The organism is Ancylobacter sp. TW_SC_1, from assembly GCF_056836805.1.
In genome coordinates, this window is the sequence record NZ_CM166365.1 from 281,229 (window position 1) to 336,446 (window position 55,218).

General features: G+C 69.1%; 51 protein-coding genes and 1 pseudogene (2 of these 52 running past the window's edge). 13 read left to right on the forward strand and 39 right to left on the reverse strand.

What is annotated here, in order from left to right:
- The 5 genes in view from AC1PZ7_RS01260 to AC1PZ7_RS01280 are tightly spaced (at most 59 nt apart) and all read right to left on the reverse strand, a layout consistent with a single transcriptional unit that may run on beyond the window.
- On the reverse strand, window positions 1-541 hold the 5' portion of the coding sequence (locus AC1PZ7_RS01260; protein ID WP_482357707.1) for a glucose 1-dehydrogenase. 245 nt of this gene lie to the left of the window's left edge; 541 of the gene's 786 nt are visible here — the first part of the coding sequence; its start codon is at window positions 539-541; its stop codon lies beyond the left edge, outside the window.
- A 59-nt stretch (window positions 542-600) separates the two neighbouring features.
- Window positions 601-1,716 (reverse strand): acetoin dehydrogenase dihydrolipoyllysine-residue acetyltransferase subunit, encoded by a 1,116-nt coding sequence (locus AC1PZ7_RS01265; protein ID WP_482357708.1) that lies wholly within the window; start codon window positions 1,714-1,716, stop codon window positions 601-603.
- Between the two features lie 24 nt (window positions 1,717-1,740).
- Window positions 1,741-2,760, reverse strand: coding sequence for an alpha-ketoacid dehydrogenase subunit beta (locus AC1PZ7_RS01270; protein ID WP_482357709.1), 1,020 nt, complete (start codon window positions 2,758-2,760; stop codon window positions 1,741-1,743).
- 32 nt (window positions 2,761-2,792) lie between these two features.
- Window positions 2,793-3,776 (reverse strand): thiamine pyrophosphate-dependent dehydrogenase E1 component subunit alpha, encoded by a 984-nt coding sequence (locus tag AC1PZ7_RS01275; protein WP_482357710.1) that lies wholly within the window; start codon window positions 3,774-3,776, stop codon window positions 2,793-2,795.
- 53 nt (window positions 3,777-3,829) lie between these two features.
- Entirely contained in the window at window positions 3,830-4,894 is a 1,065-nt protein-coding gene (locus tag AC1PZ7_RS01280; RefSeq protein WP_482357711.1) for an ATP-NAD kinase family protein, read from the reverse strand.
- 307 nt (window positions 4,895-5,201) lie between these two features.
- Here AC1PZ7_RS01280 and AC1PZ7_RS01285 point away from each other — a divergent pair, with 307 nt between their 5' ends.
- Window positions 5,202-7,175 carry a sigma-54-dependent Fis family transcriptional regulator gene (locus tag AC1PZ7_RS01285; protein ID WP_482357712.1) on the forward strand — a complete coding sequence of 658 codons (1,974 nt, stop codon included), beginning with the start codon at window positions 5,202-5,204 and terminating at the stop codon, window positions 7,173-7,175.
- 2 nt (window positions 7,176-7,177) lie between these two features.
- Here the strand turns inward: AC1PZ7_RS01285 and AC1PZ7_RS01290 are convergent, their stop codons facing one another.
- The 19 genes and pseudogenes from AC1PZ7_RS01290 to ligD all read right to left on the reverse strand — a co-directional run.
- Window positions 7,178-7,468 carry a hypothetical protein gene (locus AC1PZ7_RS01290; RefSeq protein WP_482357713.1) on the reverse strand — a complete coding sequence of 97 codons (291 nt, stop codon included), beginning with the start codon at window positions 7,466-7,468 and terminating at the stop codon, window positions 7,178-7,180.
- Between the two features lie 5 nt (window positions 7,469-7,473).
- A complete protein-coding gene (locus tag AC1PZ7_RS01295; RefSeq protein WP_482357714.1) occupies window positions 7,474-8,172 on the reverse strand; it encodes a tetratricopeptide repeat protein in 699 nt (232 codons plus the stop codon).
- Window positions 8,173-8,177: 5 nt separating this feature from the next.
- Entirely contained in the window at window positions 8,178-9,278 is a 1,101-nt protein-coding gene (locus AC1PZ7_RS01300) for a ring-hydroxylating oxygenase subunit alpha (RefSeq protein WP_482357715.1), read from the reverse strand.
- A 100-nt stretch (window positions 9,279-9,378) separates the two neighbouring features.
- Window positions 9,379-11,769, reverse strand: coding sequence for a N,N-dimethylformamidase beta subunit family domain-containing protein (locus AC1PZ7_RS01305; RefSeq protein WP_482357716.1), 2,391 nt, complete (start codon window positions 11,767-11,769; stop codon window positions 9,379-9,381).
- A 219-nt stretch (window positions 11,770-11,988) separates the two neighbouring features.
- Window positions 11,989-12,429, reverse strand: coding sequence for a N,N-dimethylformamidase alpha subunit family protein (locus AC1PZ7_RS01310; RefSeq protein WP_482357717.1), 441 nt, complete (start codon window positions 12,427-12,429; stop codon window positions 11,989-11,991).
- A 195-nt stretch (window positions 12,430-12,624) separates the two neighbouring features.
- Complete coding sequence (urtE, locus tag AC1PZ7_RS01315; protein ID WP_482357718.1) at window positions 12,625-13,323, reverse strand: urea ABC transporter ATP-binding subunit UrtE; 699 nt, start codon at window positions 13,321-13,323, stop codon at window positions 12,625-12,627.
- A gap of 2 nt (window positions 13,324-13,325) precedes the next feature.
- A complete protein-coding gene (gene urtD / locus AC1PZ7_RS01320) occupies window positions 13,326-14,072 on the reverse strand; it encodes an urea ABC transporter ATP-binding protein UrtD (protein WP_482357719.1) in 747 nt (248 codons plus the stop codon).
- A gap of 5 nt (window positions 14,073-14,077) precedes the next feature.
- Window positions 14,078-15,178 carry an urea ABC transporter permease subunit UrtC gene (gene urtC / locus AC1PZ7_RS01325; RefSeq protein WP_482357720.1) on the reverse strand — a complete coding sequence of 367 codons (1,101 nt, stop codon included), beginning with the start codon at window positions 15,176-15,178 and terminating at the stop codon, window positions 14,078-14,080.
- Between the two features lie 48 nt (window positions 15,179-15,226).
- A complete protein-coding gene (gene urtB / locus AC1PZ7_RS01330; protein ID WP_482357721.1) occupies window positions 15,227-16,102 on the reverse strand; it encodes an urea ABC transporter permease subunit UrtB in 876 nt (291 codons plus the stop codon).
- A 131-nt stretch (window positions 16,103-16,233) separates the two neighbouring features.
- Window positions 16,234-17,535, reverse strand: coding sequence for a transporter substrate-binding domain-containing protein (locus tag AC1PZ7_RS01335; RefSeq protein WP_482357722.1), 1,302 nt, complete (start codon window positions 17,533-17,535; stop codon window positions 16,234-16,236).
- A gap of 422 nt (window positions 17,536-17,957) precedes the next feature.
- Window positions 17,958-18,821 (reverse strand): urease accessory protein UreD, encoded by an 864-nt coding sequence (locus AC1PZ7_RS01340; RefSeq protein ID WP_482357723.1) that lies wholly within the window; start codon window positions 18,819-18,821, stop codon window positions 17,958-17,960.
- Complete coding sequence (ureG, locus tag AC1PZ7_RS01345; protein ID WP_482357724.1) at window positions 18,818-19,465, reverse strand: urease accessory protein UreG; 648 nt, start codon at window positions 19,463-19,465, stop codon at window positions 18,818-18,820. Before ureG ends, AC1PZ7_RS01340 begins: the two co-directional genes overlap by 4 nt.
- A gap of 5 nt (window positions 19,466-19,470) precedes the next feature.
- Entirely contained in the window at window positions 19,471-21,183 is a 1,713-nt protein-coding gene (gene ureC / locus AC1PZ7_RS01350) for an urease subunit alpha (protein WP_482357725.1), read from the reverse strand.
- Window positions 21,184-21,194: 11 nt separating this feature from the next.
- On the reverse strand, window positions 21,195-21,890 hold the full coding sequence (locus tag AC1PZ7_RS01355; RefSeq protein ID WP_482357726.1) for an urease subunit gamma: 696 nt from the start codon (window positions 21,888-21,890) through the stop codon (window positions 21,195-21,197).
- 13 nt (window positions 21,891-21,903) lie between these two features.
- Window positions 21,904-22,569, reverse strand: coding sequence for an urease accessory protein UreF (locus AC1PZ7_RS01360; protein WP_482357727.1), 666 nt, complete (start codon window positions 22,567-22,569; stop codon window positions 21,904-21,906).
- Entirely contained in the window at window positions 22,566-23,030 is a 465-nt protein-coding gene (ureE, locus tag AC1PZ7_RS01365) for an urease accessory protein UreE (protein WP_482357728.1), read from the reverse strand. Before ureE ends, AC1PZ7_RS01360 begins: the two co-directional genes overlap by 4 nt.
- A gap of 441 nt (window positions 23,031-23,471) precedes the next feature.
- Window positions 23,472-24,080, reverse strand: coding sequence for an ANTAR domain-containing response regulator (locus AC1PZ7_RS01370; RefSeq protein WP_482357729.1), 609 nt, complete (start codon window positions 24,078-24,080; stop codon window positions 23,472-23,474).
- A gap of 11 nt (window positions 24,081-24,091) precedes the next feature.
- Complete coding sequence (locus AC1PZ7_RS01375) at window positions 24,092-25,273, reverse strand: transporter substrate-binding domain-containing protein (protein ID WP_482359540.1); 1,182 nt, start codon at window positions 25,271-25,273, stop codon at window positions 24,092-24,094.
- A 218-nt stretch (window positions 25,274-25,491) separates the two neighbouring features.
- Window positions 25,492-26,367, reverse strand: a pseudogene (gene ligD / locus AC1PZ7_RS01380) (non-homologous end-joining DNA ligase); the annotation flags it as partial.
- 299 nt (window positions 26,368-26,666) lie between these two features.
- Here ligD and AC1PZ7_RS01385 point away from each other — a divergent pair.
- The 7 genes from AC1PZ7_RS01385 to AC1PZ7_RS01415 all read left to right on the forward strand — a co-directional run bounded on the left by AC1PZ7_RS01385 (window position 26,667) and on the right by AC1PZ7_RS01415 (window position 35,433).
- Window positions 26,667-27,167, forward strand: a complete 501-nt coding sequence (locus tag AC1PZ7_RS01385; RefSeq protein ID WP_482359541.1) for an RNA polymerase sigma factor — start codon at window positions 26,667-26,669, stop codon at window positions 27,165-27,167.
- 66 nt (window positions 27,168-27,233) lie between these two features.
- Complete coding sequence (locus AC1PZ7_RS01390; RefSeq protein WP_482357730.1) at window positions 27,234-28,238, forward strand: FecR family protein; 1,005 nt, start codon at window positions 27,234-27,236, stop codon at window positions 28,236-28,238.
- 123 nt (window positions 28,239-28,361) lie between these two features.
- Complete coding sequence (locus tag AC1PZ7_RS01395) at window positions 28,362-30,818, forward strand: TonB-dependent siderophore receptor (protein WP_482357731.1); 2,457 nt, start codon at window positions 28,362-28,364, stop codon at window positions 30,816-30,818.
- Between the two features lie 8 nt (window positions 30,819-30,826).
- Window positions 30,827-31,741 carry an ABC transporter substrate-binding protein gene (locus AC1PZ7_RS01400; RefSeq protein WP_482357732.1) on the forward strand — a complete coding sequence of 305 codons (915 nt, stop codon included), beginning with the start codon at window positions 30,827-30,829 and terminating at the stop codon, window positions 31,739-31,741.
- Entirely contained in the window at window positions 31,734-33,797 is a 2,064-nt protein-coding gene (gene fhuB / locus AC1PZ7_RS01405) for a Fe(3+)-hydroxamate ABC transporter permease FhuB (protein WP_482357733.1), read from the forward strand. The genes AC1PZ7_RS01400 and fhuB overlap by 8 nt, the downstream gene beginning before the upstream one ends.
- Window positions 33,794-34,648, forward strand: a complete 855-nt coding sequence (locus AC1PZ7_RS01410; RefSeq protein WP_482357734.1) for an alpha/beta hydrolase — start codon at window positions 33,794-33,796, stop codon at window positions 34,646-34,648. The genes fhuB and AC1PZ7_RS01410 overlap by 4 nt, the downstream gene beginning before the upstream one ends.
- Window positions 34,648-35,433, forward strand: a complete 786-nt coding sequence (locus AC1PZ7_RS01415) for an ATP-binding cassette domain-containing protein (protein ID WP_482357735.1) — start codon at window positions 34,648-34,650, stop codon at window positions 35,431-35,433. Before AC1PZ7_RS01410 ends, AC1PZ7_RS01415 begins: the two co-directional genes overlap by 1 nt.
- A gap of 52 nt (window positions 35,434-35,485) precedes the next feature.
- Here the strand turns inward: AC1PZ7_RS01415 and AC1PZ7_RS01420 are convergent, their stop codons facing one another.
- From AC1PZ7_RS01420 to AC1PZ7_RS01435, 4 genes are all read right to left on the reverse strand, one after another.
- On the reverse strand, window positions 35,486-38,116 hold the full coding sequence (locus tag AC1PZ7_RS01420) for a plasma-membrane proton-efflux P-type ATPase (RefSeq protein WP_482357736.1): 2,631 nt from the start codon (window positions 38,114-38,116) through the stop codon (window positions 35,486-35,488).
- 211 nt (window positions 38,117-38,327) lie between these two features.
- The gene (locus AC1PZ7_RS01425; protein WP_482357737.1) at window positions 38,328-39,566 is read right to left on the reverse strand and encodes an ArsB/NhaD family transporter; all 1,239 of its coding nucleotides are present in this window, start codon (window positions 39,564-39,566) and stop codon (window positions 38,328-38,330) included.
- A 61-nt stretch (window positions 39,567-39,627) separates the two neighbouring features.
- Window positions 39,628-40,482, reverse strand: a complete 855-nt coding sequence (locus AC1PZ7_RS01430; protein ID WP_482357738.1) for a polyphosphate kinase 2 family protein — start codon at window positions 40,480-40,482, stop codon at window positions 39,628-39,630.
- Window positions 40,483-40,619: 137 nt separating this feature from the next.
- Entirely contained in the window at window positions 40,620-41,729 is a 1,110-nt protein-coding gene (locus tag AC1PZ7_RS01435; RefSeq protein ID WP_482357739.1) for a nucleotidyltransferase family protein, read from the reverse strand.
- Between the two features lie 216 nt (window positions 41,730-41,945).
- Between AC1PZ7_RS01435 and AC1PZ7_RS01440 the strand changes: the two genes are divergently transcribed.
- The 4 genes from AC1PZ7_RS01440 to AC1PZ7_RS01455 all read left to right on the forward strand — a co-directional run bounded on the left by AC1PZ7_RS01440 (window position 41,946) and on the right by AC1PZ7_RS01455 (window position 43,949).
- The gene (locus AC1PZ7_RS01440; RefSeq protein WP_482357740.1) at window positions 41,946-42,107 is read left to right on the forward strand and encodes a hypothetical protein; all 162 of its coding nucleotides are present in this window, start codon (window positions 41,946-41,948) and stop codon (window positions 42,105-42,107) included.
- A gap of 51 nt (window positions 42,108-42,158) precedes the next feature.
- Window positions 42,159-42,320, forward strand: coding sequence for a hypothetical protein (locus AC1PZ7_RS01445; protein ID WP_482357741.1), 162 nt, complete (start codon window positions 42,159-42,161; stop codon window positions 42,318-42,320).
- A 62-nt stretch (window positions 42,321-42,382) separates the two neighbouring features.
- On the forward strand, window positions 42,383-42,544 hold the full coding sequence (locus AC1PZ7_RS01450) for a hypothetical protein (protein ID WP_482357742.1): 162 nt from the start codon (window positions 42,383-42,385) through the stop codon (window positions 42,542-42,544).
- A gap of 169 nt (window positions 42,545-42,713) precedes the next feature.
- Window positions 42,714-43,949, forward strand: a complete 1,236-nt coding sequence (locus AC1PZ7_RS01455) for a hypothetical protein (RefSeq protein WP_482357743.1) — start codon at window positions 42,714-42,716, stop codon at window positions 43,947-43,949.
- 6 nt (window positions 43,950-43,955) lie between these two features.
- Here AC1PZ7_RS01455 and AC1PZ7_RS01460 read toward each other — a convergent pair whose 3' ends face one another.
- From AC1PZ7_RS01460 to AC1PZ7_RS01490, 7 genes are read right to left on the reverse strand one after another with little or no spacing between them, the layout of a single operon-like run.
- On the reverse strand, window positions 43,956-45,836 hold the full coding sequence (locus AC1PZ7_RS01460) for a TRAP transporter large permease (protein ID WP_482357744.1): 1,881 nt from the start codon (window positions 45,834-45,836) through the stop codon (window positions 43,956-43,958).
- Window positions 45,837-45,841: 5 nt separating this feature from the next.
- Window positions 45,842-46,843 (reverse strand): TRAP transporter substrate-binding protein, encoded by a 1,002-nt coding sequence (locus tag AC1PZ7_RS01465; protein ID WP_482357745.1) that lies wholly within the window; start codon window positions 46,841-46,843, stop codon window positions 45,842-45,844.
- Window positions 46,844-46,894: 51 nt separating this feature from the next.
- Entirely contained in the window at window positions 46,895-47,698 is an 804-nt protein-coding gene (locus tag AC1PZ7_RS01470) for an SDR family NAD(P)-dependent oxidoreductase (RefSeq protein WP_482357746.1), read from the reverse strand.
- The gene (locus AC1PZ7_RS01475) at window positions 47,695-48,129 is read right to left on the reverse strand and encodes a cupin domain-containing protein (protein WP_482357747.1); all 435 of its coding nucleotides are present in this window, start codon (window positions 48,127-48,129) and stop codon (window positions 47,695-47,697) included. The genes AC1PZ7_RS01470 and AC1PZ7_RS01475 overlap by 4 nt, the downstream gene beginning before the upstream one ends.
- A 3-nt stretch (window positions 48,130-48,132) precedes the next feature.
- Complete coding sequence (locus tag AC1PZ7_RS01480; RefSeq protein WP_482357748.1) at window positions 48,133-48,438, reverse strand: YciI family protein; 306 nt, start codon at window positions 48,436-48,438, stop codon at window positions 48,133-48,135.
- A 17-nt stretch (window positions 48,439-48,455) separates the two neighbouring features.
- Entirely contained in the window at window positions 48,456-49,505 is a 1,050-nt protein-coding gene (locus tag AC1PZ7_RS01485) for an SDR family oxidoreductase (protein WP_482357749.1), read from the reverse strand.
- A complete protein-coding gene (locus AC1PZ7_RS01490; RefSeq protein WP_482357750.1) occupies window positions 49,505-50,221 on the reverse strand; it encodes an EthD family reductase in 717 nt (238 codons plus the stop codon). Before AC1PZ7_RS01490 ends, AC1PZ7_RS01485 begins: the two co-directional genes overlap by 1 nt.
- A 189-nt stretch (window positions 50,222-50,410) precedes the next feature.
- Here AC1PZ7_RS01490 and AC1PZ7_RS01495 point away from each other — a divergent pair, with 189 nt between their 5' ends.
- Window positions 50,411-51,319: a LysR family transcriptional regulator gene (locus tag AC1PZ7_RS01495; protein ID WP_482357751.1), complete on the forward strand. Its 909-nt coding sequence runs from the start codon at window positions 50,411-50,413 to the stop codon at window positions 51,317-51,319.
- Window positions 51,320-51,388: 69 nt separating this feature from the next.
- Here AC1PZ7_RS01495 and AC1PZ7_RS01500 read toward each other — a convergent pair whose 3' ends face one another.
- The 4 genes from AC1PZ7_RS01500 to AC1PZ7_RS01515 form a co-directional block, all read right to left on the reverse strand.
- Window positions 51,389-52,255, reverse strand: a complete 867-nt coding sequence (locus tag AC1PZ7_RS01500; RefSeq protein ID WP_482357752.1) for an efflux RND transporter periplasmic adaptor subunit — start codon at window positions 52,253-52,255, stop codon at window positions 51,389-51,391.
- Window positions 52,255-52,491 (reverse strand): DUF1656 domain-containing protein, encoded by a 237-nt coding sequence (locus AC1PZ7_RS01505; RefSeq protein ID WP_482357753.1) that lies wholly within the window; start codon window positions 52,489-52,491, stop codon window positions 52,255-52,257. The genes AC1PZ7_RS01500 and AC1PZ7_RS01505 overlap by 1 nt, the downstream gene beginning before the upstream one ends.
- A 1-nt stretch (window position 52,492) precedes the next feature.
- A complete protein-coding gene (locus tag AC1PZ7_RS01510) occupies window positions 52,493-54,652 on the reverse strand; it encodes an FUSC family protein (protein WP_482357754.1) in 2,160 nt (719 codons plus the stop codon).
- Between the two features lie 103 nt (window positions 54,653-54,755).
- On the reverse strand, window positions 54,756-55,218 hold the end of the coding sequence (locus tag AC1PZ7_RS01515) for a dihydroxyacetone kinase subunit DhaK (protein ID WP_482357755.1). It continues 527 nt past the right edge of the window; 463 of the gene's 990 nt are visible here — the last part of the coding sequence; the start codon falls outside the window, past its right edge; its stop codon occupies window positions 54,756-54,758.

A 55,218-nucleotide genomic window follows, 5' to 3' on the forward strand; every position in this document is an offset into this window, starting at 1 on the left:
CGGTGATGCCGTCCTTGCCGAAGGCGCGGGCGGCGGCCTGGGTCATCGCCACCACGGCGAATTTCGAGGCGCAGTAATGGGCTAGCGGCTCATAGCCCTGCTTGGCGGCGATGGAGGCGGTGTTGACGATCTTGCCGCCGCCGCCCTGCTGCTTGAAGGTCTTGATCGCCTCCTGCATGCCGATCAGCACGCCGAGCGCGTTGACGTCGGTGACGAAGCGCCAGTCCGCCTCGGTGATGTCGAGAAACGGCTTGGTCTGGGCGACGCCGGCATTGTTGAACAGCACGTCGAGGCGGCCGAAGGCGGCGACCGCCTTGTCGATCATGGCGCGCACCTGCGCCCGCTCGCGCACGTCCACCGCCACGGCGATGGCCTTGCCGCCGGCGGCGGTGATCTGCGCGGCCACCTTGCCGGCGGCCTCCTGCGAGAGATCGGCGACGGTGATGGCGGCGCCGTCGGCGGCGAGCGCCGTGGCGATGGCCGCGCCGATGCCGCCGGCCGCGCCGGTGATGACGATGCTCTTATCCCTGAGATTGGGCATGGTTCCTCCTTCGCCGTCCGTGCGTGCGGCGGCGTTGATGTCGTTCGTTGCGGAAAGGCTCAGTCGCCGATGTGGCCGCGGACCAGTTCGTTCACCCGGTTCGCCTTCTCCATCTGCACCATGTGCCCGGCCTCGCCGATCACCTCGCTCGTCGCCCGCTCGCCGAGCGCGGCGGCATGCGCGGCGGGGATCACCCGGTCGCTCTCGCCCCACAGGACGAGCGTCGGCACGCTGGCCGATCTCAGCGCCCCGGCGAGAACCGCGCTCTGCCGACCGTCGGCGAAGAGCGCCTGCGAGATCGCCTGCAGCGCGGTGTCGACGCCGTCGAGCCGCTTGTATTTGAGCAGGTCGTCGACGAGTTGCCTTGTGACGGTGGCGGGGTCGTGGAAGAGCTGCTCCAGCACCGGCTTGAGGTCGCGGCGCGAGGCCGCGGCGACGAAGCCGTCGGTGTAGCCGCTGTTGATCTCCTCGCCGAGCCCCGCCGAGCCGATCAGCGTGATCGTGTCGACGCGGCCGGGATGGGCGAGCGCGGTCTGCGCCGCGATCGCGCCTCCCATGGAGTGGCCGACGAGATGGGCACGCGCGATGCCGAGCGCGTCCATGAAGCCGAGCAGGGCGGCGGACAGCCCCTCCAGGCTGGCGTCCTGCACCTGCTTGTCCGACTGGCCGTGCCCCGGCAGGTCGAGCGCATGGACGGTGCCGGCCTCGGCCAGCGCGTCGATGTTGAACAGCCAGTTGTCGAGATCGCCGCCGAAGCCGTGGATGAGCACGATGGCGCGCTCGCCCTCCCCCCGCCGGGCGTAGCGAAGCCGCCCGGCCGGCGTGTCGACGAACTCGTAGCGCGGGCCGGCCTCCGCCTCCCCGTCCTCCTCCGCCGCCTGGGTGGCGTATTCGGCGACATAGGCGTCGATCTCGGCGTCGGGCACGTCGTCATCGGCGATGACGCCGATCAGCGCCTTCACCGGGTAGATCGTGTCCGGCTCGCCCAGCACGCGGCGCAGCGTGCCCGCCTCGTTCGCCTCGACCACGCCGGCGATCTTGTCGGTCTCCACCTCGACGATCTCGTCGCCGACGGTGATCCTGGTGCCGGCGGGCTTGAGCCAGCCGGTCACCTTGCCCTCCGACATCGACAGACCCCATTTGGGCATGACGATCGGCTTGATGCGTTCGTTCATTCCGGTCTCCTTCGCGGCGTGTCGTCAGGCGGCCAGCGCGCGGGCGGTGGCCTTGCCGGCGGCGGCGGCGATGGCGTCGGCCGAGGGGATGTAGAGGTCTTCGAGCACCGGCGAGAACGGCACCGGGGTGTGCGGCGCCGTCACCATCTGCGGCGCCGCCTTCAGCGCCCCGAAGGCGTGCTGCGCCACATAGGCGGCGACGTCGCTGGCGATCGAGCAGCGCGGATTGGCCTCGTCGACCACGACCAGCCGGCCGGTATTCTCGACGCTCTCGATCACCGTGTCCCAGTCGATCGGCGAGAGCGTGCGCAGGTCGATCACCTCCGCCTGCACGCCGTTCCTGGCGAGCTTCTCGGCGGCATCGAGGGCGCGGTGGACGGTGAGGCCGTAGCTGACGATGGTGACGTCCTTGCCGTCGCGCACGATGTTCGCCTCGCCGAAGGGGATGGCGTAGCTCTCCTCCGGCACCTCGCACTCGGTGCCATAGAGCGCCTTGTGCTCGCAGAAGATCACCGGGTCGTCGTCGCGGATCGACTGGATCAGCAGACCCTTGGCGTCATAGGCGTTGGAGGGGCACACCACCTTCAGCCCGGGTACATGGGTGAACATCGGGGTGAGCATCTGCGAATGCTGGGCGGCGGCGCGGAAGCCGGCGCCGACCATGGCGCGGATGACCACCGGGGTCTTCGCCTTGCCGCCGAACATGTATTTGAACTTGGCTGCCTGGTTGAGGATCTGGTCGAAGCACACGCCCATGAAGTCGAGGAACATCAGTTCCGCCACCGGGCGCATGCCGCAGGCCGCCGCGCCGATGGCGGCGCCGATATAGGCGCTCTCCGACAGCGGCGTGTCCATCAGCCGGTTGCCGTGCTTGGCGTGCAGCCCCTTGGTGACGCCGAGCACGCCGCCCCAGGCGTCGATCTCGCCCGGCGCGCCGGCGCCGCCGACGATGTCCTCGCCGAGCACGATCACGGTGGGGTCGCGGCGCATTTCCAGATCGAGCGCCTCGTTGATCGCCTGCTTGTAGCTGATCTTGCGGGCCATGTTGTTTCCTCCGGTGTTGTTTTCTTGGCGGCTCAGTAGGAGACGTAGACGTCGGTGGTGAGTTCGCGCGGCGCGGGCAGCGGCGCGCCCTTGGCGGTCTCCACCGCCTCGTCGATGAGGCTGGCCACCTCGCGGTCGATCAGCGCGATCTCGGCCTCGCTCACCACGCCGGCGGCGCTGACGCGGCCGGCGAACAGCTTCAGGCAGTCGCGGTTGGCGCGGTTGAAGTCGTTCTCGCCCTTGGCCTTGTAGGTCTGGGCATCGCCCTCGAAATGGCCGAAGAAGCGGATGGTCTTGCATTCGAGCAGCGCCGGCCCGCCACCCTCGCGGGCGCGGCGGATGATCTCGCCGGCGGCCTCGTAGACGGCGAAGAAGTCGGTGCCGTCGACGGTGACGCCCGGCAGGCCGAACCCGGCCGCGCGGTCGACATAGGAATCCACCGCCGTGGCGTACTCGACCGAGGTCGATTCCGCGTAGCCGTTGTTCTCGACCACGAAGATCACCGGCAGGTTCCAGATGGCGGCGAGATTCATGCTCTCCAGCACGGTGCCCTGGTTGGAGGCGCCGTCGCCGAAGAAGGTGATGCCCACGCCGCCGTCGCCGCGGAACTTCGCCGCCAGCCCGGCGCCGCAGATGAGCGGCGCGCCAGCGCCGAGAATGCCGTTGGCGCCCATCATGCCCTTGGACAGGTCGGCGATGTGCATGGAGCCGCCCTTGCCGCAGCAGGCGCCGGTGGCCTTGCCGTAGATCTCCGCCATCATCGCGTGGACGTCGACGCCCTTGGCGATGCAGTGGCCATGGCCGCGATGGGTGGAGGCGATGCGGTCGGCATCGTTGAGGTGCATCATGATGCCGGTCGCGCAGGCTTCCTCGCCGGCATACAGATGCACGAAGCCGGGAATGTCGCCCTTGGCGAACTCCACATGCAGCCGCTCCTCGAAGTCGCGGATCGTGCGCATGGTGCGGTAGGCCGTGACGAGGTCGGCCTTCGAAAGGGGGAAGGGATTGTTGGTCATGGGCTGTGGTTCCTCCTTGGTTTTTATGGGCAGGCGTTGGTAGGGGCTGCCGTTCAGGCGTCGGCGGCGGCGTTGACGCGCGCCCGCGCGACCAGGAGCTTTTCGCTGGCGGCGAAGCGCATCACCCTGGCGACGTCGACGGTGCGGAAGGCGCGGTCGACGAGGCCGATCGCGACCTCCTGATGCGGGTCGAAGAACAGTTCGCGCTCGCCGTCGAGCGCGATCGCCCCCGCCGCGAGGGCCGGGGCGAACGACTGGCCCGCCGGCATGCGCCGCCACCGCTCGATCCCCACTTCCTCGACCAGGCCGGGCGCGATGGGCGCGCGCACCCGCAGCTGCGCCGTCGCCGCCGGGGCGAGGATGAGGGCGAGGCCGCCGGCTTCCGCGCGGCTCACCGGCTCGATCAGGCCGGCAATGGCCGCCATGCCGATCACCTCGGGATCGGCGAAGGTGACGTAGAGCTCGCGGAAGGTCTCGGTGCGCCACAGCGCGCGGGCGCCGACATAGCGGTCGGTCACGATGGCCACATCGACGAGGGCGATCTCCGGCGGCCCGCCGTCGATGCTGACCTCGATCTTCTTGTTGTCGGCGAAGGCGACGCCCGGCGGAACCAGCCCCATGGCCGCCAGGCCGGTGGCAAGGCCGGTGACGGTCGGCTCGCGATGCTCGGGGAAGGCGTTGTTGGTGCCGGTCGAGATGCCGGCGATCGGCACCTTGCCGCATTCGCTGACGACAGCGCGGTGGGTGCCGTCGCCGCCCAGCACGATGATGGCGGCGATGTCGCCGGCGGTGGCCATCATGCGGGCGGCGCGGCGGGTATCCTCCACCGTGCCGGTCACCGGCATGGGCAGGAAGCCGAGCCGGGGAAAGCGCGCCTCGCCGGCGGCCTCGCCCCTTCCCGCCCGCGAGCGCTCGATGCCGCGCAGGACATGCCCGCCAATGCCGCCGCGCTCCGGCATCATCACCACCTCCTCGACGCCGCAGGCGGACAGGGCGGCGAGGGTGCGCAGCACGATGTTGGCGCGGTCGGCGATCTGCACGCTGTTGGCGCTGGCGACGACGCGGCGTATGTCCCGCGCCGAAATCGGATTGGCGATTATGCCGACCTTCGGCGTCATCCGGCTTCCTTCCCTAAGCGAGGCCCGGGCGCGCTTGCGCGTCTCGATCGCGGGCCTTTCGTTTTGCCCATTTCCTCCGCAAGCACCGGGCCAATCGGGAAACACGGCCTAAGCCATTGATTTCGCTTATCGGAACAGTCAATGGCGGCCGCGCCTCACTGCGGCGCCCACGCCGCACCTGTGGCGGCGGCTGCAACAGGTGTGGCGTGGGTGCCGCATCGTGATGGGCGATGCCGGCCTACCGGCTTGCGGCCGCGCCGCTTCGGGATGACACTTCCCGAAAACGATAAAAACCGGGAGGACGCCGATGAGACGGGAACAGGCCGCTCATATCGACGAGCTCGTGCGTGCGGCGAATGGTCAGGCGACCAGGCGCGACGCCATCATTCACGAATCCTGGCGGCGCTGCGTGAGCGAGCACAACCTCAATCCCGAGGTGCTGCGCGATCCCTGCATCCTGACCCAGGCGCGCCTGCGCGAGCATCTCGACGCGATGGAGGAGTTCACCCACACCGCGCGCTTCGGGGTGGAGACGCTGTACCGGCAGGTCGCCGGCCTCGGCTATGTGCTGCTGCTCACCGATGCCAAGGGCATCACCGTCGACTTCATCGGCGACCCGACCTTCGACAACAACCTCATGCGTGCCGGCCTCTATCTCGGCGCCGACTGGAACGAGCAGCACGCCGGCACCTGCGCGGTCGGCACCTGCGTCGCCACCGGCGAGGCGCTGGTGGTGCACCAGACCGACCATTTCGACGCCACCCATATCCCGCTCACCTGCACCGCCGCCCCGGTCTACGACCCTTCCGGCGCGCTCGCCGCGGTGCTGGACATCTCCGCCCTGCGCTCGCCCGAGCCGAAGGAGAGCCAGCTGCTCGGGCTGCAGCTCGTCAAGGCGTTCGCCAACAAGATCGAAACGGCGAATCTGGTGAACCGCTTCCGGCGCGAATGGATCATCAAGCTCGCCGCCTCGCCGGAATTCGTCGATGTCGAGCCGAGCTTCGTGCTGGCGGTCGACGGTTCCGGCGGCATCCTCGGCTTCAACAACGCGGCGCGCCAGCTCCTGCTGCGCGAGAGCGAGCGTAGTCCCGTGCGGGCGGTCCGCCGGCCGCTGGTCGGGCGCCGGCTCTCCGAATTCTTCGATCTCGACATCGACGATCTGCCGCGCTTCGGCCATGCCCTGCCGGCGGCGCAGCGCATGGTACGCCTCGCCGTTTCCGGCACGCCACTCTTCGCCGAAACGCTGGCGCCGCCCAGCCGGCCGGGCCTGCCGGCCGCCGAACCGGCGGCGCCCGCCCTGCCGGCGCCGCTGCAGGCGCTGTTCCGCAACGATCCGGCGATGCGGCAGGTGGCGGGCCGCGCCGCCAAGCTCGTCAACACCCAGATGAGCCTGCTCATCTGCGGCGAGACCGGATCGGGCAAGGAATACCTCGCCAAGGCGATCCACGCCGCCAGCGCCCGCTCGGGCAAGCCTTTCGTGCCGGTCAACTGCGCGGCACTGCCGGAATCGCTCATCGAGGGCGAGCTGTTCGGCTATGAGCCCGGCGCCTTCACCGGTGCCGCCGCCAAGGGCAAGAAGGGCCTCGTCCTGGAGGCGGATGGCGGCACGCTGTTCCTCGACGAGATCGGCGACATGCCGCTCGCCCTGCAGACACGCCTGCTGCGCGTGCTCGCCGAGCGCGAGGTCACGCCGCTGGGCCGCTCGAAACCCATGCCGGTGAACATCCGCGTGATCGCCGCCACCCATTGCGACCTGATCACCGAGGTGAAGGCCGGGCGCTTCCGCGAGGACCTCTATTTCCGCCTCTCCGGCGCGGTGCTGACCCTGCCGCCGCTGCGCGAGCGGCGCGATCTCGACTGGCTGGTCGGACGGCTGATCGCCGGGCGGGCGCACGCCTCCGGCGTCCCGCTCAGCCTGTCGGAAGCGGTGATGCAGGCGCTCACCGCCCATGACTGGCCGGGCAATATACGCGAGCTCGCCAACGCGCTCGACTATGCCTGCGCGGTGGCCGACGACGGCGTCATAACCCTCGACGACCTGCCGGACCGGCTGCGCGGCGGCGGCGAGGCCACGCCCGTCCTTGCCCGCGAGGCCCGTTCGCCCAGGGGCGCCGACAGGTCCGGCGGCCGCGAGGAACTCGTCGCCATCCTCAACGCCCGGCAATGGAACGTCTCCGCCGCGGCCCGCGATCTCGGCCTCGACCGCACCACGGTGCACCGCCGCATGCGGCGCCTCAACATCACGCCACCCTGGCAGAGCCCGTCCGGCCTTACCGTGTGAAACTAGGCCTGCGGCCCCTTGGCGAACAGGAAGACGCAGCGCCCCCGCGCGCTCCAGCCGGCGGGCGGCACATGGAACTGCTCGGTCATGTAGCGGTAGACGGTCTGCGCCGCCGCCGGGGTCAGCGCCGGCTTCCAGCACCAGACGTCCGACGCCGCGTCGACGCCGTTCTCGCCGAACAGCGCGTGCGGCGCGTCCTCGGCGACGCCGATCCGCCAGTCCGCCGCGCGGCCGCCGAACTCCTTGATGTAGAGCAGCAATTCATACTTGATCTGCTGGACGCTGAGGATCATCGGCCTCACCCCGGAATCGGCATGAGCCGCGCATGGCGCGACACGTCGCGGGTGCGCATCCGCCAGCGCTCGACCTCGGCGGCGCCGCGGTGCTTGTCGGCGGACGACATCTGGCCGACGATCGCCTCCAGCGCGGCGAGCGCGGCGCCGATGCCGTGCTGGGCGGCGAGCGACAGCCAGAGATAGGCCTGGACGAGGTCCTTCTCGACGCCGACGCCATTGGCATAGAGGTAGCCGAGCCGCGCCTGCGAGGGGTAGTGGCCGGCCTCCGCCGCGCGGCGGTACCAGTGCGCCGCCGCCTGGTCGTCACGACCGACGCCCTCGCCCTTCGAATGGAGGGTGGCGAGGTTGTACTGGGCGTAGAGATCGCCCTGCTCCGCCGCGCGGGCGAGCCATTTCATCCCTTCGGCGACATCCCGCCCGATCCCCTGCCCCATCACGAGCATGGCGCCGACATTGGCCTGCGCCATCGGCATGCCGGCCTCGGCGCCGATGAGATACTGCGCGAAGGCCCTGGCGAGCGACGCCTCGACGCCTTCGCCATGGGCGTACAGCGCGCCGAGCCATGTCGCGGCCTCGGCGTCTCCGCCATCAGCGAGGTCCGAGAACAGGCCGAACGCCTCCTCGAACGCCCCGGCATTATAGGCGTCGATCGCCGCCGCGAGCGGCGAGGAACGGTCGGGCTCGATCTGGCACGACAGCATGGCGGTCAACTCCCGGGGTTCTGGTAGATGGGCTGGTCGATGGTGCCGCGCGGCAGGCGCGCCACCCGCGCGGCGACCTGCCGCTGGAGCCACAGGCCCTGCGGCACGGTCTGCAGCGGCGGCGCCAGGCCGATGGTCTCGGGGCGATGACCGGCGCCCCAGCGCGCGAAATTGGCGTGGTCGGCCGCCGCCCGTTCCGCGCGCGCGGTGATCTGCGCGCACCAGTGCGCCAGCCCGTCGCCCGCGTGGTCGCCATAGACGACGATCCGGCACAGCGTCCGGCCGAGCGCGGTGGGCTGAAGCACCACGACGCACCGCTCCTCGCCCGCGGCAAACAGCACGAGGTTCGGGAAGACGAGGGCCGACCGGGCGATCGTGCCGCCTTCGAGCACGACATCGGAGAGCTGCCAGTGGCCCGCCTCGTCCTCGTCGACCGGCACGCCGGCGGCGAGGCTCTGGCCGACCAGCTTCCAGTTCGCCGCAAATTCGAGCCAGCGTTCGGAGGAACGCGCCTCGCGCGCGCCGGTGAAGAAGCCGGCAGCGTGGTCGAGCGCGTAAAGGCTCGCCTCCGGGCCGGCCGGAAACATGTCGAGATTGACCAGGATCAGCGGTCCCCAGCTGCGCACATGCGCGCTGAGCAGGCGCTCGGGGCGCAGGCCGAGATATTGGTGCATCTCCGGCGTGTCGTTGCCGAGCGCGCTGGCCGGGATCGCCGGCCGGTCGCGGCTGTGACCGCAGGAGGTGAAGGAACAGCGGGTCTTGGCGCCGGTCTGGCACTGCAGCGGCACCAGCCGGCAGCCGCCGTGCTGCGCCTTGTTGAAGCGCGCGCGCAGCCCCTCCGCCGTGCGCTGCACATGGATGCCGTGGGTGCCGACGGTGAAGGGAAGCAGATCGCCGATCTCGGGAATGCAATCGGCGCTGCCGATGGCGACCCAGTCCCGCGTCCAGATCGCCTCGTCCTCGAGGCTGGAGAAGGCGAGCGAGCCATAGGCGGCCGGCGGCAGCACGCGCGCCTGGCCGGCCTCGCCAAGGGCGTCGGCGAAGAAGGCGGGGCTCGCGAGGTCGCTGTCCTCGTCGAAATAGCCGAGATCCGGTCGATTGAGCATCGTCGACACTCCTGACCCTGACGTGGGCGGTTTCTCTTGGGGTGAGCATGGGGAGGCGGTGCGCACGCCGCGTTGGGCGCGCGCACCGCGTTCGCAGGCGTCAGCTGCGCTGCGCGAGAGCGGGGGACTCGTAATCCGCGCGTCCGCGATGCCGGATCGCCTCCGCCGGCGGCGGCGGCAGGGGGCCGTCCGCCGAGAAGCGGTCCAGAACGTTCTTCACCAGCGTGGAGATGTTGTTCTGGCAGTTGTTCCACGGCAGCGAGCCGCAGAAGGCGATGGAGGAGAAGGAGAAGGCGGCGCCGCCATTGGGCGTCTCGTGATAGGCGATGTCGGCGCGCACGCGCGGATGCACCGTGCCGTCGAGGCCCTGCTGGTTGAAGCCGAAATCCTCCATCACCAGGAGATAGGCTTCCGTGTGCCGGCCGGCCGAGGTCGCAACCGCCAGCGTGTGCGGGGGCGAGCCGAGCATGGTGTCGACGATGTCGAGCTCCAGCCCCGCGGCGCCGCCGCCGACGAGGCCGAAATTGCCGAGCGGCTCGTCATAGGTGATGCCCTCGAACGCCCAGGAGACGCGCGGATCGAGGCTGTCCGGGGTACGGCTGAAGTAGCTGGAGATGTCGAAGCCCTCGGACGACATGCCGACGCCCGCCACCGAATGCAGGTAGCGGCCGCGGTAGCGCCACATGCCGCCGAGCTCGCCGGTGCCCTGGTGGTAGTACTCGCCGGGATCGGCGCGCCAGGTGCGGATGCCGGATTCGCAGCGGCGCATCTCGGTGACGACGCCGCGGCCGAGCCCGTCATAGGCCGGGTGGTAGGAATGCACCCAGTACCAGGCGTCGGCGCCCATATACATCAGGCGGCCGCCGCGCTGGGTGTAGTTGTGCAGCGCGTCGAGCTGCGGCCCCGAATTGTGCTCGGGATGCGAGCCGGTGATGATGACGTTGTAGTTCTCCAGCCGGGCGAGACCGTCATAGGTGACGTCCTCGTCGGTGATGACGTCGTATTCGTAGCCCATCGTCTCCAGCCAGTAGATGAGGTGGAGATCGGCCGGGTACTGCCACGGCGCCTGCGCCAGGAAGTGATCGTATTTCGGCCGGATCGACAGGATCGGGCGCAGCCGCGACGACAGGCAGATGCCCGAGCCGTCGGTGTGAGTGTCGTAGATCGAGCCGCCATATTCGCGGTGCTCGGCCAGGAACATGTTCTGCTGCTGCATGATCGGCACGCGGTAGACGAAGAGCTCGGCGCCGCCGGCATTGCAGGCGACATGCTCGTTGGCATAGGCCATGTAGCTGATGGTCGGCACCATAACGGCGATCTTCGACTGTTCCTTGCCGACGCGCGGCACGATCCAGAACGGGATATAGTCCTCGTCGCCCTCGGCGGTGGTGAGCTTGAGCGCGTAGAAGCGGCTCTTCAGCCCTTCCGCCGGCACGCTCCAGTCGATGTCGGCCTGCCAGCGGGCATCGTCGACGTCGTCGTCATGGAAATGGATCGCGCCATATTCCTTCCTGGCGTATTTCCAGTCGAAATTCTCGCCGGCCCAGTTGTAGCCGGTCAGCGCCCGCGTCGGGCAGTTCACCAGCCGGGCGTCGAAGCGATAGGGGCCGTTGTCCCTGGCGACAATGGTGTCGATGCCGTCCCAGAAATCCCAGGCGGCGACGATGGCCTCGGAGAGCGCGCCGGTCGGGCCGGAGTTGCGCCGCTCGGTCAGGCCGGGCTGGGCGCCGGCCTTCATCTGCTCGATCTCGAAGCGCGACAGCGCCTTGTTGCAGATGCGCGGGCTGTCGATCTTGCCATTGTACTTGCCGGTGAACCACACGCCGGCCGGCAGCGAGGACTTGGCGAGCGGGCTGTCGTCCATCTTCTCGACATAGGCCGCGAGGGCGACGGGGGCCGCGCTGTGCGCGATGGTCGTCGCGATCGTGGTCTTCACCGGCTCGATCACCGGATCGAGCGCATAGACCACCTGCGGCTCGTGATAGAGCACGACCTCGCCGGTCGCGGCATCGAAGCTGGCGGCGATGAAGTGCCAGGCGTGGTCGCGGATCGGCGCGCCGGTGGTGATCCTGTGCTCGTTGATGCGCAGCTCGATCTGGCCGTCCTCGTTGATGAAGAGGCCGTAGCCCTTGCCCTGCGACCATTTGGTGACGAGGCCCTGCGCGCCGTGCTTCCAGTAGCGCGGGTGGGTCTTCGGCGTGGTCGGCCAGATCCAGCACTGCAGCGTGAAGCTCTCGACATGGAACTGCGGCGCGTCCTCGACATAGCCGTAGGAGCCGCCATGGATGATCTGCTTGCGGCCCTTATAGGCGCCGTTGCAGCCGGCCTCGACGAACTTCTCGATGAAGCCGGGCCCGCGCGGGTTGGTGTCGCCGTTGATCATCTGGACGACTTCCGCCTTGAACTCGGCGGGACCGTCGCAATTGACGTAGAACTTGATCGTGTCGCCGGGATGGACGCTGAACTTGTCAGCGTAGCCCGTCAGCCTCATGGCGCACATAGCGTTCTCCAATACTTGCGCGGAGCAAGATTTGCGCAGGGCAAAATCTGCGCGGGGCACGATTTTCGTGGGGCAAGATCTTCGTTGGGCAAGATCTTCGTGGGGCAAGGATCCGCCATTCGCGTCTTCGCCCAAAGACGCGGCGGGCAATCATGTCGAGGAAACAGGATGAGAGGGCGCCGCCCCCTCACCCCGGAAGAGGTGCCGGGCTCAGGTCACCGGCCAGTTGTCGTCCCGGCGCTTCCAGCCTTCGCTGAAGTCCTCCGGCATGCCGGCGGTCTCCGGCAGTTCATCCAGCCGCATCAGGAAGATGTCGTGCTGGATCTCCTGCTCATCGTCATAGACCTTGTCGTTGACGAATTCCGGCGGCACGCCGCGAATGCCCGAGAGGCGGCCGATGCGCCATTCGGCGTCGACCTTGGTGCAGATGACCACGAGCTTGCCCTTCGGCGATTCACCGCGCATGCGCAGCAGAACGCGGCGCAGGACGGGGTCCTCGTGCACACCGCCGGTGACGACCGTGGTGTCGCCGGGCGTCTCGCATTTCAGCACGGAAAAGCCGGCGACCCCCTTCATGGAGTCGACGCATTCCCGATGCTCACGGATGAGCGCCTCACGCTCAGGCGTTCCCTTCTTTGGAATAGGGATCATGACGGCCTCGCTGATTTTGAAGAGACGCCCCTGCCTCGGGGCGCAACAAGCTGTTCGGCCAAAGCATAAAGGCCGACTGTCATCAGTATCGGCAGCTCGCTGCCTGAATTTTCACGTTTCAAATTCTACAGCAGAATGTTTATAAACGTCAACACGCAAGAATAAAATTTCACGCAGAAGAAACTATGCTTCGGCCTATATGGTCATATGTCTTTCGACCAGCTCGCCGGTCATCTCGGAAATGGCGCCGCGCGCGACGACGCGGCCATTGTCGACCATGAGGAAGGCGTCGCCGAGCTTGCGGGCGACCTTGATGTGCTGCTCGGTCAGGACAAGGCTGATGCCGAGCTCCTTGTTCAGCATCTGCAGGATCTCGCCGATCTCGTGGACGATGTTGGGCTGGATGCCCTCGGTCGGCTCGTCGAGCAGCAGCACCTGCGGCCCGACCGCGAGCGCGCGGGCAATGGCGAGCTGCTGCTTCTGGCCGCCGGAGAGAAGACCCGCCCGCCGGTCGAGGTTTTCGCGCAGATAGGGAAAGATGCGCAGACAGATCTCCGGAATCTCCTGCGCCTTGTCCTTGCGGGCGAAGGTGCCGAGCAGGATGTTCTCGCGCACCGTGAAGTCGGAGAGGATGCCGCGCCCCTGCGGGACATAGCCGATGCCGTAGCCGGCGCGCTGATAGGGCGCCTTGCCCTCGATCGCCTCGCCATTGATGCGGATCGCGCCGGTCGAGCGGTCGGTCAGCCCCATGATGGTGCGCATCAGCGTCGTCTTGCCGACGCCGTTGCGCCCGAGCACGCACAGGCACTGGCCCTTCTCCATCTCGAAGGAGAAGTCCCGCAGGATGCGGGTGGCGCCGTAATAGGAGGAAACATTGTCGAAGCTGAGCAGCATGGTCAGGCAGCCTCCTGCTCGCCGAGATAGACGTCGCGCACGCGCGGATCGGCCTCGATGTCCTGGATCGAGCCCTGCGCGAGGAGCGAGCCCATGTGCATGACGGTCACGACGTCGGCGATCTCGCGCACGAAGCCCATGTCGTGCTCGACGACGATGAGCGTCGTCGTCTTGCGCAGCTCCTTGAAGATGTGCGCGGTCTTCTCGATCTCGTTCTCGGTCATGCCGGCGATCGGCTCGTCCATCAGCATGAGGCGGGGCTCCTGCATGAGCACCATGCCGATCTCCAGCCACTGCGTCTCGCCATGCGAGAGGATGCCGGCCCGCTCGCCGAGGCGATGGGTGAGGCCGGCCAGCGTGGCGATCTCGTCGAGCTTGTGTTCGAGCCCGGGCGCGCGGAAGCGGAACAGGTTCCAGAACGGGTTGGTCTGCCGGCTATAGGCCACCGTCAGGTTCTGCCGCACCGTGAGGTCGCGCAGCACGGCCGGCACCTGGAACTTCCGCCCGATCCCGGCCCGCGCGATGACGTGCTCGGGCTGGGCGGTGATGTCCTGCCCGGCGAAGACGACACGGCCCGAGCTCGGCTTGAGGCGGCCGGTGATGAGATCCATCGTCGTGGTCTTGCCGGCACCGTTCGGCCCGACGAGGCAGCACAGCGTGCCCTCGATCACCTCGAGGCTGAAATCGTCGATCACCTTGATGGTGTCGAAGCTCTTGGAGAGGTGGTGGATTTCGAGCAGTCCCGCCATCGTCCTTACTCCGCTGGAACCGGCTCGACGCCGTTCGATTCCGACGACGATGCCGGCTTCTTCGTCGCGAACAGGCCGAGCCCCGCCTCGAGCAGGCTCGCCAGCCCGTTCGGCAGGAAGCGCACGATGACGATGAAGAAGCCGCCGAGGATGAGCAGCCAGGTGGAGAGGAAGGTGTCGCCGAGATAGCTCTGCGCGCCCTGGATGACGAAGGCGCCGACGATCGAGCCGATCAGCGAGAGCCGCCCGCCGATCGCCGCCCAGATGACCATCGACAGGCTGAAGCCGACATCGAGCTGGGCCGGCGACACATACTGCACCAGCATCACCCAGAGGCAGCCGGCGACCGCCGCGATCAGGCCGGCGATGGTGTAGATCATCGTCTCGTAGCCGGCGACGCTGTAGCCGAGGAAGCGCACGCGCTCGGCATCGTCGCGGATCGCCTGCGTCACCAGGCCGAAGGAGCTCTGCGTGATCAGCTTGGCGACGACGGTCGCCGCCATCAGCGCGAAGAACACCGACCAGTAGGCGAGCGGGCTGTAGGGGTCGATCTCCACGCCGGCGAACTGGAAGGGGGCCGGCGGGGTGATGCCGTTGACGCCCCCGGTATAGGGCTGCTGGTCGAGGATGATGGTGTAGAAGGCCGACAGCATCGCCAGCGTCATGATCGCGAAGAACGGGCCGGACACCCGGGCGCGGAACATGATCGTGCCGAACACGGCGCAGAACAGCGTGGGCACGGTGACCGCGAAGACGAGGCCGGCGGCGGTGTTCTGGAACGGCCACCACAGCATCGGCAGGTAGTCGAGGCCGTTATTGAGCATGATCGGCGGAATCGGGTTCGATTCCGTCTGTGTCTGCATCTGCATGGTCATCGCCATGCCGTAGGCGCCGAGGCCGAAGGCGATGCCCTGGCCGAGATTGAGGATGCCGCCGAACCCCCAGCACAGGCTGATCGACAGAGCGAGCAGGCCGTAGACGCCGTAGGTCGCCAGCTGGTTGAGCAGAAAGTCGTCGTCGATCTGCATCGGGATGATCGCCAGCGCCGCGAAGAACACCGCGTAGGCAATCCATTGCGCCGTCTTGTTGTGGTAGAGATTTCCCATGGTCGCCTCAGCGTGCGTCGTGCCCGGTGGTGATCGCTCTGGTCGCTTTCATCGCCGCGTGCCCGCCTTGGCGAAGAGCCCCTGCGGCCGGAACCTGAGAAAGGCGACGATCAGCACGAAGATGAGGAAGCGGGCGAAGGTGTCGTTGGTGAAGAAGGCGAACACCGACTGCATCTCGCCGGTCACGCCGCTGGCGACGACGCTGCCGGCCAGCGAGCCCCCGCCCACCACCACCATCAGGAAGGCCTGCACCACATAGCTCGCGCCCATGGTCGGCAGCACGATGTTGAGCACCCCGAACAGCGAGCCGGCGACACCCGCCAGCCCGGCGCCGAGCGCGAAGGTCAGCATGTAGACGCGGCTGGAATTGATGCCGAAGGAGGCCGCCATCTCCTTGTTCTGCATCACCGCGCGCACCTGGACGCCGAAGCGGGTCTTGTAGAACAGCGCCCAGATCGCCAGCACCAGCAGCGCGGTGACGGCGAGCACGACGACGCGGAAGGCCGAGATGGAGGCGAAGCCGAGCGAGATGTTGGACGAGAAGATCTCCGGCACGGCGAGATATTTCGGATCGGAACCGAAGATCAGCCGCACGCCCTGCATCAGCACCAGCGAGACGCCATAGGTGGCGAGCAGCGTGTCGAGCGGTCGATTGTACAGATACTGGATCAGCCCGCGCTCGAGGACGAGCCCGACCAGGGCGACGATGACGAACGAGGCGGGAATGCAGAGCAGGTACGGCACGCCGAAATAGAATTGCAGCATGTAGGAGCTGTAGGCGCCGAGCATGATCAGTTCGCCATGCGCCATGTTGATGACGCCGGCGGCCCCGTAGATGATCGTCAGCCCGAGCGCGGCGATCAGCCAGATGCTCGCAATGCTGACGCCCAGTATGAGTGCGTTCAGGATCGATCCGAAATCCATCGCCAGCCCTTCGTCGCGGCCCGTGCCGCCGGTATCGGCCGTCTCTCGCCCATGGGGGGCGCGGCGGCCGGCATGTTCCTCGTTGCGCAGCGCGCCGCCCCGCCGGTTCGAGCCGGCGGGGCGGGCCTTCGTCAGATCACGCTCTTGCGGATCTTGCCGTCGGCGGCCTTCAGGCCGTCCTTGGTGCAGACGCCGATATCGGGGTAGATCGAGTACGGGTCGGGCGCGACCTGGGTGTCCGCCGCCTTCACGATCTTGAAGGTGCCGTCGGCCTGGCACTGGCCGATCTTCGGCTTCAGCCAGGTGTTGAAGTTCTGCTCGTCGATCCAGATCAGGCCTTCCGGCGAGACCGCGTCCTCGACCCGGATGCCGCCGGAATGATCGCGGATGGCGCGCGGCGTGACGTTCTCGAAGCCGACGGCCGCCGCCGCCTTCTCGAAGCCCGACTTGAACACATAGGCGGAGAGGTAGGTCTCCTCCATGTTGTAATGGGTGGTGCCGTTCTTGCCGTAGGGGCTCTTGAGGAAGCCCTCGACGAATTTGTGGTTGGTCGGGTTGTCGAGGCTCTGGAAATAGGGCGCCGACAGGAAGTGGCCGGCACCGAACTCGGCGCCCATGGCGCGCGTCTCGATCTCGCCGGTGGTGAGCGAGGCGATCGGCATCTTGTCGACCTTGAAGCCTTCCTGCTTGAACTGCTTGTGGAAGGCGATGTCGGAGGCGCCGACCACGGTCGAGAAGATGAAGTCCGGCTTGGCTTCGCGGATCTTGTTCAGCACCGGGCCGAACTCGGAGCTGCCGAGCGGGATGTATTCCTCTCCGACCAGCTCGCCGCCGGCCTGCTCCAGCCAGATCTTGGCGTTCTTGTTCGATTCCTTCGGCCAGACATAGTTGGAGCCGACGAAGAAGACCTTCTTGCCGAAGTTCTGCACCATGAAGGGGATGAGGTCCTTCGAGTGCTGGTTGGCGAGCGGGCCGGTGCAGATGGTGTTCTGCGTGCACTCCGCGCCCTCGTAGCAGGTCGGGTAGTACAGCAGGTGGTCGCGCTGCATGATGGTCGGCAGGATCGCCTTGCGGCTCGCCGAGGTGTAGCAGCCGAAGATCGCGGTCACCTTGTCGCGAAGGATCAGTTCCTTCGTCTTCTCCGAATAGACGTTGAAGTCCGACTTGGCGTCGACGATCACCGGCTCGACCGGCACGCCGCCAACACCGCCGGCCTTGTTGATCTCGTCGAAGGCGTATTGGAGGACCAGCGTGGAATCCTCCTCCGGAACGGCGAGCGCACCGGTGAGCGAGAACAGGACGCCGACCTTGATCGGCGCGCCCTTCTTGAGCGTCGCGGCCCCGGCCTCGCCGGGAATCCAGACATGGGGAGCGGCCACCGCCACAGAGGCGAGGCCGGCGGTCTTAAGCAACTTCCGACGCGTGAAATCCATCGTTGCGGTCCCTTGGAAGTAGTGAAGCGGTGAAAGCGCGGCTAGCTGCCGGCCCCAGGCCAAGCGCTCCGAATGCCGTTCGCCACATTCTCACGGTACGCCCGGCCATTCCTGTATGTCAACAATATTTCCTCAGAGTGATGCGTAATTCTGGACAGATTCCGAGTCTTATCTAAATAATGGCTACGATTTATGCATGATGATTACAAAAGATGCGTCTTTTTATGCTCGATACTAAGTCTGATTAGATCAGATATAGGATTAATATCCTTGTCATTACCTATATTTCGGCCGAATGACTTCATATTGTGCACGATTGGCAGCGCGCGCCCGCCGCCATGCAGCGGCCGCACCGGGCGAATAATGATCCGCCGCCCTCCGGCGAGCGGCCGCCGGCATCCGTCCGCGCGGGCTGCGGCGCTCTATTTGCGGCGATGGGCAGGGGCAAAGCCGAGCATCCTTTCCACGGTGAGGGAGAACAGGGCCTCGACGGCGCGGACGATTCGCCCGCCATTGGCGGCGATCATGCGCACCGCGATGCCCGCGCCGCCCGGCGCCGCGCAGGCGGCACCCCGGCAGCCGGCCCGGTCGAGCGTCGCCTCGATCTGCGCCAGTCCGGGCAGGCGCGGCTCGGGGCCGAGCAGCAGCGCCGCGCCGAAGGCGCCGGCCTCCGGCCCGAGGACGCAAGCCGGCCCGACGACATCGGTGCCATCGATGGTGGAGCGGTCGGCGATCAGGAGATGCCCGTCCGGCCCGAACACCCGCGTCTGCGACGACAGCCGGCCGAAGGGCCGCCCGCCACCGGAAAAATCGTGCCAGGACACCCCTTCCGCGAAGATGGCGAGCGCGTCGCTGCCGAGATGGATGTCGGTGTGCGCGACCAGCTCGGCGCCGGGAAACAGGATCATCGGATCCAGCGTCAGCGCGCCGAAAGCACCGCTGCCGAGCGAGACCGTCATGTGCTGGCGCGCCGCCTGCCCGCCGGTGTCGTGCACCACCGTCGCCGCCTGGCTGGTGACATGCGCGAGCGCGCCCTCGCGCACGCTCAGATGCAGGCTCAGATCGTCGTCGCGGTACAGCCCGCCCGAGGCCGACTGCAGGTAGAGCGTGGCGAGATCCGGGCGCTCCATGTCGAGGGCGAAGGGGCGTGTGATGTGGAACGGATAGGGCGCGAGCTGGCGCACCAGCGCCGAGCGGCCGCCTCCCCTGGCGAAGACGAGTTCGGCCGCCCGCCGCCGGCCGGCCGCCTGCAGGCCCATTCCGCCGGAATAGGCCGCGGGCTTCATTGGCGGAACAGCACGGCGCGACAGATCATGTCGGCGACCGTGTCCACGCCCGCGCCCGAACGGGCATTGATGGCGACCACCGGGCGGGTGCCCCGCGCCGCCTGCGCCTGCGCCAGCATGCCGGGGAGATCGACCCCGACATACGGCGCGAGGTCGACCTTGTTGACGATCAGCAGATCGCATTTCAGGACGCCCGGCCCCTTCTTGCGGGGAATGTCGTCGCCGCCGGCGACGTCGATCACGAACATCCACCAGTCGACCAGATCGAGCGAGAAGGTGGAGGCGAGGTTGTCGCCGCCCGATTCGAAGATCACCAGCTCGAGGCCGGGAAAGCGCAGCTCCAGGTCGTCGCCCGCCGCCATGTTGAGCGTCGGGTCCTCGCGGATGACGGTATGCGGGCAGGCCCCCGCCTCCACCGCCGAGACGCGCTCGGGATCGATCAGCCCGGAACGGCGCAGCCGTTCGGCGTCCTCGCGGGTGACGAGATCGTTGGTGACGACGGCGAAATCCACGCCGCGCGCCTGAAGTTCCGGGATCAGGCGCTCGATCAGCGCGGTCTTGCCCGAGCCGACCGGGCCGCCAATGCCGATGCGCGCCGCCGAGGCGGTGCGCCCGATGCCATGTGCCTGCGTCTTCTCCAGCATGGCGTTCACCGCATCATGTAGCGTTGCGCGAGCGGCAGCGTGTGCGCCGGCTCGCAGGTGGCGAGTTCCCCGTCGACGAACACGTCGAAGGTCTGCGGATCGACGCGGATATTGGGGCAGGCGTCGTTGTGCAGCATGTCGGCCTTGCTCAGGCCGCGGGTGCCGCGGGCGGGCAGCAGCCGCTTGCTGAGGCCCAGCTCCCCGCCGAGCCCGCGCGCGATCGCCAGCGGATGGACGAAGCAGGCCGAGAGCGCCGGCGCGGCGCGGCCGAAGGCGCCCCATTGCGGGCGCAGCAGCACCGGCTCGCAGGTCATCAGCGAGGCCGCGCTGTCGCCCATCGCCCCCCAGGCGATGAAGCCGCCCTTGACGACCAGCTCCGGCTTGATGCCGAAGAAGGCCGGGCGCCAGACGACGATGTCGGCGATCTTGCCGCTCTCCAGCGATCCCACATGGTCGGCGATGCCGAAGGTGCGGGCGGCGTTGATGGTGTATTTGGCGATGTAGCGCTTGATGCGCTCATTGTCGCCGAAGCCCGGCTTCTCCTCCGGCAGGGCGCCGCGCTGGTCCTTCATCTTGGAGGCGAGCTGCCAGGTCCGGCAGATCACCTCGTGGATGCGGCCCATGCCCTGGCTGTCGGAGCCGAGCATCGAGATCGCGCCGATGTCGTGCAGCACGTCTTCCGCCGCGATGGTCTGGGCGCGGATGCGGCTCTCGGCGAAGGCCACATCCTCCGGCAATGCCGGGTTGAGATGATGGCAGGTCATCGTCATGTCGAGATGTTCGTCGAACGTGTTGACCGTGTAAGGGTTGGTCGGATTGGTCGACGACGGCAGGCAGTGCGCCACCCCGGCGACGCGGATGATGTCCGGCGCGTGGCCGCCGCCCGCCCCCTCCGTGTGGTACATGTGGATGGTGCGCCCGCCGATGGCGGCCAGCGTGTCTTCCAGGAAGCCGCTCTCGTTCAGCGTGTCGGTGTGGAGCTGCACCTGATAGTCCAGCGCGTCGGCCGAGCGCAGGCAGGAATCGATGGTCGCCGGCATGGCGCCCCAGTCCTCATGGATCTTGAGGCCGAGGCAGCCGGTCTCCAGCTGCTCTTTCAGCGAGCCGGGAATGTGGCTGTTGCCGCGCCCGAGGAAGCCGAAATTCATCGGCCAGGCCTCGGATGCCTGCAGCATCTTGCCGGTGTTGAACGGGCCGCCGGAATCGATGCCGACGGTGATCGGCCCGAGCGAACCGCCGATCATGGTGGTCAGGCCGCTCGCCAGCGCGTGCTCGACCAGCCCGGCCGAATCGAAATGCACATGCACGTCGATGCCGCCGGCGGTGGCGATCAGGCCCTCGCAGTCGCGCACCGTGGTGCCGGCGCCGACGACGAGGCGCGGATCGACCCCGTCCATCACCGCCGGATTGCCGGCCTTGCCGACGCCGACGATGAGGCCGTCCTTGATGCCGAGATCGCCCTTCACCACGCCGAGCACGGCGTCGATCAGCGTGACGTTGCACAGCAGGAAGTCGAGCGCGCCCTCGGCATTGGTGATGCCGGCGGCGAGCCCCATGCCGTCGCGCAGCGTCTTGCCGCCGCCGTGCAGGCACTCGTCGCCATAGACGGCATAGTCCTTCTCCACCACCGCGATGAGCGAGGTGTCGCCCAGGCGCACGCCGTCGCCGACCGTCGGGCCGTAGAGGGCGGCGTAGTCGCGTCGCTTGACGATCGCCATGATGCTCTCCCCTAGGCGCCGCGGAAGCCGGCCGCGCGCGCCTTGGCAAGCGCGGCGTCGCGGGCTTCCGCCGTGGTGGAATCGCCGTCCGACAGGCCGTTGAGCCCGCCGAGGAAACGCGTGCCGCCGAACGGCACCAGCGTCACCGGCTTCGACTGGCCGGGCTCGAAGCGCATCGCCGTGCCGGCGGGAATGTCGAGCCGCATGCCGAAGGCGCTCGCGCGGTCGAACTCCATCGCGCGGTTGACCTCGAAGAAATGGAAATGCGAGCCGATCTGGATCGGCCGGTCGCCGGTGTTCACCGCCTCCAGCGTCACCTTCGGCCGGCCGGCGTTCAGCTCGATCTCGCCGTCGAGCGGCAGGCTCTCGCCGGGGCGGATCTCCTCTTCCGGCGCGCCCTCGGCGGGGCGGATCGGCTCGTGCACCGTCACCAGCTTGGTGCCGTCGGGAAAGACGCCCTCGACCTGCAGGATGTCGATCATCGCCGGCACGCCCGGCATCACGTCGGCGCTGGTCAGGATGGTGGCGCCGTAGCCGATCAGCTCGGCGACCGAGCGGCCGTCGCGCGCGCCTTCGAGAATCTCGTCGGTGATCAGCGCCACCGCCTCGGGATGATTGAGCTTGCAGCCGCGCGCGCGGCGCTTGCGCGCCAATTCCGCGGCCGAGAAGATCGTCAGGCGCTCGAGTTCGGTGGGCGTCAGCAGCATGGTCGTTCGGAACTCAGTTGGAGAACAGGCGCAGTTCGCCGCGCGCATGGCGCATCGCGGCGATGTCGAGACGCGGCGAGAAGCTTTCGATGCAGGCCGGAACCGGCGTGTCGGCGAGCGCGCCCAGCAGCGGGAGCAGGCGCCGCACCACGCCCTGCGCGGTGACGGCGCCGACAAGGCCGAGACGGACCGCCGCCGTCGCGAAGCCGGACAGCACGACATAGCCGGAGGCGAGCACGGCGCCCGCCAGGTCGAGCCCGGCGCCGCGCCAGACGACACCCTGCGCGACGGGGAGATGCCCGTGCGCCCGCCCCTGCCGCACCCAGGCGAGGAAATCGGCGGCACAAGGCGTGCCGATGCGCGCATGCGCCGCGAGCAGCCCGGCGCCGTTGCGGCGCGAGCCCAGCCGGAACGGCTCCGCCAGCGTCGAGGCCTCGACCTCGCGGTCGACCGCGGCGACGGCTTCGAGATCGCCGCCCGCGCGATAGGCCTGCACGAGGGCGACGCGGTCGGCGCTCGCCCAGCGATGGCGGAGCGCGGCGGCGACGACGCTCTCCAGCTCCGCCTCGCCGATCGGCCCGGACTGCGCCGCAAGGCCCTCCAGCCCGTTCGAGAAGGCGAAGCCGCCGCTCGGAAAGGCGGCATCGGCCTGCCACATGGCGAGAAGGCGCTCGATCATGCCGCCATCTCCCCGGTCACGACGAGGCGGGGAATGGAGGAGACGCCGGGCAGCGCGTCGAGCCGCTCGTAGTAGCGCTCGATCGGCCCCTCCAGCGCCACCAGCAATCGTTCGCCGGCAAAGCGAACCCGCCAGTGCAGATTGCCGGCGTGGTAGCCAAGCTCCACGCCCTCGGCGATCGAGCGCGGCTGGAAGCTCAGCCACCGCTCCACCTCGGCCCGCACCACGATGGCGCGCTCCTCGTCGATCAGCAGCACCGCGCCGTCGAACAGCTTCTGGTCGCGCGGCAGCGCAATGGCGAGATCCTGGCCCTTCGCCGAGACGAGGCGCAGCCGCCGTCGCGGCATGTCCACGGTGGCGATGGTGACGACATCCACCGCATCCCGGTGTTCGAGGTGGTGAAGCCGCTCGTGGAACATCGGCTCGAGCCGGTTTCCGAGAATGCGTTCGATCATCAGCATGGCAAAAGCGGCTCACGAACGCAGATGTGCCGGCGCACAGCGCGGAAGGGTCGATGCATTCGAACGGCCCATGTCAGAAATGCCGACGGATTCGCGGGTCGAGCCGACGTCTGCGGACAGCATGCGCAAGTCTCCTGTGACGCCGTCTTGCGGCGCAGAGCGACAACGATTTGAAAAGGAGGGTCGTGGACAGGCAGAGTGACGTCAGGGCGCACCGACCGAAGTCATCGGTCGATCGATAAGACTTTCCGGAGCCAAATGGCGCGCGGCAGCCCGTGACAATGTCGAGAGCAGAGCGGGACGTCCCTGTCCCGCGCAAATAAAAAGCCCGCCAAATCCGCGTTCACGGGTTTGTCGGGCTACATCGCCTCTCCGGACAATCAGCCTCGATTGCCCAGCTCCGCCGACGGAAGTAAGCACTACTCCGTACGACGAACCAATCTAAACACCGTCGGGACGGAAATTCAAGAGCTCACTCGCATTAATGATCGCGACGGCCATTTCCTCCATCGAGATCCGCTTCGCCATCGCCTGCCGGCGGATCGACTGGTAGGCCTCGTCCTCGGAAATACCGTGGCTTCCCATCAGGATGGCCTTGGCCTTCTGGATCTGCTGCATGCTGGTGACCTTGCGCTCCAGCTTGCGGATGCGCCGGGCCTGCTCCTTCTGGTCGAGCCACAGGCTGCGCGCCAGGGTGATCTGGGTCAGCAGGCCGAAGGGCTTGATCGGACGCTCGATGACCGCCAGCGCGCCGCTTTCCAGCACGAGGGCGAGCGTCGAGGGGTTTTCATAGCCGACGATGGCGATGATCGTCGGCGCCCGCTCCGAATGCGACCGGGTGAGCTTGTGCAGCGTGTCGCGGTCTTCCTGGTCGACCGACAGCAGCACGAGGTCGGCATTCTCGGCATAGGCCGAGGGCGGCGGCCAGGTGGTCTCGACGACGCAGCCGATGCGCTTGAGATGGTCGACGAGCTGCTGGCCCTCCACGTCGTTGGCGTGGATGACCTGGACCCGCAATCCCCGGATGTCGCGCAGAATCTGGATCGACATGGCATCCGCCTTCAGAAGGGATCCGTCTGCTCGACGAAATCCGCCGACCAGTCGTCGAGGCTCTGCGAGATGCAATAGGGGTCCGGCTTCACCCGCACGCCGGGATTCCAGATGATCTGGAAGCGGCCCTTGGCGTCGAGGCGCGCCACGCGGGGCCACAGATAGGTGTGGTGGTTCTCCGCGTCGATGCGCACGCGCCCCTGCGGCGCGTCGAACTCGATCGCCTTGATCTCGGCGATGATGCGCTGCGGGTCGTCGGTGCCGGCGCGTGCCAGCGCCCGTGCCGCGAGGTGCATCTGGAAATAGGCGGCCTCGGCGGCGGAGGGCACCGGCGCATCCTCGCCGAAGCGCGCGCGGTAGGCGGCGACGAAGGCGCGCGCGGCGGGCGTCGCCAGCGTGTCGAAGAAGGTCGCCGCGGCGATGTGGCCCTCGGCGATGCCGGGCGCCATCTCGGCGATGTCGGCCTCGGAGGTGGCGACGCTGGCGATCGGCATGGTCGCCGGGTCCAGCCCTGCCTCGCGATAGGCCTCGTAGAACGGCGCCGTCGCCTGGCCGACGATGGTCGAGAAGATCACGTCCGGGCTGTGCTTCTTGATGCGCTTGATGGCGCGGCCGATCTCGTCGGCGCCGGCATTCAGCGCGATGTAGACCTCGTCGACCACCTTGCCGCGCACCTGGGTGACGAAGTCGCTCATGATCCGGTTGGATTCGTAGGGATAGCTGTAGTTGGAGGCGATGAAGAACACCCGCTGGCCATGCTTGGTGAGCACGTATTTTGCCAGCTGAAAGGCGTTCTGATTCGGCACCGCGCCGGTGAAGATCGCCTGCGGCGAATATTCGAAGCCCTCGTAGAAGGTCGGGTAGAACAGCGCCCCGCGATAGCCGTCGATCAGCGGCAGCACCGCCTTGCGCACGCTCGACATGTAGCAGCCGAACAGCAGCCGCACGCCCTCCCCGCCCAGCATGCGGGCGGCGATCTCGCGGAAACGTCGGGGATTGGAGCCGCCATCCACATGCAGGGGCTCGATGGGGCGCCCCAGAACACCGCCGGCTTCGTTGATTTCCTCGATGGCGAGAAGGGCCGCGTTCAACTGTGTCTGTTCGATATTCGCGGTTACCCCCGTCGTCGAATACAACAGACCGACCCGCCACACTCCACCAATCACAACCCCGAGCCTCCAGCCTGCATCCATCGCCGGCTGCATTCATGACCGCTCGCGCCGGCTTTGAACAGGCCAAATAATACGCGCGCCGCATAGCAATTGCCCACTCTTCCCAGCCGTTTGCAGCGGCAGGACGAGCATTCGCACAGGTTAGACGGGCACCCGACAATATCGGCCCCACCGGGCGGAGAGCAGTACTTCCGGCCGCGAATCCGGGGGCGCCGCGCCTCGGCTCCCGGCTCCGCCGCTCAGCCCTCGCGGCCGCCGGGTGCGGTCGCCTCCAGCGGCACCGCCGCGGCGCGGAACCCCTGCCACGGATCGCTCGCCAGACCGGCGAGCCGCGCGGGCGCGCTGTCGATGGTGAACTGCGCCGCGCCGGTCAGCCCGTCGAGTTCCTCCCAGGCGACCGGCATGGCGACCGCCGCGCCCGGCCGCGCCCGGGTGCCATAGGCCGTGATGGCGGTGGCGCCGCGCGCGTTGCGCAGATAGTCGATGAAGATGCGCCCCTTGCGCCGCGCCTTGGTCGCCACGGCGAGGTAGTGGCCGGGATCGTCGGCGGCGATCGCCCCGGCGACCGCCCTGGCGAAGTCCTTCACCGCCGCCCATCCGGCCTTCGGCTCGAGCGGCACGACGACGTGCAGCCCCTTGCCGCCCGAGGTCTTCACGAAGGCCGGCAGGCCGTGCGCCTGCAGCCGCGCCCTCACCTCGCGCGCGCCGGCGACGATGCCCGGCCAGCCGACGCCCTCGCCGGGATCGAGGTCGAAGATCATCATGTCCGACCGTTCGAGGTCGGCGAGCGGCGCGCCCCAGGGGTGGATTTCCAGCGCCCCCGCCTGTACCAGCGCGATCAGCCCGTCGAGATCGTCGATGACGAGCAGTTCCTCGCCATCCCTGTCCTTGTCGACCTTGATCGCCCTGTCGATGCCGCGCCAGGAATGCTTCTGGAAGAAGCAGGTCCCGGCGATGCCGTCCGGGCAGCGCAGCAGCGCCAGCGGGCGGGCGACGATGAAGGGGGCGATGAAGCCCCACACGCCGGCATAATAGTCGGCAAGGCCCTGCTTGGTGACGCCGTCCCCGGGCCAGTAGATCCGGTCCGGATGGGTGAGCCTGACGCGCGATGTCGGCGGCACGTTCTCCTCCCGCATGTGCGCCCCGGCCGCGCCGTCGCGGACGCGCCCGGGCGATCTGGTCGAGGCCGTCGCCCATCCTCGCCGAATCCGCGCGCTCGTCGAGGGGGTACGGCGCGCCGTCCGGCCTCAAGCATCACGCCGGCGACGCCCAGTATTTCCAAACGTCTCCAGCCGCGCTGAACGACTATTTTGTAGCCATTACAATGTTTGCGACGGCTCTTACTCTGCCTTACCCGCCGTGTTAGACCGGCCTTCTACACAGCTTTGTGATGCGGATGGCGGGTGCCTACCTCATGCAGCCAGACCTGTCGCTTGTCTTCAGCGCGTATGGCCCGGAACTCCGGCGGTATCTTCACCGCCGGCTCCAGGATCGCACCATGGCGAGCGATCTCGTGCAGGACACGTTCGTGAACGTGCTGGAGCGGCCGGAAATCCGCATCCAGGACTTTCGCGCCTATCTGTATTCGATCGCCCGCAATCTCCTGCTCAACCACAGGAAGCAGGAGGCCCGCCGGCGCACCGACCCCGTCGCGCCGGATGCGCTGCTCGACATCGCCGCCGACCAGCCCTCGCCGGAGGAGGCGGTCGATTCCCGCCTGCAGCTGGAGCGCATCTATGTGCTGGTGCAGGAGCTGCCGCCGCGCACCCAGCAGATCTTCGTCCTCAACCGCATCGACGGCCTGACGCATGCGCAGGTCGCCCGCCGCCTCGCCCTGTCCGAGAGCGCGGTGCAGAAGCACCTCGCTCTGGCGATCGCGCACATGACGCGCCGCCTGCGGGGCCGCGAGCGGTAGATTGCGAGCAGTAAATTTACCGTCTTGCCCCGCTCAGTTGTCTTATAGGAGCGGAGCGGTCGATTCATGGGACGGACGGTGCAGGACGGGGAACAACGCGCGGGGGAGATCGAGCTGCGCGCCGCCGAATGGGTGGCCCGGCTTGACGGCGCGCCGCTGAGCGAGACGGAGAAGCTGGCGCTGCGCGCCTGGCTGGCGCAGGACGACGACCATGCCGCCGCCTTCGAGGAAGCGAGCGCGACCTGGCGCGAGCTTGCCGCGCTGCGCCGCGAGCCGGGGCCGCTGCGGGCGGTGGTGCCCGCGCGCCGCGTCGGCACGAGGCGCCGGGCGGCCGGCATCGGCGCGCTGCTCGGCCTCCTCGTGCTCGGCGCCGCCATCGCCCGCTACCAGCTCGGCGATCCGTGGCTGCTGCTCGCCGCCGACTACCGCACCGCGCCGGGCGAGCTGCGCGCGGAAACGCTGGCGGATGGCAGCACGGTCGAGCTCGGCCCGTCCAGCGCCATCGCGGTCGACTTCACCGCCGGCGAACGCCGCGTGCGGCTGCTCGCTGGCGAGGCATTCTTCGCGGTCGCGCCGCGCACGGGCGAGGAGACCCGCCCCTTCGTCGCCGAGGCGGCGGGCGGCACGACCACCGCCCTCGGCACCCAGTTCGTGATCGAGCAGAACAGCGACGGCGCCGATGTGCTCGCCGTCGAGCACCAGGTCGAGGTGGCGCTTGAGGGCGGGGCAGGCCCGCCCGGCGAGGGACGCGGCGTCGTGCTGTCGCCGGGGCAGGAGGTCCGCTATGTGCGCGGCGTCGGCATCGGGCGCATCCGCACGCGCGACATCCCGACCGCCACCGCCTGGCGCCAGGGCCTGCTGGTGTTCGACGGCGCCTCGCTCGGCCATGTGGTGGAGACGCTGAACCGCTACCGCCACGGGCGCATCGTCATTCTCGACGGCGCGCTCGCCCGGCGCCGGGTCAGCGGGGTGTTCCCGACCCGCGACCTCAATGATGCCATCGAGACCATCACCTCCGAGCTCGGCATCGGCGCGCGCTCGATTTATCCATTGATCACAGTGCTCTACTGATTATCCGCATCGGCGCCCGAGAAATTTTTACGGTCTGCGCCGCCTGAGTTGTCTTCCCTTCTGCGACCCGGTCGAACCGGCCCACCCGCGGGCCCGCGATCTGTCAGGAAGGAACAACGATCCATGATGTCTGGGGTGAGTTTCGGCACGCGGCGCCTGCGTCTGCGGTATCTCGGCGGCACGGCGACCCATGCCGTCTGTCTCGGCCTGCTGGCGGCGGCGTCCGGCGCGATCCTGCCCGCGCCGGCCCAGGCTCAGGCCCAGACATCGCAGACGGCGGGCATCGCCGCCGCGCGGATCGCCTTCAGCATTCCGGCGCAGGACCTCAACGGCGCCGTGCTCGCCTTCGCCCAGAAGGCCGGGGTGCGGGTGTTCTTCGACACCGCGAAGTTCGGCGGCCGGCGCTCCTCGCCGGTATCGGGCACCCTGAGCGCGCCCGAGGCGATGGAGGCGCTGCTGCGCGGCACGGGGCTCACCTACCGCTTCACCGCGCCGAACCGCGTCACCATCATCGACCCGGCCGCCTCCGTGGCCGGCGGCGGCACGGCGGCCGGCATCGAGCTCGACGCCATCGACGTGCAGGGCGACGGCAGCGGCACGGTCGGCTATGTCGCCACGCGCAGCGATGTCGGCACCAAGACCGACACGCCGCTGATCGAGATCCCCCAGTCCATCTCCGTCGTCACGCGCGACGAGCTCAACGACCGCAACGTGCAGACGCTGACCGAGGCCGTGGCCTACACGCCGGGCGTGCGGACCGGACAGAGCGGCTTCGATCCGCGTTTCGATTCCTTCTCCATCCGCGGCTTCGACGTCACCTATAACGGCATCTACCGCGACGGGCTGCGCCTGCCGGGCGCCAACATGTCGATCTTCAAGGTCGAGCCCTATGGCGTCGACAGCGTCACCGTGCTGCGCGGCCCCAGCTCGGCGCTCTATGGCCTCGGCTCGCCCGGCGGCCTCGTCGACATCACCTCCAAGCGCCCCACCGAGGAAGCCTTCGGCGAGATCGAGCTGCAGGGCGGCAATTACGACTGGCTGCAAGGTCAGTTCGACCTTGGCGGCCCGCTCGACAAGGACGGCACGCTGCTCTACCGCCTGACCGGCCTGCTGCGCGACGCCGGCTCGCCCAACACGCTGGGCGGCGGCGTCAACGACATGACCTACATCGCCCCGGCCGTCACCTGGAAGCCGAACGACCAGACCCGCATCACCTTCCTCGGCGAGTATCAGGAATCCGAGACGCCCGCCTCCCTGCCCTATTTCGGCTGGACCGGCACCGGCACCAACTCGTTCAGCCGGAGCATCGGCGACTACAACAGCCAGGAGCAGGAGCAGTACCGGATCGGCTATCTCGCCGAGCACGAATTCAACGACATCTTCACCGTCCGGCAGAACCTGCGCTACGGCCACGCCGACACCAGCGTGCGCTACAACGGCATCTCGGCGTATGACTACGCGGCGGGCACCGCCAGCCGCTACACCGGCTATGTCGACGACAAGCTGGATTCCTTCGTCGTCGACAACCAGCTGCAGGCCGATTTCGCCACCGGGCCCGTCGTGCACAAGCTGCTGGTCGGCCTCGACTATTCCTATCTCGCCCTCGACGGCGGCATCGGCTACGGCGTGGCGTCCGACATCGACATCTGGACCGGACAACCGCTCGGTCCGACCTACGACCCGGAACTCAACTACGCCCGCTACCGCCAGAACCAGAGCCAGGTCGGCCTCTACGTCCAGGAACAGGCCACGTTCGACCGCTGGATCCTCACCATGACCGGCCGCTACGACTGGGTCGACACCAAGGACGAGGACCTGCTCGCCGACACCACCGAGAACATCGACGACAACGAGTTCACCGGCCGCGTCGGACTGACCTATCTCTTCGACAACGGCATCGCGCCCTATGTCAGCTACGCGACCTCGTTCGCGCCCAATCTCGGTGTCGACATCAACGGCAACGTCTTCGAACCCACCACCGCGCGGCAGATCGAGACCGGCGTGAAATACGCCCCGGCCGGCTTCGACGGCTACATCACCGCCTCGATCTTCCAGATCGACCAGGACAACGGCCTCGTCACCGACGACACCAACCCGCTCTACCAGGTGCAGATCGGCGAGGTCCGCGCGCGCGGCTTCGAGCTGGAGGCGGTCGCCAATCTCGGCAACGGCCTCAAGGTCCGCGGCGCCTACACCTATCTCGACCTCGTCAACGTCTCCGGCAACATCGACACGATCGGCCTGACGCCCTCGGGCCAGCCGGAGAATGCCTTCGCCATCTGGGCCGACTACCAGTTCCAGCCCGGCACCCGGCTCGCCGGCCTCGGGGTCGGCGTCGGCGTGCGCTATACCGGCGCCACCTGGGGCGACTCGCTCAACACCTTCGAGAACTCGGCCTACACGCTGGTCGACGCCAAGCTGAGCTACGACTTCGAGAATCTCGACCTCCGCCTCAAGGGCTGGAGCGCGCAGGTCAACGCGCAGAACCTGCTCAACGAGGAATACATCACCTGCGACGCCGGCTACTGCTACCAGGGCGCCCCGCGCACCGTGATCGCCGGGCTGAAGTATCGCTGGTGAGGCCGTTGATGCCGCTTTCCCGCCGGGCGCTGCTGCGCGGCGGGCTTTCCGTCGGCGCGCTCGCGCACCCGCTGCTGGCGGGCGCCGGGCACGCCGATGCGCCGGCTCGACCGCCGCTCAGGGTGGTCGCGATGGATTTCGGCCTGGCCGAAACCCTCATCGAGATGGGCCTGCCCCCCGTCGCTCTTCCCAACCCCACGGAATGGACGGAGTGGGTGGTCGAGCCGGCGCTGCCGCCCGGCATCGTCAATCTCGGCACCGACCGCGAGCCGAATCTGGAACTGCTCGCCGCGCTGAAGCCGGACCTCATCGTCACCACGCCCTATCTCGCCGGCATCCGCGCGCTGCTGCAAGGCGTCGCGCCGACGCGGGAATTCTCCGTCTACGCCCCGCCCGGCGGCCATCCCTACGCGCTGAGCGCGGCCGCCACCCGCGCCCTCGCCGCGATCCTCGGGCGGGAAGCCGAGGGCGAGGCGCTGATCGCCCGCGTGGAAGCCGCCACGGCGCAGGCGCGCCGGCATTTCGCGCAGGCCGGCCTCGCCGACCGGCCGATCCTGGTGGTGAACTTCCTCGATACCCGCCATGTCCGCGTCTACGGCCCCGGCAGCCTGTTCGGCGACGTGATGGCGCGCACCGGCCTCGCCAATGGCTGGACCCGGCCGAGCAATTACTGGGGCTTCAGCACGGTCGGCATCGAGGCGCTGGCCGAGAGCCCGGCGAGCCGGCTGGTCTATCTCGAGCCCATCGGCGCCGACACGCTCGGGCGGCTGGCCGCCAGCCCGCTCTGGAACAGCCTGCCCTTCGCGCGGGCGGGCCGCGTGCACCGCCTGCCCGCCGTGCTGATGTTCGGCATGCTGCCCTCGGCGATGCGCTTCGCCCGGCAGCTCGCGCTGGCCCTCGCGCCGGAGCGCGCCGATGGCTGAGCCCGCCGCGCCCACCGCCGGGACGCCCCTGCGCGCACCCTTGCACGCCGCCTTGCACACGACCTTGCCGGGTCGGCGCGCCGGCCCGGTCCTGCTGATCGGCCTGCTCGGCCTCGCCGCGCTGGCGCTGAGCCTCGGCAATCTCGCGCTCCGGCTGCCGGCCGGCGACTGGCTGGCGGCGCTGCTGGCGCCCGCTGTCGACCGGCCGGCGCAGATGCTCGTCGCCTATGCCTTCGCGCCGCGTCTCGCCGTCAGCCTGCTGGCCGGCGCCGGGCTGGGCCTTGCCGGCGCGCTGCTGCAGCAGGTGCTGCGCAACCCGATCGCCTCGCCGACGACGCTCGGCATCGAATCCGGCGCCAGTCTCGCCCTCGCCGCCGCGCTGGTGTGGACGCCGGGGCTGATCGGCCTGGGGCGGGAATGGGTGGCGCTCGGCGGCGGCCTCGCGGCGATCGGCATGGTGCTGCTGCTGTCGCGGCGCAGCGGCTTCGCCCCGCTGGTGGTGATCCTCGCCGGCTTGGTGACGGGCCTGTACGGCGCCGCGCTGGCCGCCCTGCTCACCCTGTTCAACAGCCATTACCTCGCCGGCCTGTTCCTCTGGGGCGCCGGCTCGCTGAGCCAGCAGGACTGGTCGCAGGCCGGCTTCCTCGCCCCGCGCCTGGCGCTGGCCGGCGGGTTGGCGCTGCTGCTGGCGCGCCCGCTGACCCTGCTCGGCCTCGACGATGCCAGCGCCCGCAGCCTCGGCCTGTCGCTCGCCGCCGCGCGGCTCGGCGCGCTGGTGGTGGCGGTGGCGCTCACCGCCTGCGTGGTGGCGGCGGTCGGCTGCATCGGCTTCGTCGGCCTCGCCGCCCCGGCGCTCGCCCGCATCAGCGGCGCGCGGCGCGTCGGCGGCCGGCTCCTCGCCTCGGCGCTGGTCGGCGCCACCCTGCTCTGGGCGACCGATCAGGCGGTGCAGCTGGCCGCCGGCGCCTATGGCGAGATGCTGCCGACCGGCGCGGTGACGGCGCTGTTCGGCGCGCCGCTGCTGCTCTGGATGATCCCGCGGCTGCGGCTGCCGCCCCATGTCGGCGCCGGCCTCTCCGCCCGCGGCGGGCTCGGCCTCGCCCGGCCCGCATTACTGTTCGTCGCGCTCGCCATGGCGCTGGCGCTGGCGGTCGCCGCCTCGGCGCTGATCGGCCCCGGCCTCGACGGCTGGTCTCTTCGCTGGCCGGGCGATCCGGCCACCCCCTGGGCGCTGCGCCTGCCGCGCGCGCTGGCGGCGCTCTCCGGCGGGGCGATGCTGGCGGTCGCCGGCGGCGTGCTGCAGCGCATGACCGGCAACCCCATGGCCAGCCCGGAAGTGCTCGGCATCAGCGCCGGCGCCGCCTGCGGGCTGACGCTCGCGCTCTTCCTGCTGGACGCGACCGGCCGCGTCGAGCAGACGCTTGCCGCCATGGCCGGCGCCGGCCTCGCGCTGGTCGCCATCCTGGCGCTCGCCCGCGCCTCGCGCGGCATGCCGGAGCGGGTGATCCTGGTCGGCATCGCCATCGGCGCGCTGCTCGACGCGCTGGTGAGCGTGCTGATGGCGAGCGGCGACCCGCGCGCCGTGCTGCTGTTCAACTGGATGACCGGCTCGACCTACGGTATCGCGGCGCAAACCGCCGGGGCCAGCCTGGCCGCCGCCCTGCTGTTCGTCGCGGCGCTGCCGCTGATCGCCCGCTGGCTCGACATCCTGCCCCTCGGCGCCCCGGCGACGCTCGCCCTCGGCGTGCCGCCGGGGCTGAGCCGGGGGCTGCTGCTCCTGCTCGCCGCCCTCGCCACCGCGCTGGCGACGCTGCTGGTCGGCCCGCTTTCCTTCGTCGGGCTGATCGCCCCGCATCTGGCGCGGCTGCTCGGCCTGCGCCGGCCGCTGGCCGAACTCGCCGGCGCCGCGCTGATCGGCGGCCTCGTCATGGTGGCGGCGGATTTCCTCGGGCGCACCATCGCCTTTCCCTGGCAATTGCCGGCCGGCCTCGTCGCCTCGACGATCGGCGCGCCGGTCTTCCTCTGGCTCCTGTCACGAAAGCAGACCGCCTCATGACCCCGGCACGCATTCCCGACACCCTGACCTTCGACATCGCGCCGGGCGATGGCGGCCCGCTTTGGCGCATCTTCCTCTACCGCCCGCCCGGCGAGGCGCCGGAAGGCGGCTGGCCGGTGCTGTATTATCTCGACGCCAACGCCGTGGCCGGCACCGCCGCCGACATCATGCGGGTGCAAGCCGCCTGGCCGCTCGGCACCGGCATCGGCTGGGGCGTCATGGTCGGCATCGGCTATCCCGTGGAGGGGGCCTATGACAGCGTGCGCCGCTCCTGGGACATGGGGCCGCCGCCCGGCAGGACCTACCCGCCGCACACGCCCGACGGGCCGGACGTGCGCACCGGCGGCGCCGACGGCTTCCTCGCCTTCATCGAGGACGAGCTGAAGCCGGAAATCGCCCGCCGCGTGCCGGTCGACCCGGCCCGGCAGGCGATCTTCGGCCATTCCTTCGGCGGGCTGTTCGTGCTGCACGCGCTGTTCCGCAAGCCGCAGGCCTTCGCGCGCTGGATCGCGGCGAGCCCGGCCATCTGGTGGGAGGGCGCCGGCATCGTCGACGCGGCGGGCGCCTTCCTCGCCGAAGGCGATGGCCGGGACGGCCGCGTGCTCATCCTCGCCGGCGAGTACGAGCAGGCGCTCGCCCCGTTCCAGATCGGCGCCGAGGACGCGGCGGGCCGCCTCGCCAGCTTCGAGGAGAGCCGCATCGTCGACCATGCGCGCGAGATGGCCGAGCGGCTCGCCGGGGCGCGCGGGCTGCGCTCCGACTTCGTCTTCCTGCCCGGCGAGACCCACATGTCGGTGCTGCCGGCCTGCCTCAACCACGCCATCCGCTTCGCCTTCGGCAAGGAGGCGTGATGCCGGCCGGGCCGACGCCGCTGTTCACGCTCGACGCCGTCCGCTTCGCGGTGGACGGCCGGGAGCTGCTGCACCCGACCAGCCTGAGCCTGCCTGCCGGCCGGCTCATCGGCCTGATCGGGCACAATGGCTCGGGCAAGTCGACGCTGGTCAAGCTGCTCGCCCGCCAGCAGCCGCCGAGCGGGGGCGCGCTGCGCTTCGCCGGCCGGCCGATCGCCGACTGGGGCGGCCGCGACTTCGCCCGCCGCGTCGCCTATCTGCCGCAGAACCCGCCGCCGGCCGGCGGGCTCACCGCGCGCGAGCTCGTCCGGCTCGGCCGCTATCCCTGGCACGGCGCTCTGGGGCGCTTCGGCGCGCTGGACCGGGTTAAGGTCGAGGAGGCGATGGAGCTCGCCCATGTCGCGCCGTTCGCCGACCGCCTCGTCGACACGCTCTCCGGCGGCGAGCGCCAGCGCGTCTGGCTGGCGATGCTGGTCGCGCAGGATCCCGACTGCCTGCTGCTCGACGAGCCGATCTCGGCGCTCGACGTCGCCCACCAGATCGAGGTGCTGGCGCTGGTGCGCCGGCTCGGCCATGCGCGGGGACTGACCGTCATGGTCGTGCTGCACGACGTCAACATGGCGGCGCGCTTCTGCGACGAGCTGCTGGCGCTGCATTCCGGCCGCCTCATCGCCCGCGGCACCCCGGCCGAGCTGATGACGCCGGAAACCCTGCGCGCGATCTACGGGATCGCCATGGAGGTCCTCACGCGCACGGATGCGCCCCCCGTCGCGCTGCCGCTCTAGGCCCCCCCGCGACCTCGCGACCTCGCGATGGCGCGGGGGGCCGCCCGCCGGCTCAGCCCGGCAGGACCGGGCCGATCGAGGCGTCGATCAGGCTGCTCTGCCGGTCGCGGCCGTCGACGACGCGGAAATAGATCAGCTTCACCGCGTCCATCACCACCGTCCAGGCGAGGCAATAGGCCCACACCACGCCGATCAGCAGCCAGGGCAGCGCCGGCATGAACCAGCCATAGGCGCACATGAAGACGGCGAAGATCTGCGTGCCGATCACCGCGCCGAGCACCGGCAGGCTCGGATAGGGCGGCTTGAACAGCGTGCCCTGCACCCGCGAGACGAAGAACAGCAGGTGGCCGCCGGCCGCCAGCTGCAGGAACAGCATGGTCTGCACATGCGGCAGGTCCATCGGCAGGATCGCCGTCAGCTCCGGGCTCTTCATCCAGAACATGCCGAGCATGACGATGCCGAAGCTCTGCACCAGCGCCATGATGCCCATGATGGTGGAGAAGGAGATGATCCGGTGCATGTCCCAGCGCACCGGCCGGTCCTGCACCTTCACATTGTCATAGGCGATGGTCATGATCGGGATGTCGTCGAGCAGCGCCATGACGACGATCATGATCGCGGTCAGCGGCATGAAGTCGTAGACGAGATAGGTCAGCACCACGACCAGCATGATGTTGAGCGTCATGGCGATGCGGTAATAGATGTAGCTGGTGATGCGCTCGAAGATCGCGCGCGCCTCCATGATCGCCGCGATGATGGTCGACAGGCCCGGCGCGGTGAGGATCAGCGCCGCCGCGCTGCGTGCCGCGTCGGTCGCCCCCGACACCGCCACGCCGCAATCGGCCTGCTTCAGCGCCGGGGCGTCGTTCACGCCGTCGCCGGTCATGGCGACGATGTGGCCGCGCTCCTGCAGCGCCTTGACGATCTGGAACTTGTGCTCGGGGAACACCCGGCCGAAGCCGTCCGCCACCTCGACCGCGCGGGCGGCGTCGATGGCGATGTGCTCGGGGCTGGAATCCTGGCCGAACACCTCGCTCGCCACCAGCAGATGGTCGCCGAGGCCGAGCTGGCGGGCGATCTCGCTGCCGATGGCGACGTCGTCGCCGGTCACCATCTTCACCGTGACGCCGAGTTCCTTGGCGCGGGCGATGGTGGCGGCGGCGTCCGGGCGCGGCGGGTCGAGCATCGGCAGCAGGCCGAGCAGCGTCCAATGTGTGCCGTCGTCCGAGCGGGCGACGCCGAGCGCGCGGGTGCCGTCGCGCGCCAGCCGGTCGACGGCGCCGAAATAGTCCTTCGCGCTGTCCTGCGACAGCCCGCACAGCGTGGCGATGACCTGCGGCGCGCCCTTGGCGTAGTGCACGGTCTTGCCGTCGGGGCCGGTGACTTCCGCCGCCGTCTTCTTGTTCACGGGATCGAAGGGGGTGAAGTCGACCTGATGGTACGGGTCGAGCACCTTCGGGTCCTTCAGCCCCGCCAGCACCGCCTTGTCGATGGCGTCGTCGCTCTGTCGCTGCGAGGCCAGCGCCGCGCCGAGGATCAGCTCGTCCGGCGCCGCCGATCCCCACGGAATCGGCGGCTGCAGGGTGAGCTGGTTGAGGGTCAGCGTGCCGGTCTTGTCCGAGCACAGCACGTCGACGCCGGCCAGTTCCTCGATGGCGGAGAGGCGCGAGACGATGGCCTGCTGCTTCGACAAAGCGAGCGCGCCGAGCGCCATGGTGACCGACATCACCGCCGGCGTCGCCACCGGCACCGAGGCGACCAGCAGCACCAGCACGAGCTGGACGATGGCGCCGGCATGCGACCATTCCCAGTGCCCGTCGGCGACGATGTCGCGGTGCACCTGCGCGACGATCAGCAGCAGGGCCAGCGCGGCGGACAGGATGATGAGGAAGTCGCCCATCTGGATGACCGCCTTCTCGGCGTGCGACTTGGAGCCGGCGGTGGCCACCAGCTTCGCGGTGCGGCCGAAGAAGGTGCTGTTGCCGGTGGCGGTGACGAGGCCGGTCATCGCCCCCTGCCGCACGATGGAGCCGGAATAGCCGCTGTCGCCGATCGACTTGGACACCGGCAGAGATTCGCCGGTCAGCGCGGCCTGGTCGACGGAGAGGTACTTGCCCTCGGTGAGCACGAGATCGGCCGGCAGCGTCTCGCCGCCGGACACGCTCACCACGTCGCCGGGCACCAGCTCGACGGTGTCGAGCGTGACCCAGTTGCCGTCGCGCAGCACGCGGGCCTTCAGCGCGAGCCCCTTCTTGAGCGCGGCAAGCGCGCTCGCCGCCTTGCTGTCCTGCCAGAAGCCGACGATGGCGTTGTAGACGAGCAGGCCCATCACCACGATGAAATCGGGCCAGTCGCGCCGGACCAGCGAGAGCAGCGCCGCCGCCTCGATCATCCACGGGATCGGCCCCCAGAAATAGCCGAACAGCTTGCGCCAGCGGCTCTCCTCATGGGCGGCGATGGCGTTCGGGCCGTATTTCGCGCGCAGCGTCGCCACCTGCGCGCTGGTCAGCCCCTGCGGCGAGGCGCCCAGCTCGGTGAATTTGGCGGCGAGGGCGGCGGCGTCGAGCCGTGCCGGGCTGCTCGACGAGCCGGTCGACGCTTTCGGCGGCGCGGCGGGCGGCGGCGTGGCGGCAATGACAGTGGCGGCTGTGGCGGCTGTGGCTGAGGCTGAGGGCTGCGGCATGGCTTCCTCCGTCGGGGCGCGGCTGCGGCGCCTCTTGCATCAGGCTATCATTATACTCCCGGACGCGGCTGCCATTGACTTGCAGCAAGGAGGTGCAGCCAGCGGGTGCAGCAAGGGGATGCAGCAGCCGGGCGCGGCCTGGAATGCAGCAGGCGTTTGCAGCAGCGCCGGCAGCCGATCCTGCAGCCACATCTGCAGGCGCGGGCGCGGCTCAGATCAGCACGATCCACACCGCCGCCATCGCCATGCAGGCGAGCGTGACTGGCACGCCGGCGCGCGCGAACTCGCCGAAGGAGATCCGGATCCCGCACGCCGCCGCCTGCTCCACCACGATGATGCCGGCGAGGCTGCCGAACACGATGAGGTTGCTGGAGAAGCCGGTTCCCAGCGCCAGCGCGGCACCGAGCGCGTCGGCCTCCGTCCCCGGAGTGAGGAACGGCACCAGCAGCATCACCGCCGGGTTGTTGCCGACGATGTTGCTGAGCGCCCCGCCCACCAGATACAGCGCCAGCGGCTCATCCAGGTTGATGCCGGCGGCGCGCATGTCGTTGAGAAGATTCTGCGGCAGGCCGGTGGCGGCCACCGCCGCATTGACCACGAACAGGCCCATGATGAGCAGCAGAAGGTTGCCGTCGACATGCTTGAGCATGTCGCTGGAGGCGATCTGCCGGTTGATCAGCAGCACGCCGGCCGCGCCGAGCGCGATCAGGTCGCGCGGCCAGTCGCTGACGATGAAGGCCAGCACCACCGCGCAGGTGACGGCGCCCGCCTTCAGCGTCTCGAGCCGGTCGAGCGTGACCGGCCCCGGCGCGGCAGCGGGCGCCGGGGGCGTGCCGTCGACGGCGGGGAGCGTCCAGCGGCCGCGATACATCAGCACGACGACGCCCCAGACGATCGGCAGCGACAGCAATGCCGGCAATGCCGCGACGGCGAGGAAGCCGTTGAAGGAAAGGCCGAGCTGCTGCGCCGCGATCATGTTCTGCGGGCTGCCGATCAGCGTGCCGGCCGATCCGGTGTTGGCGGCGAAGCAGAAGGCGAGCAGGAACGGCACCGGGTTGAGCCCGCGCGCCAATGTGAGCGAGACCAGCAGCGGCGTCATCGCCACCACCACCACGTCGTTGGTGAGCAGCGCCGAGAGCAGGCCGCCGACGGCGACCAGCACGGCGAGAAGCACCGGCGCGCTCACCGGCAGCAGTGCGACGCGCTGCGCCGTCCAGCCATAGAAGCCGGACACCACGAAGGCCGCCGACACCACCATCAGCCCGAACAGCATGCCGACGCTGCTGTAGTCGATGGCGTCCCACGCCGCCTTGGGGCTGATGCTGCCCGCGACCATCATCGCCAGGGCGCCGACGATGGCGGCGCCGGTGCGGTCGACCTTGAACCCCGGCAGCTTGCCGAAGCCCATCGCCACATAGACCAGAAGGAAGATCGCGAGGGTCAGGCCCATGGCTACGCCGTTCTCGAATGCCGCATCGGGGCCCGCAATACCACCCGGACCCGCGGCCCGCCTAGCCGCCTCGCGTCAGGCGCGGGGCGGCCTTGGCCGCGTGATGGTACTCCTTGCGGATCTTGTCGAGATCCACATTCGGCGCCGGCAGCTTCAGGTTCATCCCGTCGAGCGTCTCCTCGATGATGCGGGAGACGGCGAGGTTGCGGAACCATTTGTGGTTCGAGGGGATGACGTACCACGGCGCGTGCTTGGTGGAGCACTTCTCCAGCATGTCCTCATAGGCCGCGATGTACTTGTCCCAATAGGCGCGCTCCGTGTAGTCGGAATCGCTGATCTTCCACTGGCGGGCCGGGTCATCGAGGCGCTGGCGGAACCGCTCGAGCTGCTCCTCGGGGGTGATGTAGAGGAAGAACTTCAGGATGGTCACGCCGGATTCGACCAGCAGCTTCTCGAACGCGTTGATGGCCTCGTAGCGTGTCGACCAGACCTCCTTCGGCACCAGCTCATGCACCCGCACGACCAGCACGTCCTCGTAATGCGAGCGGTTGAACACCGCGACCTGGCCGAGGCCCGGCGTGTGCGGATGCACCCGCCAGAGGAAGTCGTGCAGGCGCTCCTCCTCGGTCGGCTGCTTGAAGCCCTGCACATAGGTGCCCTGCGGGTTCATCGCCGCCATGACGTGCCAGCAGGTGCCGTCCTTGCCGGCGGCGTCGATACCCTGCAGCACCACGAGAAGGGCGTGCTTCTTCTCGCCATAGAGCTTCTGCTGCAGCTCGGCGAGACGCGCCACGTTCTTCGCCAGATCCTCCTTGGCCTGCTCCGACGAGGCGTAGTCGCCGTGGAAGGCGGCGTCCACATCCTTCAGCCGAATCCGCGTGCCCGGCTCGACGATGAGCTTCTTGCGCAGAACCATTGCGTTCCTCCCTCCGGCTGCCCGCCTTTCCGCCCGGAGGTGGGCGCCGGCGGTCCTCGACCTTGTCGCGATCCATTATAGTAACCGCGCGCGCGGCCGGATTGATCCAGAATAAACCGCCCGCCGGGAAGAGGCCGTCAGCGGCAGACGGGCGGCGTCCCGGCGCTCCGCAGGCGGGAGTGCACGGCGGCGACGGCCGCCGGAATCAGCGACGGCCGAAGCAGCAGGCGCAGGCCGCGCCCGCTCATCAGCTTGCGGCCCGATTGCAGCGCGACCTGCAGCCGGGGCCGCAGCACCCGCCCCTCCAGCGCCCGCACCAACCCCCAATCCCCCACCAGCGGATTGGCGACGCCGAAATACGCGTCGAGGAGCGTGAAGAGGCGCCGCGCCGTCGGCTCCCACCCCGCCCGCGTGACGTGCTCGACCAGCACGGGCGGCACCTTTCCGCCGAAATTGGCATGGAGGCGCCCGACGAAGTCGAAGGCCTTGAACAGGGGAATGTCGCTGTCGTCATACCCGCTATGCCCGGTGCGGGTGCATTGCAGGAAGGAGCTGAGGGCGCCGAACAGCGCATCGAGCCGCCCGATGCGCGTGCCCTCCCAGTCCAGCCACTCGACGCCGAGGGCGGCTTCCGCGTTGGGGAGCACGGGCTGCTTGCTCGCCACCACGACGCTCCGATGCAGTTCCAGCCGCGCCATCTCCTCGGGATGGAAATAGGGAGGATAGTGCTGGTAGCCGGGGTCGAAATAATAGTCGTCCCCTCCCCCTTCGGGCGGGGCGTATCCAATCCGGACGAGCGCCTCCAGCGCCGCATGCTGGTCCGGCTCGGCCGGGATCCACAGGTCCAGATCGTTCATGACGCGACCGCTCGCCGGCCCGTCGGGCGCGATGAGCTGGAGCGCGCCCTTCAGCCAGATCGGCCGCACCCCCTGCGCATTGAGGGCGCGGGTGACCGACAGCATCTGCCGGCGCAGGCCTTCATTGCGTTCCGCGTTCCACGCCGCCACCGCCGCCAGCAGATCGGCGAGTTCGGCATCGAGCCGGTCGGCGAGGTCGTGGCGCTCGACCGCCACCGCCAGCGTCGTGATCAGCCGGTGCCGGTCCGCCCCGGCGACGATGGCCGGCCACAGTTCCGGTCGCGGCCAGCGCGCGAGGATCGCCTCGCGCGTGGTCGCGGGCGAAAGGGCGCGGCAGAGCCACCGCGTACCTTCCACCTGAAGACGGCGCTCCCGCATTGTCGCCATCATGCCCACCGGTCCGCCCTCCGATGACGGCGCATCGCGCCGCCTGCGGCGGACGGTAACGACCGGCCGACGAACCGACAAGCGGATCGCGATGTCCCGGCACGGCGGTCCCGCTGGACAGGCGCCGCTGTCGGTATAATTATAACGATCCGCTTCGTGCCGAACGAGGCTTCGTCAGGCGCGACGCATGCGTCGCGCCGGTTTCAGCCAGGGTGCCCGATGTCTGCCGATAGCAAAGTCTCGAAGCCCGAGAAAGACGCGCCGGAAGCGACCGATCTGCGCCGTCGCGCGGCGCTGGCCAAGCTGGGCCGGACCACGGTCTACGCCGTGCCGTTCACCGTCAGCATGGTGGCAATGATGCGGTCCGCCCGGGCGAGCTGATCTTGCGCCCGTGCTTCCCCGCGAGCGACGCCTATCGGAGGGAGATGCCCGATGTCTGCCGATAACGAAGCCTCGAAACCCGAGAAGGCCGCGCCGGAAGCCGCCGATCTGCGCCGTCGCGCGGCGCTGGCCAAGCTGGGCCGGACCACCGTCTACGCCGTACCGGTGACCGTCAGCATGATGGCGATGATCCGATCCGCGAAGGCCTGCTGATCTCGCACCCGTCGACGCGGGCGGACGAAATGTATGAACGACGTATCGAACAGGAATGCCCGATGTCTGGCGATGACGAAGCGGCGAGACCAAGGACGGAAGAGCCCGGAGCCACCGATGCGCAACGCCGCGCCGCGCTGCGCAAGCTGGGCCGGTCCGCCGCCTTTGCCGTGCCGGTGACGCTGAGCCTCTTGTCGATCAAGCGCGCCGCAGCCGCCAGTTGAGGCGGGCGGCGGCGCCGCGATCGCCCCATCGACGCGGCCTCGTCCCGTCTGCAACGCAGCACGGGGGGATATGATGCGGCCACCATCGGACGCCTCTGGCCTGCCCCTTTCCGGACCATCCGGGAATGAGGCCGGCGGACCGGCAGGCGAGCGCTTCTATTTCCGGGTCGTGGAAGACACGCTGTTCGTCTTCGACGGCGCGATGGATGTTGCGCGGGTTCTGAATGCCGCGGCCGCGAGGCTGTTCCTCTGCCTTCCCGATGCGTTTGCCGAACCCGCTCTCGTCGCCCGCGAGGCGGAACTCGAAGCCGAGGCCGACTGGCGCGGCTGCCTCGCGCAATGGGCCGAGCTCGGCTGGGTGGAGACCGACGCGGCGGGCCGGGTCCGGCTGGCGCGGCGGGTGGCTCCGGCCGGCGCCGGCGGGCCCGCGGCCGTGCCAGCGCCGTCAACAGAGGGGCGCCCGATCGGGCAGTGCCGGTTTCGCCTGGGCGGCCGCACGCTCGAGGTCCGCCTGTTTGCCGACGGCGACTGGCGCTCGCCTCCCGAGGGCGTTCCGGACGTCGAGAACTACCGGGCACAGCTTGCCGGCGCCGAGCGTCTGCTCGGCTTTCTGGACGGTCTCACGGATCCGGCGGCCGGGCGCGACGCGCCGGAGGCGACGATCAAACTCGGCCTGGCACCGGACGGCTTCACGCTGCGCTGCGGCGAGAGGCTGCTGCGCACCCCGCACGAGCCGGTCGCGCAGGGCAAGCTGCGGCTCTGGCTGCTCGCCCTCGCCTATCGGGACGTGCCGCCCGCCATCCTCATCCATGGCGCGGCGCTGGCCGCGCCTGTGGGATCGATCATCCTCGCCGGCGTGTCGGGAGCGGGGAAGAGCACGCTTTCCGCCTATCTCGCCGGCCGTGGCTGGCGCTACGGCACCGACGATTCGCTTGCCATCGGCTTCGAGGCCGGACGGGCGGTGGTGCTGCCCTTTCCCGGCGCGATCAGCCTCAAGCCCGGCAGCCTCGCCCCGCTCGCCGGCCTGTATCCCGCTTTGCGCGAACGCCCGCTGGTGGGCGCCGGGCTGAAGCTCGGGCGCTATCTGCCGGTGCCGACGGAGCAGCACCTGCCGGCGCGGGGCGACTCGAACCGGGTGCGCTGCTTCGTCTTCCCCCGGTTCGAGGCGGGATCGCCGACGCGTGTCACCGTGATCTCCGCCGCCGAGGCCCTGCTCGCGCTGATGACCGCCGAATTCGACATCGGCGAGGCCGCCGGCGAGAGGGAATTCGACGCGTTCTTCGATGCGATCGAGACGCTGCCGCGCTACGCCGTCACCTATGGCGACCTCGCGGAGATGGAAGCCACGCTCGGGCGGCTGGTCGCCGGGGATCCGGGCCGGGAAGACGGCACGGATCCCCGCTAGCACGCTTCAGAGGAAGCCGATGCTGATCCACGGCACCGCCGCGATGACCAGGATCGCGACGAACAGCGCGGCGAGATACGGGATCATGTTCCGCATCACCTCGTCCGGCGACACCTTGGTGATGGCGCAGGCCGTGTAATAGCCGTAGCCGAACGGCGGCGAGAACAGCCCCAGCCCCATGGAGAGCAGGACCACCATCGCATACTGCACCGGATGGACGCCGAGCGACTGCGCCACCGGCACCAGCAGCGGGCCGAACAGCACGATGGCCGGAATCCCTTCCAGGATGCTGCCGAAGACGATGAAGGCGAGGATCGACACCAGCAGGAAGGAGAACCTGCCGCCCGGCAGATCCTTCATGAAGGCCACCAGCGTCTCGGCGAAGCCCGACTGGGTGAGCGCCCAGGACATGGCGCCGGCAAGCGCGATGATGATCATGATGGTGCCCGAGACCGCGATGGTCTCGACCAGGATCTCGCCCATCCGGCGGAAGGAGACGCCCCGCATCATGATGGCGCCGACCACGAACACATAGGCGATGCCGATCACCGCGACCTCCGTCGCCGTGGCGATGCCTTCCAGCACGGCGGCGCGGATGATGAGCGGCAGCGCCAGCGCCGGGAGCGCCGCGATGAAGGTTCGCCGGATCTGCCCGAGGTCGCGCTTGCCCTCGCCGCGCCGCTCGCCGCGGGAGCGGCAATACACCGCCACCGACAGCGCGATCATGCACACTACAGCCGGCATGAGGCCACCCATGAACAGCGCGGCGATGGAGATGCCGGTCACCGAGCCGATGATGATCAGAACGAGGCTGGGCGGGATGGTCTCGGCCGCCGCCGCGGAGACGGCGAGCAGCGCCGCGATGTCGCCCTGGCGCATGCCGCGTTCCTTCATCGCCGGCGCCAGGATCGGCCCGATCGCCGCCATGTCGGCCGCCTTGGCGCCCGATATGCCGGAGACGAGATACATCGCGCAGAGCATCACATAGCTCAGCCCGCCGCGCGCCGTGCCGATCAGCGAGACGACGAAGTCGATCATCGCCCGCGCCATGCCGGTGTACTGGATCTGGATGCCGAGGAAGATGAAGAGCGGAATGGTCAGCAGGATGAAGTGCGACATTCCCTCATTGATGCGCCCGACGATGACGGTCAGCGGCAGGTCGGTGGTCAGCAGGAAATAGCCGACGGTCGCCGTGCCGAAGGAGAAGGCGATCGGCACGCCGATGATGATCAGCACCATCACGCCGACGCCGAAGAACAGCAGCAGGTTGATGTTGCCGAGTTCCATCAGCACCGGCGGCGCCGATTCGAGGCCGACCGCCACCGCGCCCGCCGCCGCCAGCTGGAGGGCGAAGACGCCGGTCGAGGCGGCCCGCCACATCTGGATCAGCAGGAACACGATCATCAGGCCGACGCTGACCAGCGTCGCCAGCACCGGCACCGAGCCCGGCACGCCCAGATTGGGCGAGGTGACGATGTGGTTGAGCTCGATCAGTTCGAGCGTTGGCATGATGAGTTTGAAGAGGAAGATCAGCAGCACGACATGCGCCACCGCCTCCACCCGGCGTCGCGTCGCGGCGCCGAGATGCGACAGGACGAAGGTCAGGCGCAGATGGATGCCGCGCCGGAGCGCGCTCGCCACCCCCAGCATGCCGAACCACAGGAAGACCAGCATCGCTAGCTCCTCCACCCAGGTCACGGGCACATGGAGGAGGTAGCGCGCCGTCACCGCCCAGGCCAGCAGCAGGATGTCGACCAGCAGCAGGGAGGCGGCGACGACGTCGACGACCGTGCCGAGAAGGGCTTCGACACGGTCGAGGACACGGGTGAGCGGGGCGCGACCGGAGCCGGCGGCCGTTCCCCGCACCGACAGATCGGGCGCGTCCATCGCCGTCACCCGAGCGGGCCGGTATAGATTTCGAGCGTGCTCCAGGCCTTCGCGCCGAACTTCTCCTTCCAGTCCTTGTAGAAGGTCGAAGCGGCGAGCGCCTTGCGGAAGGCTTCGCGATCGGGATCGACGAAGGTCATGCCGGACGCGGCAAGCTTGCCCTTCAGGCTCTCATTGAGCTTCACCACGTCGGCGCGCTCGGCCATGGTCGCCGCGTGGAGGTTCTTCGAGACGATGTCCTGCACGTCCTTGGGCTGGCGCTTCCAGAACGGCCCATTGGCGAGCACCCAGAAGCCGTCCCACATGTGATTGGTCATGCTGACATATTTCTGGACCTCGTAGAATTTGCCGCTCTCGATCAGCGGCAGCGGGTTCTCCTGCCCGTCGACCAGCTTGGTCTGCAGCGCGGTATAGACCTCGCCGAAGCTGATCGACTGCGGCGCCGCGCCGAAGGCCTTGAACAGCGACGTCGACAGCGGGCTCGGCGGGACGCGGATGTGCACGCCGGCGAGATCGCCGGGCTTCTCGATCGGCCTGGAGCTGGTGGTGATCTGCCGGAAGCCGTTGTCGAACATGCGCTCGAACACGTAGAGCCCGGTATCCATCAGCGCCGAGCGGACGAGAGCGCCGACCTCGCCGTCCATCGCCTTCCAGACCTGGTCCATGTCGTTGAACGCGAAACCGACGCCGTTCAGCGAGGAGACGGCGGCGAGGTTGGAGAGCTGCGCGCCGGCCAGCGGATAGAACTGGATCGCGCCCTGCCGGAGCTGCGACAGCACTTCGAGGTCGCCGCCGAGCTGGCTGTTGGGGAAGATGCGGATGTCGAACTCGCCATTGGTCTCGGCCTTGATGTTGCGCGCCGCCTCCTCCAGGCGCGTCAGCATCGGATGGCCGGCCGGCAGGTTGGTCGCCAGCTTGTAGGTCGCGGCAAGGGCCGGTCGTATGATCGCGAAGGTCGTGGCAGCGGCGGCGGCCGATGCGACGAAGGTCCGGCGAGAGAGCTTCATGGGATTTCCTCCGGTACGTTTTGGTTCGGCGCCGCTTGCGGGCGCTTTGTTTCAGGCGAGGATCAGGCCGCCGGACACGTCGAGGATCGCGCCCGTCATGTAGCGGGACGCGTCCGAGGCCATGAACAGCACGACGTCGACGATGTCGGACGGCTCGGCGAGCCGCCCGATGGGGATCTGGCCGTTGAGGGCGGTGCCTTCCTCCTCGTTGCGCAGCAGGCCGCTGACGCGTTCGCCGACCACGGGTCCCGGCGCGATGGTGTTCACCAGAATGCCGTGCCGGGCATATTCGCGCGACAGATGCCGGGTCATGCCGATCACCGCCGTCTTGGCCGCGGTGTAGGAGCAGCCGAGCAGCGGGCTGACCGAGCGGCCGGCATTGGAGGCGAAATTGATGATGCGGCCGCCGCCGGCCGCGATCATGTGCGGCAGCACCGCCTTGGCGCACAGGAAGCTGCCGCGCACATTGGAGGCGAAGACGGCGTCCCACTCGTCGACCGGCGTCTCGTGCGTGACGCGATAGGCCGCGCCATAGCTGCCGGCGGTGTTGACGAGGACGTCGATCCGGCCCCATTGCGCGAGAACCTCGGCGACGGCCCGCGTCACCTCGGCCTCGTTGGAGACGTCGGCGACCAGCGCGATGGCGGTGCCCTGCGCGTCGGTGATCAGCCGCGCGGTCTCCTGCGCGCGCTCGGCGACGATGTCGCACAACGCCACCTTGGCGCCGAGGTCGGCCAGCCGCAGCGCCAGCAGCCGGCCGATGCCGCGCCCCGCCCCGGTGACGAGGAAGACCTGGTCGGTGAAGATGCCGGGGGCGAATGCCTCGCGGGCGGCCTTGGGATCAATCTGCTTCATGGTGCGAGCATTCCGGCATCGAGGCCGCGGGGTTTGACCGAGTCCGGCAGCGGCAGCGGCGGATTGGCGCTTTCGAGATGTTCGACCGTCACGAAGAGGAGCGGCGTGTCGCCGACATTGTGCAGGTCGTGGAGCATGTACTCGCCGGGACCGAAGCTGAGGTGGCGGGTCTGGCCGGCGTGGTACTGCGCCTCCGTCGGCGGACCACCATTGATGTGCGAGACGGCGCGGCCGGCGGTCAGAGCTGTCCAGAAATAGTCGAGCACATGGCGGTGGAAGCCGATGCGCTCGCCCGGCTCCAGCCGGATGAACCAGACGCGGGCGCGCGCGTTCTGCGAGAGCAGGAGCGTGCCGACGCAGGGATTGAAGGCGTTGCGCGCGAACTCCGCGCCCAGCGCCTCGTCGAGGGTGAAATCGCTTGCCTCTGTCATTGCTCAGTCTTTCGGAATGAAGCTGCGGCCGTCGAGGATCGCCTTGCGCCAGCGCGTGGCGACGAAGCCGGAGAAGACCCCCTCCTTCATGAAGGGGTCGTTGGCGACGAAGCTCTCCGCCTCGGCGCGGCTATCGGTGTCGATGAGATAGAGGCTGCCGAGGGCGGTGACGCCGTCATCGGCGAGCATCGCGCCCGCCCCGATCAGAGTGTCGAGATGGGATTCGAGATAGGCGATGTGGGCGGGGCGCACCCTGGCCCGGAGGGCGGCGCTGTCGGCTCTGTCATCGGCAACGACCATGTAGGGCATGGGTGCTCTCCGCGGCGTCAGGGAACGATCCGGTCGCGCTGCAGGGCGCGGAACTGGTCGAGGAACATCTCTTCGCTGTCGATGAATTCGAGGAAGCCGTAGCGCCGGCACTTGGTGGTGTCCGACATCACGTCCCAGTCGTTGGAGAAGGCGTAGTTGGCGAAGTTCCAGTTCACCAGCATGGACAGCGGGTGCTTCTGCAGGCCCTCGCGGGCGACGATCGCGTCCCACAGCGCCTCCTTGCCCTCCATCTTCCGGGTGAGGTCCACCGTCTCGACTCCGCCCGGCGCGAGGCCGAAATGGCGGGCGAAGACCGGCCAGAGATTCTGGTAGCGGAAGAAATCGCCATTGGTGACGTTGAAGGCCTGGCCGGCGCAGGCCGGATTGGTCGACATCCACACCATGGCGCGCGCCAGCAGCCCGGCATCGGTCGCCTGATAGACCGAGGTGAACGCGCCGGGCTTGCCGGGGAAGGTGAAGGGCTCGCCCATTTCCTTCAGGAGCGTGGCGTAGCTGGCGATGGTGGTGATGATGTTGAGCGGGTTGCCGAGGGCGAAGCCGCAGATCACATGCGGACGCGCCGCCGACCACGACCAGCTCTTGCCTTCGCTCGCGGCCATCACGAGGTCCTGCTGGTCATAGTAGAAGTGCGGCACGTCGATGCGCGGATCGGTTTCCTTCGCCGGGGTTTTGAAGGGGCCGAGATACTGGCCGTAATATTTGGTGCCCTGCAGCAGGCAGACATGCCGGAGATTGGGCGCCGCCTGCTCGATCACCGGCAGCACGTTGGCGAACATGGCCGCGTTCGGCGCGCGGGTCTCGGCGATCACCTTGTTGTCGAGATAGGCAGTGTAGAAAACGTGCGTGACCTCGCTGAGCCCGCCGAGATTGTCGCGGCAGCTCTGCGGATCCATCAGGTCGGCGTGCACGAAGCGCGCCTTGGTCGGGAAATAGGGCGGCTTGCGCGAGACGCCGATGACGTTCCAGTCGTCCTGCCGATCGAAGTGATCGATCAGGGCCCGGCCCGAAACGCCGGTGGCCCCTAAGACGAGGGCGGTTTTCTGCATCAGGACTGTCCTTCCTTGATCCCAAAGGCGGGCGGCGGCGGCATCGCCACCACATGTTCCGTCAGGAGCGCGTCTTCCCGGCGTCCGACGTCGTCGCCGAGGCTGTCGATCCGCCACGCCTCCAGCCGGGCGCGGCCGGCATCGGCCTGCGCGCGGGTGGCGAACCACAGTTCGACGAGCGCGTCATAGGGGGCCTCGCCGGCCACCAGCGTCAGCGCGCCCTCGACCTTCGAATTGAGCAGGAGCCCGGCCTCGTCGAGGCTCAGACGGGCCTGGGCGGCGCCCGTCGCGGCGCACAGCCCGGCCCGCGCCGTGGCGCGCAGACGGTCGAGAAAGGCGCCGCGCGTCAGCCCTGCGGCCCGCTTGACGCACAGCACGACCTTGAACGGCGTGTCGCTGAGCGGGCCGGCCCGCTTCAGCCATTCCTCGGAGGCGAGCAGATGCTCGCGCCGCGCCAGCCAGCGGGACGCGTCGGCCGAGCCGCGGCGTCCGATGTCCGAGGCATAGGACGCCTGACACGCCGCGCGGCTGTCGAACCAGAGCTGCGCGATGCCGTCCGCCAGCGGCTCGCCCGCGTCGAGCGAGAAACCCAGCATGTAGCCGCGAAGGCCGGGGAAGGCCGCGGCGATGGGGCCGTGGATCGTGCGCCAGCGCTCCTCGAAGCCGAGCCGGTCGAGGCTTGGCAGGCGCTTCTGGAACGTCACGAGCTTGATCATGGCCGGCCTCCCGGTCCGAGCGGACCGGTGGCGCCTGTGCGCACGAACATGTTTCCTCCCTCGCCGGCCGTCTTCGTTCGGAACGCGCAGCCTAGCTTATGGACGTCAGGCTAAGCGCAGGAGGGCTTGGCATGGAACTGCCGTTGGGTGACACATACTGTTGAATCTGGATCAACAATGGAGGCGGCCATGGGCAGCGACAGCGATTTTCAGGTGTTCTCCTGCGTCGTCGACAATGGCAGCTTCGCGGCCGCCGCCAAGGCGCTCAACGTGACGCGCTCCGCGGTCTGCCGGCGTATCGACCGGCTCGAGCAGCGGCTCGGCGTCCGGCTGCTCGACCGCACCACGCGTCGCCTTTCGCTCACCGAAGCCGGCGAAACACTGCACCAGCGCGCCGTGCGTATCCTGACCGAAATCGCCGAGGCCGAACTGGTCGTCAGCGAGTATGGCGGCGAGCCGCGCGGCACGCTGCGCATCACCAGCCCCATCATGATCGGGCTGCACAAGCTGATCCCGGTGCTGCCGGAGTTCCTGAGACGCTATCCGCAGATCAAGGTCCATCTCGACCTGTCCGACGACCTCACCGACCCGGCGCTCGCCGACCACGATCTCGGCCTGCGCTGGGGCGAGCAGCAGAGTTCGGCGACGATCATCACGCGTGTCGCCGAGAGCCGGCAAATCATCTGCGCCGCGCCGAGCTATCTGGACGGCTATGGCGTGCCCGAGGCGCCGCAGGACCTGCTCAGGCACAATTGCGTGCTGATGAGCCGGCTCGGCCTCAGCAGCAATGACTGGTCGTTCGTCATCGACGGCCGGCCGGTGAAGCTCAAGGTCCAGGGCAATTACGTGGTCAATGGCGGCCACGGCAATTACGAGGCGGTCATCGCCGGCCTGGGCATCGGCCGCCTCACCGATCTGCGCGTGCTCGAAGACATCCGCAACGGGCGGCTGCGGCCGATCCTGCAGGCCTTCGAGCCCGAGGAGGCGATGCCGATCTACGCCGCCTACAAGGCCGGCGCGCTGGTTCCGCCGAAAGTGCGCATCTTCATCGACTTCCTGCGCAAGCGCATGCGCCCGCGCCATCCCGACGCCGGATAGGACCCGCGCCAGGTAAATCCGCCCCGCCATCGCGGGCGTCGCGCCGCGCCGGCACGGCCGAAGACGGCGCTAGTCCTTCGGCTGCACCACCACGGTCGCCGAGAGGCCGGCGACCAGCCGCACGCCGGGCGGCAGCGGGCCGAGCTTGATGCGCACGGGAATGCGCTGGGCGAGGCGGATCCAGTCGAAATTCGGGTCCACCTGCGCCAGCAGTCCCGCGCCGGGAATGGCGATGGCGCGGCTGAGGCCCTCCACCACGCCGTCGACCACCACGCCGCCGGCCATCAGCTCCACGCGCGCGGGATCGCCGTCATGGATCGCCGGCAGCTTGGTCTCCATGAAATAGGCGTAGACATAGAAGGAATGGCTGTCGACCAGCGCCAGCATGCCCTCGCCGACCCGGGCGTAGTCGCCGACATCGACATTGAAATTGGTGATGAAGCCATCGGTGGGCGCGCGCACCGTGGAGCGTTCGAGGTTGATCTGCGCGGTGGCGAGAGCGGCCTGTGCCGCCTGCAGCTCGGCCTCGGCCTCGGCGGCGCTGACGGAGCTGCGCTCGGCCGTCTGGACGGAGATCGCGGCGCTGTCGTCACGCGAGAGATTGGCGTCGCGGGCGGCCGTGTCGCGGGCGTAGCGCAGCGCTTGCGTCTTCATCTCGACCTCGGCCTGCGCCTGCTGCAGCGCGACGTTGAAACGCTTCTGGTCGATGACGAACAGCACGTCGCCCTTGTTGACGAACTGGTTGTCGGCGACGTTGACCGCGCTGACGAGCCCCGACACGTCGGGCGCGATCTCCACCACCTGGGCCAGCACCCGCGCGTCGCGCGTCCAGGGCGACACGGTGTAGTAGAGCCAGAGCTTCCAGCCGACGAAGAGGGCGATCGCCGTGGTCAGGAGCGTCACGCCCACGCGCAGCGCCGTGCCGACGTAAGCCATCATAACCCTCCCTTAAGCGCCGGCAGGACGAAGATCATCGTGCCGAACAAGATCACGTAAAGCGCCGCGTCGAACAGCGGCCGGTGCCAGACGAGGCGGTAGAAGCCCGCCCGCGCCAGCCCCCAGCGCAGCATCAGGAACGGCGCCAGCGTCAGTACCGCCCATAGCATGACGGGCGGCAGATAGATGCCGAAGGCTTCCGGCGTGTAGAAGGCGAGCTGGCCGTCGAAGCTCATCTCATGCCTCATCGAAGGAGCGGACGAGAAACGCCCGGTCGATGTCGAAACGGTCGACGATGAAACGTAGCGAAGCCCCGGCGCGCAGGTTCAATGCCGCGTCCGGCGAACCGGGCACAGCGGGCAGGGCGGCGAGCGCCGCGCTCGCCACACCGACCACCGCCTCTGCCTGAGCGACGCGCTCGGGAAGCGCGCGTCCAGCCCGGGGGAAGCTCTCCAGCGCCGCGGCGAAGCGGTCGAGAAAGCCGGCGACGATCGCCCGCGTGGCCTCCGGCAGGCCGGGGGCGGCGAGCAGCCGGTGAAGCCGGCCGAGCTCCAGGCTGGTGGAAGCCGAGCCCAGCGTGCCGCGCAGGAAATCCTCCTCGCCCGGTCGGTCGAGCGACAGGCGTGGCAGCAGCGCGGCCAGCATGGAGACGATCTCCGCGAGGATGACCCGCTCGTGCCGCTGCCCGCGCGCGGCCTCCGGCAGCAGGCGCCCGAGCGTGACCACCCACACCCGCCCGCGCGTCGCCAGCGAGTTCACCGGGAACAGATTGAGCACCACGAGGCAGATCGCCATGCCGAGCAGCATCGAGAGGGCGGCGTTGAAGAAGGCCAGCTCGTCGGGCTGGAAGATATTGCCGGTGCCGATCTCGGCGGCGAGGAAGCCGCCGAAGGCGATGCCCGGCCAGGCATATTGCGGCGTCCCGGCCATCAGCCCGGCCGGGAACAGGGCAAGGATCAGGAACAGCGCCAGCACCTCGAACCCCTCGATGCGCGGCAGCACGAACACCATGGCGAGATAGGCGACGGCGATGCCGATGGCGGTCCAGAGCAGGAAGGAGAAGCCGGGCCTGCCGGGCCGGTCCTGATTGACCGCGAAGAACAGGATGACCGCGAGGCCAGAGGCGGCGTTGAAGCCGTCCGTCCATTCGCTCGCCGCCCAGAAGCCGCACATCACGATCAGCGCGACGGCGGCGCGCAGGGCCGTCAGCACGGCCTCGGCGCGACCGGCGACGGGTGGCACGGCCTTGCGGGTACGGGCGGCGGAGCTCGGCGCCGTCCGCGAGGCCGTGCGCAGGCTGGCCGCCTCGCTCACCATCACCATGGAGAGGCCGTGCAGCAGGTCCCCCGCCCGGCGCAGGATCAGCACCCCGTCGGCCAGCGGCGTGAACGGCACGGTACCGGCCATCGCCTCGAGGTCGGCGCTCGCGGCGTTGAGCTGGACGCGGGCGGCAAGCAGCTCCGAGCGCACCCGATGGGTGTCGGCGAAGGCGCGCGGATCGCCCGCGAGCCCTTCGAGCAGCGCCGACACCGCCGCCATTACGGGCCTCAGCCGGTCGGCGACCGGGCCGGCGCCCTCGACCTGGAAATCCTCGATGCGGACGTGCAGGCCGCGCGCCACGGCGAGCACGCGGAGGAACTCGCGGGTCGTGCGGCGCAGCCCGGCATCGTCCGCCCGCATCTCCGGCGCCTCGAACACCGTGTAGGAGCGCAGCGCGTCGAACTTCACCACCGCCTCGATCATCGCCCGGCGCAGCGCCGCGAAGGTCGATGGCGGCGTCCGGGGCTGGAGTGCGACGGAACCGTAATGGCACAGCTGGCCGAACAGCGCGCCAAGCTGCTCGCGCAGCACGACGCCGGCATAGCGCGGGAAGACCAGCACGCTGACCGCCGTGATGCAGGCGATGCCGATGATGATCTCCGCCGTGCGGTCGAAGGCGAGGTGCCAGGCATATGCCGGCGCGAACGCGCCCTCGAGCGCCACCAGCAGCGCGGTGTAGCCGGCGAGCATGAAGCTGTAGGCGGCATAGTTGCGCATCCGCGCGCCGATGTAGAAGCACAGCGCCAGCCAGAGCGCGAGCGCGCCGACGAGCGGCGCCGGCGCCTGCGAAAAGGCGGCTAGGATGGCAAGGCCGGCGGCCGCGCCGAGCACCGTGCCGACGATCCGGTAGGCGCCCTTGGCGACCGCCGCGCCGGCCGTCGGCTGCGCCAGCAGGTAGACGGTGAGCACCGCCCATTGCGGGTCCTGCAGTTCCAGCCAATAGGCCATGGCGAGGGCCGCCACGGCCGCCACGGCGGTGCGCAGCGAAAAGACGAGGTTGCGCCAGCCCAGATCGACGGGGACCGCCTGCCGAACACTCTTCCAGAGGCCCGGGAGGGCGAGACCGGCCGAGTTCATGACGCTCCCGTGGCTCAGGGCAAGCAACCGTCGGAGCACGCCCGGCGATGGACCCGCTCATTATCAACAGCCCGCCCCGGCGCGCAACGCCGCGCACGCCGTATCACCAGACCAGCGTCGGCGTCATCACCGGCGCGCACCACAGCGCGAATTCCTCCGGCGTCAGCAGGGCGAGCGTGATCGACAGCCCCGCCATGTCGAGCGAGGTGACGAAGGTGCCGACCAGCGCCCGCGCCGGCACGACGCCGTTCTCCCGTAGGAAGGCGCGGGCGAGGCCGTGGGCGAGGTGCAGCTCGATCGGCGGCGTGCCGCCGAAGCCGTTGACGATCAGCAGCGGCCGGGCATCGGGGACCGGGGCGAGCTGCGCCAGGACCGGCTCGCACAGCAGACGCACGATCTCGTCGGCGCCGGCGAGGCCGGTGCGGTAGAGCCCGGGCTCGCCATGGATGCCGACGCCGATCTCCATCTCGTCCGGGCCGAGGGCGAAGGTCTCACGGGCATTGTCGGGCACGGTGACGCCGCGCAAGGCGACGCCCATGCTGCGCAGCCGCCCCGACAGGCCCTCG

What these genes read in the sequence shown, in the direction of transcription:
- AC1PZ7_RS01265 (WP_482357708.1), bottom strand. Translation starts at nt 1,716, where the DNA reads ATGAACGAACGCATCAAGCCGATCGTCATGCCCAAATGGGGTCTGTCG.
- AC1PZ7_RS01270 (WP_482357709.1), bottom strand. Translation starts at nt 2,760, where the DNA reads ATGGCCCGCAAGATCAGCTACAAGCAGGCGATCAACGAGGCGCTCGAT.
- AC1PZ7_RS01275 (WP_482357710.1), bottom strand. Translation starts at nt 3,776, where the DNA reads ATGACCAACAATCCCTTCCCCCTTTCGAAGGCCGACCTCGTCACGGCC.
- AC1PZ7_RS01280 (WP_482357711.1), bottom strand. Translation starts at nt 4,894, where the DNA reads ATGACGCCGAAGGTCGGCATAATCGCCAATCCGATTTCGGCGCGGGAC.
- AC1PZ7_RS01285 (WP_482357712.1), top strand. Translation starts at nt 5,202, where the DNA reads ATGAGACGGGAACAGGCCGCTCATATCGACGAGCTCGTGCGTGCGGCG.
- AC1PZ7_RS01290 (WP_482357713.1), bottom strand. Translation starts at nt 7,468, where the DNA reads ATGATCCTCAGCGTCCAGCAGATCAAGTATGAATTGCTGCTCTACATC.
- AC1PZ7_RS01295 (WP_482357714.1), bottom strand. Translation starts at nt 8,172, where the DNA reads ATGCTGTCGTGCCAGATCGAGCCCGACCGTTCCTCGCCGCTCGCGGCG.
- AC1PZ7_RS01300 (WP_482357715.1), bottom strand. Translation starts at nt 9,278, where the DNA reads ATGCTCAATCGACCGGATCTCGGCTATTTCGACGAGGACAGCGACCTC.
- AC1PZ7_RS01305 (WP_482357716.1), bottom strand. Translation starts at nt 11,769, where the DNA reads ATGAGGCTGACGGGCTACGCTGACAAGTTCAGCGTCCATCCCGGCGAC.
- AC1PZ7_RS01310 (WP_482357717.1), bottom strand. Translation starts at nt 12,429, where the DNA reads ATGATCCCTATTCCAAAGAAGGGAACGCCTGAGCGTGAGGCGCTCATC.
- urtE (WP_482357718.1), bottom strand. Translation starts at nt 13,323, where the DNA reads ATGCTGCTCAGCTTCGACAATGTTTCCTCCTATTACGGCGCCACCCGC.
- urtD (WP_482357719.1), bottom strand. Translation starts at nt 14,072, where the DNA reads ATGGCGGGACTGCTCGAAATCCACCACCTCTCCAAGAGCTTCGACACC.
- urtC (WP_482357720.1), bottom strand. Translation starts at nt 15,178, where the DNA reads ATGGGAAATCTCTACCACAACAAGACGGCGCAATGGATTGCCTACGCG.
- urtB (WP_482357721.1), bottom strand. Translation starts at nt 16,102, where the DNA reads ATGGATTTCGGATCGATCCTGAACGCACTCATACTGGGCGTCAGCATT.
- AC1PZ7_RS01335 (WP_482357722.1), bottom strand. Translation starts at nt 17,535, where the DNA reads ATGGATTTCACGCGTCGGAAGTTGCTTAAGACCGCCGGCCTCGCCTCT.
- AC1PZ7_RS01340 (WP_482357723.1), bottom strand. Translation starts at nt 18,821, where the DNA reads ATGAAGCCCGCGGCCTATTCCGGCGGAATGGGCCTGCAGGCGGCCGGC.
- ureG (WP_482357724.1), bottom strand. Translation starts at nt 19,465, where the DNA reads ATGCTGGAGAAGACGCAGGCACATGGCATCGGGCGCACCGCCTCGGCG.
- ureC (WP_482357725.1), bottom strand. Translation starts at nt 21,183, where the DNA reads ATGGCGATCGTCAAGCGACGCGACTACGCCGCCCTCTACGGCCCGACG.
- AC1PZ7_RS01355 (WP_482357726.1), bottom strand. Translation starts at nt 21,890, where the DNA reads ATGCTGCTGACGCCCACCGAACTCGAGCGCCTGACGATCTTCTCGGCC.
- AC1PZ7_RS01360 (WP_482357727.1), bottom strand. Translation starts at nt 22,569, where the DNA reads ATGATCGAGCGCCTTCTCGCCATGTGGCAGGCCGATGCCGCCTTTCCG.
- ureE (WP_482357728.1), bottom strand. Translation starts at nt 23,030, where the DNA reads ATGCTGATGATCGAACGCATTCTCGGAAACCGGCTCGAGCCGATGTTC.
- AC1PZ7_RS01370 (WP_482357729.1), bottom strand. Translation starts at nt 24,080, where the DNA reads ATGTCGATCCAGATTCTGCGCGACATCCGGGGATTGCGGGTCCAGGTC.
- AC1PZ7_RS01375 (WP_482359540.1), bottom strand. Translation starts at nt 25,273, where the DNA reads ATGGATGCAGGCTGGAGGCTCGGGGTTGTGATTGGTGGAGTGTGGCGG.
- AC1PZ7_RS01385 (WP_482359541.1), top strand. Translation starts at nt 26,667, where the DNA reads ATGCAGCCAGACCTGTCGCTTGTCTTCAGCGCGTATGGCCCGGAACTC.
- AC1PZ7_RS01390 (WP_482357730.1), top strand. Translation starts at nt 27,234, where the DNA reads ATGGGACGGACGGTGCAGGACGGGGAACAACGCGCGGGGGAGATCGAG.
- AC1PZ7_RS01395 (WP_482357731.1), top strand. Translation starts at nt 28,362, where the DNA reads ATGATGTCTGGGGTGAGTTTCGGCACGCGGCGCCTGCGTCTGCGGTAT.
- AC1PZ7_RS01400 (WP_482357732.1), top strand. Translation starts at nt 30,827, where the DNA reads ATGCCGCTTTCCCGCCGGGCGCTGCTGCGCGGCGGGCTTTCCGTCGGC.
- fhuB (WP_482357733.1), top strand. Translation starts at nt 31,734, where the DNA reads ATGGCTGAGCCCGCCGCGCCCACCGCCGGGACGCCCCTGCGCGCACCC.
- AC1PZ7_RS01410 (WP_482357734.1), top strand. Translation starts at nt 33,794, where the DNA reads ATGACCCCGGCACGCATTCCCGACACCCTGACCTTCGACATCGCGCCG.
- AC1PZ7_RS01415 (WP_482357735.1), top strand. Translation starts at nt 34,648, where the DNA reads ATGCCGGCCGGGCCGACGCCGCTGTTCACGCTCGACGCCGTCCGCTTC.
- AC1PZ7_RS01420 (WP_482357736.1), bottom strand. Translation starts at nt 38,116, where the DNA reads ATGCCGCAGCCCTCAGCCTCAGCCACAGCCGCCACAGCCGCCACTGTC.
- AC1PZ7_RS01425 (WP_482357737.1), bottom strand. Translation starts at nt 39,566, where the DNA reads ATGGGCCTGACCCTCGCGATCTTCCTTCTGGTCTATGTGGCGATGGGC.
- AC1PZ7_RS01430 (WP_482357738.1), bottom strand. Translation starts at nt 40,482, where the DNA reads ATGGTTCTGCGCAAGAAGCTCATCGTCGAGCCGGGCACGCGGATTCGG.
- AC1PZ7_RS01435 (WP_482357739.1), bottom strand. Translation starts at nt 41,729, where the DNA reads ATGATGGCGACAATGCGGGAGCGCCGTCTTCAGGTGGAAGGTACGCGG.
- AC1PZ7_RS01440 (WP_482357740.1), top strand. Translation starts at nt 41,946, where the DNA reads ATGTCTGCCGATAGCAAAGTCTCGAAGCCCGAGAAAGACGCGCCGGAA.
- AC1PZ7_RS01445 (WP_482357741.1), top strand. Translation starts at nt 42,159, where the DNA reads ATGTCTGCCGATAACGAAGCCTCGAAACCCGAGAAGGCCGCGCCGGAA.
- AC1PZ7_RS01450 (WP_482357742.1), top strand. Translation starts at nt 42,383, where the DNA reads ATGTCTGGCGATGACGAAGCGGCGAGACCAAGGACGGAAGAGCCCGGA.
- AC1PZ7_RS01460 (WP_482357744.1), bottom strand. Translation starts at nt 45,836, where the DNA reads ATGGACGCGCCCGATCTGTCGGTGCGGGGAACGGCCGCCGGCTCCGGT.
- AC1PZ7_RS01465 (WP_482357745.1), bottom strand. Translation starts at nt 46,843, where the DNA reads ATGAAGCTCTCTCGCCGGACCTTCGTCGCATCGGCCGCCGCCGCTGCC.
- AC1PZ7_RS01470 (WP_482357746.1), bottom strand. Translation starts at nt 47,698, where the DNA reads ATGAAGCAGATTGATCCCAAGGCCGCCCGCGAGGCATTCGCCCCCGGC.
- AC1PZ7_RS01475 (WP_482357747.1), bottom strand. Translation starts at nt 48,129, where the DNA reads ATGACAGAGGCAAGCGATTTCACCCTCGACGAGGCGCTGGGCGCGGAG.
- AC1PZ7_RS01480 (WP_482357748.1), bottom strand. Translation starts at nt 48,438, where the DNA reads ATGCCCTACATGGTCGTTGCCGATGACAGAGCCGACAGCGCCGCCCTC.
- AC1PZ7_RS01485 (WP_482357749.1), bottom strand. Translation starts at nt 49,505, where the DNA reads ATGCAGAAAACCGCCCTCGTCTTAGGGGCCACCGGCGTTTCGGGCCGG.
- AC1PZ7_RS01490 (WP_482357750.1), bottom strand. Translation starts at nt 50,221, where the DNA reads ATGATCAAGCTCGTGACGTTCCAGAAGCGCCTGCCAAGCCTCGACCGG.
- AC1PZ7_RS01495 (WP_482357751.1), top strand. Translation starts at nt 50,411, where the DNA reads ATGGGCAGCGACAGCGATTTTCAGGTGTTCTCCTGCGTCGTCGACAAT.
- AC1PZ7_RS01500 (WP_482357752.1), bottom strand. Translation starts at nt 52,255, where the DNA reads ATGGCTTACGTCGGCACGGCGCTGCGCGTGGGCGTGACGCTCCTGACC.
- AC1PZ7_RS01505 (WP_482357753.1), bottom strand. Translation starts at nt 52,491, where the DNA reads ATGAGCTTCGACGGCCAGCTCGCCTTCTACACGCCGGAAGCCTTCGGC.
- AC1PZ7_RS01510 (WP_482357754.1), bottom strand. Translation starts at nt 54,652, where the DNA reads ATGAACTCGGCCGGTCTCGCCCTCCCGGGCCTCTGGAAGAGTGTTCGG.